Source organism: Stenotrophomonas sp. YJH_SMC_130 (genome assembly GCF_059369035.1).
The window spans coordinates 1-56,434 of sequence record NZ_JCAFSH010000002.1 but is presented as its reverse complement, the minus strand read 5'-3'; the positions used below and the strand labels follow the sequence as shown (position 1 = coordinate 56,434).

Genomic DNA, 56,434 nt, shown 5'->3' with positions numbered 1-56,434 from the left:
GCGCCAGACCGGGTCACGGGTTGCGTCGCCGGCCTGCAGCCACTGCTGCGCCACCGTGTCGTCGTTGCTGAAGAGCGCCGGCAGATCCGGACCCAGCGCGATGCGTGCGGCACCGGTGAGCGTGGCGAAATCCAGCACCAGGTCCGGCTTCTGCTCACCAGCGAAGGTCAGCGCGTCGCACAGGATCACGCGGCCTTCGGCATCGGTGTTGTCGATCTCCACGCTCAGGCCCTTGCGGGTGGCGATCACTTCGCCCGGGCGGAACGCATCCGGACCTATCGCGTTTTCCACCGCCGGCACCAGCAGGGTCAGCCGCACCGGCAGTCCGCGCGCCATCACCAGGCCGGCCAGGGCCAGCGCATGCGCGGCGCCGCCCATGTCCTTCTTCATGTTGCGCATGCCGTCGGCCGGCTTGATGTCCAGGCCGCCGGTATCGAAGCACACGCCCTTGCCGACCAGCACCAGTGCCGGGTCGGTTTCCTTGCCCCAGCGCAGCACCACCAGACGCGGCGCGCGGTGCGACGCGCGGCCCACGGCGTGGATGGCCGGGAAGTTCTGCTTCAGCAGTTCATCGCCGGTGATCGCCTCGACCTGCGCACCATGTGCATCGGCCAGTGCACGCGCGGCGTCTTCCAGCTGCTGCGGCCCCATGTCTTCGGTCGGGGTGTTGACCCAGTCGCGCACGCGCAGGCTGGCGGCGATCAGGTCGGCCACTTCGCCGGACGGTGCGGCCACCAGCTGCGCCGGGGCGCGGTTGCGCTTGCGGTAACGGTCGAAGCGGTAGCTGCCCAAACCCCAGCCCAGCTGCAGCAGCGCCTGTTCGGCAGCAGGCAGTTCATTGGCCAGCTGCCAGACACTGCCTTCCGGCAGCGCGTGCGGCGCATGCGCATAGCTGTAGGCATCGGCGCGATCACCCACACCCATCACCGCGCCGGCCAGGCCCTCACTGCCGGGCAGCAAAGCCACGCTGTGCGCACCGGCAGTGAAACCCTGCGAGGCCAGCCAGGCCTGGGTGGCGGCCGGTTGGCCTTGCTTCCAGGCGGCGAACTGCTCGCGGTCCAGCACGTACAGCGGCAGCGCTGCGGCGGTGTCGGCGGTGAAACCAGTGATCTCGCTCATGCGTCAGGTACTCCGGGATGCGGCGGCGTCGAGGTTGGCGTCCAACCAGTCGGCCAGGCCGGTGAGGGTGTCGAACTGCAGGTCCGGCTGCAGTTTCGGATGGGTCCAGGTGGCTGCTTCGCGGTTGATCCAGCACCCGCGCAGGCCGGCGGCGATCGCCCCGGCCACGTCCATTTCGGCGTGGTCGCCGACATGCAGCACCTGTGCCGGCGCCACACCCAGGCGGGTGCAGGCGGCATGGAAGATGCTTGCCTCCGGCTTGGCCGCGCCGTGTTCGCGCGCGCCCAGCTGGAAGGCGAAATGATGGGCCAGGCCGATCCGCTCCAGATCGGCATTGCCGTTGCTCAGTGCTGCCACCGGCACCCGCGCCGCAATCCTCGCCAGCGCATCGATCGCATCGGGATAGCACTCGACCTGGTTGCGCGCGGCGTAGAACGCTTCGTACGCTGGCTCCAGCAGATCGAGGCTGGCACCACTGGCGTGCAGCGCTTCGTGCAGGGTCAGCCGACGCAGCGCGCTCAGGTCGTGGTGGAGGTGCGGATGGGCGTGGTACAGGCGCTCGCGCAGTTCGCGCATCGCCGCCACCGGATACATCGCGGCGGTGGCGGGGCTGTGTTCACGCATCCACTCGTGCAGGACCAGGTCGATGCGGGCGCCAATCGGAGCGAACGGCCACAGCGTGTCGTCAAGGTCGAGAGTGATGGCTTGGACGGGGAAATTCACCCCTCCATTCTACGCCTGCCCGCGCGGGCTTTCATTCCAGCAGCCGTGCCCAGCCCTGCATGCCGTCCAGCCGTGCCAGTACCAGCTTGATGCAGACCAGCAGCGGCACCGCCAGCAGCAGGCCGATCATGCCCCAGGCCCAGCCGAACACCATCAGCGCCAGGATCAGCACCAGCGGCGACAGCTTCATGCGCCGGCCCAGCACGATCGGGGTCACCATCTGCCCTTCCAGAGTGTGCAGGGCCAGGTACGCGGCCGCCGGCAGCAGCGCCTGCAGCGGGTCGCGGAATTCCACGAAGCCCATCAGCAGCATCAGTGCCACCCCGATCAGCGGGCCGACGTACGGGGCAAAATTCAGCAGCGCGGCCACCGTGCCCCACAGCAGCGCCTCCTGCAGGCCGATGCCGAGCAGCATCAGCACGCCAGCGAACACCAGCCCGACCAGGGTGTTGATCACGCTGATGGTCAGCACATAGCGCGAGACCTCGCGCTCGATCGACCGCAGGATGTCGGCGGTGAAGCGCTGCTGCTGGCGGTTCGGGAACAGCGCGATCGCCGCGCGCTGCAGGCTCTGCCCGTAGATCATGAAGAACAGGGTCAGCAGCACCACGGCCAGCACCGAGGCGGCAAGCCGTGGCGCGCGGGTCAGCATGCGGTACGGGTCGTCGAGCTGGGTGCGGATCACCTGCACCTTGTGGTTGCTGTCGCCGCCGGCGACGCGCGCGAAGTTCTCCGCCGCCTGGTTGGCCTGCTGCACCGGCTTGGTCAGGTCCTGCACCTGGCGGGCCACCTTGCGCAGCTGCTGCGGGGCTTCCTGCGCCCATTCCATCGCCGGGCCGATCAATTGCACCGCCAGCGAACCGGTCACGCCCAGGCCGGCGCCGAGGACCAGCAGCGCGCCCAGCGCGCGCGGAATCCACAGTTTCTGCAGCAGGCGCAGGATCGGGTTGCCGACCAGCGCGAAGAACATCGCCAGCAGCACCGGCAGGATGATGTCCTGCGCCGCCCACAGCGTGTAGCCCACCGCCAGGGTCGCCAGCACCACCAGCGACATCGGCCCGCGTGGGCGAGACGGAGGCGGCAGCGGTGCCTCCGGGTCCTGCGGATCGGCTGGTGACAGGGACAGGGAGGACTCGCTCATCGACGCATCAGCCGGAAGGGGGAGCGCATTATCCGCCGGCCGCCATCGGCGCGGCGGATTCCATGGATCAACGTTCGGACAGTTCCGTGGCCGCCTCGGCCGGGCGCGGTTCGCGCAGGTCCGGTTCCGGCTCCGGCACAGCTCGCGCTGCCGGTGCGGGCCGTGCTTCAGCGGCGGAGGCCGCTGCCTGTGCCTGTTCGCTGGCGTTGTCGGCTTCTTCGGCCGCATCGTCGGCGGTGGCCGCCGCCTGCGCCGCCATCGCCGTGGCGAACGCCGCCTGCGCACTGGCGAACAGGTTCGAGACCGAACCGACCATCTGCAGCCAGCGCGCACCGTTGACCTTGCCCGGCATTTCCAGCTTGCCGGCAATGAAGCCACCGGCAAGGCCCACCACCACGATGCGCAGTGGCGACCAGCCCTGGCGCCAGACCTGGCTGAGCGTGGACCAGTGGTCCTGGGTCTCGACCAGACGCACGGTCACCACCTGTTCGCAGCGCTTCACCCGCCGCTGCAGCGCACCGAACTTCATGGCTTGCCCTCTGGCAGCTGCACATCGGCATCGGGGTCGTCTTCGCTGGGCTCGTCGAACAGGCCCAGGCGGGACAGCTGGCGCCGGGTGGCGTGCATGCCGGTGTGGTGGAAGAAGTAGGACACCCGCCAGATCGCATAACCGGTGACGGCCAGGCTCAGCAGCGAGGTGATCAGCAGGGCCTGTAGCCAGCTCAGGCCCCAGCTTTGCAGCAGGGCGATGAGGGTGGCGGCCATCAGCAGCCAGGCCGACGCACCAAATACGATCGCTACCCCGGCCCAGGCCAGTGCACGGCCGAATGCGCTGCGAGCCAGCGCGAAGTCGGCCGAGGCCAACCGGCGCAGCGAACGCAGCGAGTGCTTGGCCGAGTCGGCAGCGGCACGACCGGCCGCGCCGACCTGGCGGATGCTCTCATCCAGCGGCGGGGTAGCCGCCGGATCAGGGGCTTGCGCGTTGTCTTCGCTCACGCCGCGGCTTACTTGTCGCTGCTGCCGCGGGCCAGCTTGGCGATGATCCAGCCGGCAGCGAAGGCCACGCCGAACGAGGCCAGCGGACGCTCACGGATCAACTCGGCGGCGCTGTCGATCAGGTCCTTGCCCTTGTCCATCAGTGCATCGACCTGTTCCTTGGCGGCGGCACCACCAAACTCGGCAGCGGCCAGGCCGGACAGCGCGCTATCGGACAGTTCAGCCTTGACGTTGGCCTTGCCGATGCGCAGTTCGTCGGTGGCGGCACCGGTGGCGCCCTTGATCGCACCGCCGGCGGCGCTGGCGGCCTGCTTCAGGTGGGAACCGGCTTCACCCAGGTGTTCCTTCAGGTTCTCGGTATTGGTGGGGCTCATCGAATCACTCCTGTTGCGATGGGGGAACGGGTGTCGGCGGTGCCGACCTGGACGGACAGCAATAGCATTGCCGGGGTATAGGGGGTGTTACGGCAGGGCGATCAGCGCATCACGAGCTGGCCCTGCTGCTGGCCATTGTTGCGCAGCACGCGCACCACCAGGGTCGGCGGGCGCTGCTGGAAATTGGCACGCCAGCTGGCCAGGTCGGCGAATTCGCCCACGGTGGCGTCGGTGATGATGTCGCCCTGCTGCAGGCCGTTGCTGGCGGCGCGGCTGCCGCGCTTGACCTCGCTGACCAGCACGCCGCCGACCCCCGACTGCCGCAGTGACTCGGGCAGGTCGACGAAGGTCGCACCGGTCAGGCGCGGGTCCAGGCTCTCACCGGTGACCGCGCGCGCCTGTTCCTTCAGCGTCGCCTTGATCTGCAGTGGCTTGCCTTCGCGGCGTACGTCCAGCGTCATCGCGCTGCCGACGGCCGCCAGGCCTTCCACGTTGTGCAGGGCCTCGGCGCTGTCCACGCGCTGGCCGTTGGCCGACACCACCACGTCGCCCGGTTTCAGCCCGGCTGCGGCGGCGGCCGAACCGGCCAGCACGCGGGTGATCAGCGCACCGCGGGTTTCGCCCAGGCCCAGGCCCTGCGCGATCTGCGCGGTCAGGTTCTGGCTTTCCACGCCCAGCGTGCCGCGCACCACAACGCCGTGCTTGACCAGCTGATCGACCACGCTGCGCGCCAGGTTGGAAGGAATCGCCAGGCCCAGGCCGATGTTGCCGGCCATGCTGCCCTGCGGGTTGAAGCTGGCGGTATTGATGCCGACCAGCTGGCCTTGCAGGTCGACCAGCGCGCCACCGGAGTTGCCCGGATTGATCGACGCATCGGTCTGGATGAAGTTCTGGTAGCCCAGCCCGCGGATGCCGCTGCGGCCCACCGCCGAGACGATGCCGGACGTGACCGTCTGGCTGAAGCCGAACGGGTTGCCGATGGCCACCACGAAGTCGCCTACGCGCAGCTGGTCGCTGTTGCCGAGCTTGATGTCGGTCAGGTTCTGCGCCGGAATGCGGATCAGCGCGATGTCGGTATCGCGGTCCGAACCGAGGAATTCGGCCTTGACCGTGCGCCCGTCGGCCAGTGTCACCTGTACGTCATCGGCGTTGTCGATGACATGGTGATTGGTCAGTACCAGGCCTTCCTTGGCGTCGATGATCACGCCCGAGCCCAGCGATTCGTTGATGCGTTCCTGCGGGATGTCCGGGAACAGGCGGCGGAAGAACGGGTCGTTGAAGAAGGGGTTGCGCACGCGCACCACTTGCTTGGTATTGACACTGACCACCGCCGGCATTGCCTTTTCCAGCATCGGTGCCAGCGACGGTACCGCCTGACCGGCCACCGAAGCCGGCAAGGCCGCCGTGGTCGGCAACACCGCCGGCAGCGGCGCGGCGTCGGCACGGTTGTCCATGTGGGCATTGATGCCGGTGGCAACGAAGCCACCGAAGGCGGCGGCGATTGCGAGCGTGAGCAGGGTAGGAAGCGGTCGCATGGGAGTCGGTTCGCTGGCGTGGGTGGGGGCGGTACGGCCCTACGGTAGAACAAGCTGAATGAGTGTGTCGCGATCTGGATAAATGCGCCATGAAAACGGGTGCCTCGAAGGGGGGGCGCAGGGGCCAAAACGCGGTTGTGGCGACACCCGGGCAGGTGATGGGTGCGGCACTCAAGGCCAACGCGCGCCGCACTGGCACAGGCGGATACGTGCGCAGTTCCGCGCAGGCGGGCGCCGCAATGCGCCACGACGGATGCCGGACGCTGCCTCCGTGCACGTGCGCGCGACGACGGTCAGACAATGCTGGGTTCGCGTAGCGCAGCACTGAAAAAAAGGGGTTTGCTGCGAACCGAAGGTGGCAACAGGGGCTGCTGCGTACACCATCGGCGTCGCAACAGATGCGATTGCTGGCACATGCCCCGTTCCACGATCGTCAATGTCGGTATAGCATCGCCCCGTTTTGATACTTAAGGCCCGCAGGAGGGCAACATGAGCAACGGTAATGGTGTGTCGGTCGTGACCGACGCTGTCGAGAACGTGAAAGAAACCGCCACCAACGTCGGCGAGACCATCGCCCACGCTGCCGAAGACGCAGTGAAGTCGGTCAAGAAGACCGTCAAGCGCGCCAGCAAGGCTGCCGGTACCCGCGTTGCCAAGGCCAAGAAGGCCGTGGCCAAGGTCGAGAAGACCGTTGCCAAGAAGGCCGAGAAGGCTGCCAAGTCGGTCGGCAAGACGGTTGCCAACGCCAGGAAGAAGCTGGAAGCCGCCAAGAAGAACGCCAAGGCCGAAGCTGCTGCCCTGAAGAAGGAAGTGGCGAAGAAGAAGGCGGCTGCGGGCAAGGCCGTGACCAAGAAGGCCGCCGCTGCCAAGAAGACCACCAAGGCCGCCACCAAGGCTGCCGGCAAGAAGGTCGCCACCGTGAAGAAGGCCGCCACCAAGAAGGCTGCTGTCGCGAAGAAGACCGTTGCCAAGAAGACCGCGGCCGCCAAGAAGGTGGTTGGTAAGAAGGTCGCCACCACCAAGAAGGCTGTGGCCAAGAAGACCGTCGCCGCCAAGAAGGTCGCTGGCAAGAAGGCTGTGGCTGCGAAGAAGGTTGTCGGCAAGAAGGCTGCCGCCACCAGGAAGGTCGCCACCAGGAAGACCGCTGCCGCCAAGAAGGTTGTGGGCAAGAAGGCTGCCGTCGCCAAGAAGGCCGTTGCCAGGAAGACCACTGCTGCCAAGAAGACTGTCGGCAAGAAGGTCGCTGCGACCAAGAAGGTCGTCGCCAAGAAGGCTGCGCCGCTGAAGAAGGTCGCCGCCAAGAAGGCTCCGGCCAAGAAGGCTCCGGCCAAGAAGGCCGTGCGCAAGGTCGCCAAGCGCAAGTAATCGCGCCGTGACCGAAGGCCCTGCCACCCCCGGGGTGGTGGGGCCTTTCGCGTTTCTGGGACGCGGTCTGGGGCAAGATGCAGGTTCTTCCCGCCGGAGCCCCAGCATGCGCGGTATCGATTTCAGTTCCTGGCAGGGCGTGCTGTCCACGTTGGCCGGCCTGGTCCTGATCACCCTGCTGGGCGTGGGCATCCGCTTGCTGGTGATGCAGACCCTGCAGCAGCGTCGCGAGCGCGAGAACCGGCAGATCAACGAACGGCTGCGCACGCTGATGGCGGCCTACAAGACCCTGGGCGGTTCATTCACTGGTGAACTGGGCGTGGATCCCAGCCATCGCCGCGATCTGCGCCAGCGCGAAGCGGCCGAAGGCATCGCCGAACCGCGTTCGGATCGAACGCGCCGTATCCGCGATGCGGTCGAGGCCGCGCTCTCGGACATCCTGTTGCTGGGCACCGACGAACAGGTGCGGCTGGCCGCGCGTGCCGCCAATGAACTGGCACAGGGGCGGCCGGTACATACCCACGAACTGGTGGTCTCGCTGCGCGACTTCGTGCGCGAAGCGCTGGATCTGGCGCCGATTCCGGCCGACCTGCAGATACCGCCGCAGGGGCCGACCCGGCCGGGTGCCGCCAGTGGCGGCGGCAAGGGCCGCAACGAGGGCGATGCCAAGGGCGGTCGTGCGGGTGGAGGAGGTGGCGGTAGCGGAATGGGCGCTGGCATGGGGGGTGTCGGCCTCGGCGCCGGCGCCGCTCTGGGCGCCGGCCATGCGTCTGCCAGCGATGAAACGGACGCGCGCTGAGCACGTCCGCCCGGTTCAGCGCGTCAGCTCGTAGAGCGGCACGAAGCCGCCGTAGATCATCCGCGCGCCGTCGAACGGCATCGGATTCTTCGCAGGATCAAACCGCGGGTCTTCCATCATCTTCTTCATGCCGGCGTCGCGGGTCGGCTTGTCCGGCCATTCGATCCAGGAAAACACCACCGTCTCGTCCGGCGTGGCTTTCACTGCGCCGAAGAAGTCGGTGGTCTTGCCGTGCGGCACGTCATCGCCCCAGCACTCGACCACGCGCAGTGCCCCGTACTCGATGAAGACCGGATTTCCTGTGCGTGCATGGGCGAGGAACTTCTCCTTGTTGGCGGTGGGCACCGCCAGGACGAAACCATCGATGTAGCTCATTGCCAGCCTCCGGATGGACCGTGCCGCATGCACGGCCTTCAATTACACGACGAACCAGGGGATCGGGGATCGACAGCGGTGGATCGTGAGGAAACCTGAAAATGCACGCGCGCCGCGCGCGTATGCCAGAGACAGCCTGAATCAAGCCAAAAAATTCAGCAATGCGAAGAACGCTGTTTTCAGGGAGCGTTGTGGCGAATAACGGAGAATTTACATTCCCGATGCGATGGCGCCTTGGCGCTGCTGCACACCATAAGAAAGTAAAAGGTGTACCCCCATGAAGAATTCGCTGATTGCTCTGGCCCTGGCCGCTGCCCTGCCGTTCACCGCCTCGGCTGCTGAGAACCTGTCGTACAACTACGCCGAAGCCGACTACGCCAAGACCGACATCGACGCGTTCAAGGCCGACGGCTGGGGCGTGAAGGGTTCGTACGGCTTCCTGCCGAACTTCCACGCTTTCGGTGAGTACAGCCGCCAGGAAATCGACCACACCAACATCAAGCTGGACCAGTGGAAGATCGGCGCCGGCTACAACGTTGAAATCGCCCCGACCACCGACTTCGTTGCCCGCGTTGCTTACCAGAAGCGCGACCAGAAGCACGGCCTGGACTTCAACGGCTACAGCGCTGAAGCGGGTATCCGCACCGCCTTCGGTGCCCACGCCGAAGTCTACGGCATGGTCGGCTACGAAGATTTCTCGAAGAAGCACGGCGTCAATCCGGAAGGCCAGTGGTACGGTCGCCTGGGTGGCCAGGTCAAGCTGAACCAGAACTGGGGCATCAATGGCGAGCTGAAGATGAACCGCGACGGCGACAAGGAATACACCGTCGGCCCGCGTTTCAGCTGGTAATAGCTTCCTCGGCGCGCCTGCGCGCTGAAGATGCCTCGACAGGCCCGGCGCATGCCGGGCCTGTTGCGTTGTGACGACCCGAAACCGCAGCTGAGCATGTTCCGGGGCCGCTGCTGCGTTGCAATAAATTGGATTCCGCTGCTCCCCGCGCGGGCCTACGGTGGGCACTTCGTACCGTCGGATCCATGTGATGCCGCCTGCCGTTCCCGCTCTGCCCCTCGATCGGCCCCGCCGCCTGGCAATGCTGGCGCCGCATCCCGTGCTGCGCCTGGGGGTGGAGGTGGTGCTTTGCCAGCACGGTGGCGTGCAGGTCTGTGGCAGCTTCACCCGCGAAGGTGATCTGCTCGATCTGCTGCAGCGCCAGCCGGATGGCATCGACCTGTTGCTGATCGACCTGCTGGCGCCGTGCGGACCCGAACAGGGCCTGGCCCTGTTGCGGCTGTTGTCGCGGCGCTGGCCGCTGCTGCCGGTGCTGGTGCTGTCTGCGCACTGCAATGTCAGCACGGTAACCATGGCGATGCAGGCTGGCGCGCGCGGCTTTCTGTCCAAGGGGACCACGCCGGAGATGCTGCGGCGCGCAGTTGACGTACTGGCGCGTGGCGGCCGCTTCGTGCCCCCGGAGTTGCGCACGCAGTTGAGCCGATCGCGCATGCGGCGCACACAGGCGCCGGTGCTCACGCCCTTGAGCCGACGCGAGCGCGAGGTGCTCCGGCTGGTCCTGCAGGGCTGCACCACCGGGGAGGTGGCGCGGCACTTCGGGCGCACAGCCAGCACGGTCAGCACGCAGAAGCGGACGGCCTACCAGAAGCTGGGCATCCACAGCGATGGTGAGCTGTTCCGCATCCGGCACCTGCTCGAATGCGGATAAGCCGGCTTATTCGCCCTGGTACTGCTTTTCTTCCACCAGGGCCGAACCGGCCACGCGGTTGATCTCGTTCTTCACCTGCACGCGCTCGCCATTGGTGCCATAGACACCGCGTGCCAGCTGGATGAATGCATCGTCGAACACTTGGGCCGCTTCCTTGTCGCGCAGCTGGTCCTGGATGTCCCACATGCGCTCGTTGATCGCCTTCAGCTGCTGCTTCAGCGCGTCCAATGCCGGCTGCGCCTGCAGCTGCTGCTGCAGCAAGGGCAACAGGCCATCCAGTTCGGTGCGCACGTTGGCCAGCTTGGCAGCATCATCGATGCGCTCGGCCTTGATCTCGAGAATGGTGATCTTGTCGATCAGCTCGCCGATCGATACCGGGGTCAGGATGGCGTCCACGTGGTTGGTTCCTGGAAACGAGGCGCCATGATACCGCGCGGCTGGCGCGTAGCCTCCATCCACGGGATTTACGCCGAATTTGCGCCGCAGGCCGGGCAGCACCCTCGATCCGTTACGGCGGCGCACCCGACACTGCCGTCCCGGCGGCGCGACCGCCTTCGACGAGGAACACAGTGCAGTGAACAGCAAGGGGATGATGGCGGCGCTGGTGGCCGCCCTGGCAGGGCTGCTCGGGATCGGCAGCGCGCAGGCACAGGTGCAGGCCAGTGGCAGTGCCGCATTGACCAGCGACTACGTGTGGCGTGGCAGCTCGCAGAGCGATGGCGACCCGGCGGTGCAGGCCGGCGCGAAGGTCTCGATCCCGTCGGGATGGTACGCCAGCGTGTGGGGGTCCAACGTTTCGTTCAAGCCGGACAATGGCGCGCGCAGCGAGTTCGACCTGGTGGCGGGCTGGTCCGGCGCACTGGCACCGGACTGGAGCCTGGATGCCAACCTGACCCGTTACGTGTACCCGGGCACCGGCCGCGCGCTGGACTGGACCGAGCTCAACACCACGTTGACCTGGAAGCAGCGCGCCTGGCTGCAGGTCGCCCATTCCAACGATGCGTTGGCCGGTGGCCATCGCGGTACCTATGCCCAGCTGGGTGTGCGTGTGCCGTTGCACGAACGCCTCCGCCTGGAAGCAGCGGTGGGCCAGTACTGGCTGGCCACCGCGCAGGGCCCGGACTACCTGCATGGGCAGCTCAGTGCCATCGCCTCGCTTACCCCGGCATGGGAACTGCGCGCCACCGTGCATGACACGGACAACGCAGCCAAGCGCCTGTTCCCCGGCAACGCCGGTGGGCGATGGGAGCTGGCGCTGCAGGGCAGCTTCTAGTCGGCCAGCGACGCCTGGCGCGCGCGCAGCGCGCCGGGCAGCCACAGCAGCAGGGCCAGCGCAGCCACGGCAGCGCCGGCCACGCAGACGCCGGTCCAGCCGAAGCGCTGGTAGACCTGCGCAGACAGCAGCGAACCCAGCGAACCGCCGATGAAATAGCCGGTCATGTAGCCGGCATTGAGGCGGTTGCGTGCCGCCGGTTGCAGCGCGTAGATCAGGTTCTGGTTGCTGACGTGCAACAGCTGCGCGGCCAGGTCCAGCACCACCACGCCTATCAGCAATGCCAGCAGCGAGTGTGCGGACAGCCCCAGCGGCAGCCACGACAGCAGCAACAGCAGCAGTGCAATGGCGGTGGCACGCCCGGTCTGGCCACGGTCGGACATGCGGCCAGCCAGGCCGGCCGCCAGTGTGCCGGCCGCGCCGACCAGCCCGAACAGGCCGATGGTGGCGTCGCTGTAGGCATACGGCGGCTGTGCCAGCAGGAACGCGAGCGGGGTCCAGAAGATCGCGAACATGGCGAAGCTGCAGGCGCCCAGCAGCGTGCGCTGGCGCAGCACCGGTTCCTGCACGAACAGCACGCCGATCGAGCGCAGCAATGCGAAATAGCCAAGGCCGGCGCTGTGGTGGAATCGCGGCAGGCCGCGCTGCAATGCCAGTGCGGTCAGCACCAGGGTGGCAGCGGCGATCGCATACACCAGGCGCCAGTCGCCCAGGCTGGAAAGCAGGCCGGCCACGGTACGCGCCAGCAGGATGCCCAGCAGCAGGCCACTCATCAATGTTCCGACCACGCGGCCGCGGTGTTCCGGCGCGGCCAGCGTGGCGGCGAACGGCACCAGTACCTGGGCCACCACCGAAAACAGGCCGGTGATCGCAGTGCCCACCAGCAACCAGGTCAGCGACGGTGCGCAGGCACTGATCACCAGTCCGCCCGCCGACAGCAGGCTCATCACCACGATCAGGCGGCGGCGTTCGAACAGGTCACCCAGCGGCACCAGCAGGATCAAGCCGGCGGCATAGCTCAGCTGCGCGGCGGTAACCACCATGCCGACCTGGCCGAACGGCACGCCGAAGGCGTCGGCGATGGTGTGCAGCAGCGGTTGCGCATAGTAGTTGCTGGCCACGGCCACGCCGGTGGCGACCGACATCAGCAGCACCTGCCAACGGTGCAGAGGGGGAAGGGACGGGCTCACGCGATGTTCCAGGAAGCGGGGGGCACAGTGTCCGCCTGCTGCGAGCATGATGGAAATGAATCATCATCATCCATGCCATCTGAAAACAAGATAGTTGTATGAACCTCAAGCAGCTCGAGTTCGCCGTGGCGCTGGCCGAAGAAAGCAATTTCACCCGTGCCGCCGAGCGCTGCCACGTGGTGCAGTCTGCGCTCAGCCACCAGATCGCCCACCTGGAACAGGAACTGGGTGCCACGCTGTTCGAGCGCCTGCCGCGCCAGGTGCGGGCCACCGCCGCCGGCGAGGCGTTGCTGGTGCACGCACGCCAGGTGCTGGCCAGCCTGCGCCACCTGCGCGCCGACGTGGCCGCCGTCAGTGGCGAAGTGCGTGGGTTGCTGGCCATCGGGCAGATTTCCTCGCTGACCGGAATCGACGTTGTGGCGATGCTGGCGGCCTTCCAGCGCGTGCACCCGCAGGTGGAGTTCCAGTTGCGCGTGGACAAGAGCGAGGACCTGATCGCGCAGGTACAGTCGCGCGCGCTGGATGTGGCACTGGTCGGCCTGGCGCCTTCGGCAGCGCTGGACGGTGTCTGCCATCAGGTGCTGCGGGAGGAGGATCTGGTAGCGGTACTGGCGCCATCGCACCGGCTGGCCGGACGCAAGCGGCTGCCATTGGCCGCACTGCAGGATGAAGCACTGGTCGACTTCCCGCGCGGCACCGGCGCACGCCGGCAGACCGATGATGCTTTTGCCGCAGCCGGACTGCCGCACACGGTCCGTTTCGAGGTCAACCTGATGGAACTGGTCGAGCGCTTCGTCCGCCATGGGTTGGCGGTCGGCATCGTGCCGGCATTGATCGCCGATGGGTTCCAGGGTGTGGTGCAGATTCCGCTGCAGCCGACCCCGACCCGGCGCGTGCACCTGGTCTGGCAGCGCCTGCCGACACCAGCGGCGCGGGCGTTCGTCGACGCCGTGCTCAGCCGCGCAGGCGCAGGCTCAGGCCCTTGAGGAAGTTGCGCAGCATCTGGTCCAGGCAACGCCGGTAATTGGCGTGCCCGGGTTGACGGAACAGCGCGCCCACTTCCGACTTGGACACATTGAAACCTGCGCTGGCAAAGATCTCCATCAGGTCCACGTCGCGCAGCTGGAACGCCACGCGCAGCTTCTTCAGCACCAGGTTGTTGTCGATGCGGGTTTCCACTGCGCGCTGCGGCTGGCTCTCGTCGCGGCCACGCAGGTGCACGATCAGGCCATCGAGGAAGTGCGCCAGCGCGCTGTCGTTCATCGCCTCGAAACCGGGTTCGTCCTCACGGCGCAGCCAGGCCTTCACCTGCCCGGTATCCACGGCAAAGGCCGGGTCGGCCGTCTGGCACAGGGCGACCACGTGCTGGTCACCCAGGTCCAGGGAATAGCGCACGCTGCGCAGGACATCATTGTTGATCATGGCCCATTGTACCGGCCCCTGGCGTGTCACCGGACTGTCATCGAACTGCAGCATCGTGAGCACTCGTTCGCTGGGACCCTTGCATGCGCCGGTATCTGTTTTCCGCACTACTGCTCGCCGGCAGCTTCGCTGCCTTCGCCCAGGACCGCTTCGTACCCGTCGAGCGGCGCCTCAGTGCATCCCAACTGGCCGAGGTCGGGCTCAGTCCAGCGCAGTTGCAGGCGTTGAACCGGGTACTGCGCGAGGCAGAGAGCACGGCCGCCGCGTCGACGGCAGCGGTGGCCCCGGTCGCTGCGCCGCTGCCTGCCAATGTGCCGGCACCGGCAGCAATGCATCTGGGCCTGGATGACGAACCGGTCAGTGCCCGTGTGGTCGGAGAGGTCGCAGGCTGGCAGCCCGGCACGCTGTTCACCCTTGATAACGGCCAGCAATGGCAGGTGATGAAGGGACAGATGAAGCTGCGCACGGTGTTGCAGTCGCCGCAGATCGCCGTTGTTCCAGGAATTGCCGGGCGCTGGTTCCTGCAGGTCGACGAAGACCTGCCCAAGGCCAGAGTGTTTCGCGTGCGTTGAGCCGGGGGGACGACTGGACGGCGGGCAACTCAGGACGGGCCGGGAATGCCAGAATGGGCGTCCGGTTTTTCCCCCCTGGAGTTGCCTGATGACCCGCACTGTCCTGATTACCGGCGCCACGTCCGGCTTCGGCGCCGCCGCCGTCCACCGCTTCGCCCAGGCCGGCTGGAAAGTGATCGCCACGGGCCGCCGCAGCGAACGCCTGCAGCCGCTGGTCGAGCGCTACGGCAAGGACGTGGTGCACGCCGCCGCCTTCGACATCCGCGATGCGGTGGCGATGGAGGCGGCCCTGCTGGCGCTGCCGCCGGCCTTTGGCGAGATCGACCTGCTGGTCAACAACGCCGGCCTGGCGCAGGGCACCGCGCCGGCACAGAGCGCCACGCTGTCGGACTGGACCACGATGATCGACACCAACATCACCGCGCTGGTGACCCTGACCCATCGCCTGCTGCCGCAGCTGGTGGAGCGCAAGGGCGCGATCATCAACATCTCGTCGGTGGCCGGCGTCTACCCGTACCCGGGTGGCAACGCCTACGGTGGCACCAAGGCTTTCGTCAGCCAGTTCTCGCTGGGCCTGCGTTCGGACCTGCACGGCACCGGCGTGCGCGTGACCACGATCGAGCCGGGAATGGCCGAAACCGAATTCACCGTGGTACGCACCCATGGCGACCAGAATGCCTCGGACAAGCTGTACAGCGGCGCCAACCCGATGACCGCCGAAGACATCGCCGAGCAGATCTTCTGGGTAGCCAGCCTGCCGCCGCACCTGAACATCAATCGCCTTGAACTGATGCCGGTCAGCCAGTCGTTTGCCGGCTTCCAGGTGGCCCGCGAGGGCTGACCTGCTTCGCGGGTCCTGTAGAGCCGAGCCTATGCTCGGCTTCGTCTGGATTCAGCCGAGCATGGCTCGACTCTACAGAAACAAGAAAGCCGGGCACTGCCCGGCTTTTTCATTCACATCGGCAGGCTTACTGCGCCTTGATCGCCATCGCCTGCAGGCCGGTGCCATCCAGCTTCTGCTTGGCTTCGGACAACTCGCCGGCACTGCCATACGGGCCCATGCGCACGCGGTACACGGTCTTGCCGTTGATCTGCGCCGACTCCACGCGTGCCGCCAGGCCCATCATGGCCAGCTTGGCCTTGGTGGCTTCGGCGTCACCGGAAGCACCGAAGGCTCCTGCCTGCAGGATGTAGCGGGCGTTGTCGGCGGCCGCCGGTGCAGCAGCGGATGCCGGCGGTGCCGACGCGGCGGGCGCGCTTTCCGCGCGCGGCGCTGGAGTGGAGGCCGCCGTGCTGGCCGACGGGGTTGCCGCGGCCGGGCGCTCGTTCAGCGGTGCCGGCAGCGGACGGTTGGTCGCGGTTACCGGCGCAGTGCTTGCGACGCTGGCCGTTGCGGTCGGTGCCGGCGTGGCCGTGCTCGCCGGAGGTACCGGCTTGCCCTCCAGCGCGGCCTGCGCGCGCGACGCTTCGGCCTTGGCCCGGCGCTGGTCTTCGGCACGCGCGCTGGCGGCCAGTTCGGCGTCGGACATTTCCACTTCCTTGCCTGGCAGCAGGGTGTAGAAGTCGTACTGCGTCGCGGCGGGCTTCTCCGGTTCGGCCGGCTTCGGCGTGGCCGGCTGCGCGGCCGGCTGGCTGCCGACATCGCTGTCGGCATCAGCGACCGGGGCCGGCTGCGCATTCGGGTTCGGCTGCGGACCGGCACGCAGGAAGCCATCGCCTTCGCCCTTGAACAGGTTCGGCGCCGCCAGGAACACCACGGCGGCGATCGCCACACCGGCCACCAGCCACACCCATCCGGGGGTGCCCTGGCTGCTGCTGTTGCGTCGTGCCTGGGTTTTGCCGCGTCGTGCTGCCATGTGTACTGCGTCTCCTGATGCTTACATTTTTTCCGGGGCACTCACGCCCAGGAGTTCGAGGCCGTTGGCCAGCACCTGGCGCGCCGCGCAGGCCAGGGTCAGCTTGGCGTTGCGATCGGTGGCGTCGTCCACCAGCACCGGCGTCCCGTGATACCACGTGTGGAAGGCATGCGCCAATTCACGCAGGTACTGCGCCACCAGGTGCGGCTCCAGCGCCACGCCGGCCGCTTCCACCACTTCCGGATACCGCGAGATCTCGTTCATCAGCCCCAGCGAGGCATCGTCGGCCAGGCGGCCCAGATTGGCCAGGCCATTGCCCTGCTCGTACACCAGGCCCTTTTCCTGGGCCTGGCGCAGCAGGCTGCAGACGCGGGCGTGCGCGTACTGCACGTAGAACACCGGATTGTCGTTGCTCTGCTGGCGGGCCAGGTCGATGTCGAAGGTCAGTTGCGAATCGGGCTTACGCGCGATCAGGAACCAGCGGGTCGCATCGCGGCCGGCCTCGTCGATCAGGTCGCGCAGGGTGAAATAGCTGCCGGCACGCTTGGACAGCTTCACTTCCTCGCCGCCGCGCATGACGGTGACCATCTGGTGCAGCACGTATTCCGGCCAGCCCTGCGGGATGCCCACTTCCAGCGCCTGCAGGCCGGCGCGCACGCGCGCCAGCGAGCCGTGGTGGTCGGCGCCCAGTTCGGTGATCGCGCGTTCGTAGCCGCGCTGCCACTTGGACAGGTGGTAGGCCACGTCCGGTACGAAGTAGGTGAAGGTGCCGTCGGACTTGCGCATCACGCGGTCCTTGTCGTCACCGAAATCGGTGCTGCGCAGCCACAGCGCGCCGCCTTCCTCGTAGGTGTGCCCGGAGGCCTGCAGCTTGGCCACGGCCTCGGCGACCTTGCCATCGGCGTACAGCGAGCTTTCCAGGAAGTAGATGTCGAAGTCGACGCCGAAGGCGGCCAGGTCCAGGTTCTGCTCGTTGCGCAGGTAGGCCACGGCGAAGCGACGGATCGCCTGCATGTCGTCCGGGTCCTTGGCGCCGACCACGGTGCTGCCTTCCAGGTCGACGCTGGCGCCGGCCATGTAGGCGCGGGCGACGTCGGCGATGTATTCGCCGCGGTAGCCGCCTTCCGGCCAGCCGTCCTGGTCCGGCGCGATGCCCTTGATCCGCGCCTGGGTGGACAGCGCCAGGTTCTCGATCTGCACGCCGGCGTCGTTGTAGTAGAACTCGCGCTTGGCGTTCCAGCCGTTGGCATCGAGCACGCGGGCCACGCAGTCGCCGATCGCCGCCGCGCGGCCATGGCCGACATGCAGCGGGCCGGTCGGGTTGGCCGACACGTACTCCACGCCCACCGTGCGGCCGTTGCCGGACAGGTTGCGGCCGTAGTCGTGGGCTTCCTTGATGACCGACGCGGCTTCGCGCTGGTACGCAGCCGGAGCCAGGTGGAAGTTGATGAAGCCGGGGCCGGCGATCTCGACCTTGCTGACGTCCTCGCTGCGCGGCAGCGCCTCGACCAGCGCCTGAGCCAGTGCGCGCGGATTGCTGCGCGCGGCCTTGGCCAGCAGCATCGCGGCGTTGGTGGCGAAGTCGCCATGGTCACGGGTCTTCGGGCGCTCGACCACGAAGTCCGGCGGCAGGGAGTCGGCGGGCAGGGTGCCATTGGCGCGCAAGGCTTCGATGCCTTGGCTGATCAGGGCGCGGAGGAGATTTTTCACGAGGCCTGCTGTGAGAATGAGCGGCGGAATCGCCCATTTTAGCGCAGATGCCCGCGCCCACGCTGACCAGAGCATGCCTGCGGGGGTTCCTGCCCGGCCCTGGTCAGGCCCGCTCAGCCGAACAGGCGTGGCTGGGGCGGGGACAGCAGGCCTCGTTCAGCAAACGAAACGGGGCGGCCTTCGCCGACCACGAAGTGGTCCAGCAGGCGTACGTCCACCAGTGCCAGCGCCTGCTGCAGTTCATCGGTGATCCGGGTATCGGCGCCGGAGGGTTCCGGGTCGCCGGAGGGGTGGTTGTGGCTGAGGATCACTGCTGCCGCGTTGTGCAGCAGGGCTCGCCGCACCACCTCGCGGGGGTAGACCGGGGCGGCATTGATGGTGCCGGCGCACACATTAGAACGAGAGGTATGGACGTTTAGTATGTAATTGATTTATATGGAAATTTATTCTTTTTGATCTCGTCCATCCTTGTCCTTCGCAGTCAGCCCAGAATGGTCGCTAGCGCGCGCTTGGAGCCCCTGTCGCGCAAAGAGGCACCTGTAGGGGGCTCATCTGTGAACATAGTTGCCATTCAAATAGGATGTTCCCATGTCTGAGGGACTCTATCGAACCGGTGGGATCTTCACTGCCTTCACAGTCTTACGGACCAGTTCTGCAGCTTCTGCAGAGGTGATCCCTAGCGCTGACGCGATAAGGCAGAACTCGAGGATATCCAAGCGGCGAGAGCCGGACTCAATTGAGGAAATCCGTTGCTGTGGCCAACTCAGATGCGCAGCGAGAGCGGTCTGACTGATCCCCATCAACTCGCGTCGCTCACGAAGCTTACCGACCAAGCGAAGGTACGGGCTTTGATAGATCGTCTTCGTAGCCATCCAGTCCGCCTCAGGAAGCGGAAGGCAATCTATGTCCGACACTCGATCTACATGAAAATCATGTAGACGGCGGTTCCCCGCCTTGCTAGCATTCCGGCTGGTTCATATGCCGGGGATCGAGTGATCTATGGCCGTAGCCAACAGACCCTCCTTCCCTTGTGGCCTGAGCTCGACAGTCTTGTCGTTTCGCTCGGTCCTTTCTATACCTGCGCCTGGTGCGCGCTTGAACGATCCACGACGGCTTGTGCCCCGGTCGCAGCGGACCCAGAGGTAGCTCACCAGCTGTTGCTCTTTCTAAAAAGCGCAGGGGTGATTTCTGAAAAGTCAGCGGACTCGGCTGTAAACCGTTCTCTCTATGATCCTGTGGGTTGGACTTACAGCGAGAGCTGGAGGCGACCCGCCAACCTCGAGAGCACTCTCACGCAAACGCTTCATGCTTGGCGTTCCAATCTCGATTCCCAAGACCTGCTATGGGTATGGCGGCAGCTATCTGCCCATGAAGCAAGAGCATATCTGTGCTCTCAGCTACGCCGACACCGAATCGGAACTCAACTCGTCGATGAAGTGTTGAATGCCCTGGGTCAGGATTGGAGCCGCCTTAGCTTGGGGCGTAGAAGGTATGTGATCTGGTCATCCGTTCGAGGAGCGGCAAGTAAGCTTCTGCGCTCGGGAGGCAACGAAGCCGCTGCTATTCAAGTGCTGTCTCGAGAAGTTCAGAGCAGAGCCCGCTGGCTTGAGCAGAGGGAATCTACAGGCGCTCTGAGCAGAACTGACTACTGCTTTCTTCCGAGTAGCGCTTGGCGAAGGCCACTAATCGTTGAGGTGGCGCTGGAGACCATCCTCAGGATCGGGGATACCTACTGGTTGGATCCACCTTCGTCACCAGCCTGTATAGCTAAAGAACAGCGAGGCATATTGAATGCGTCCGACCATCCTGGCACTTGATCTAGAAGGAACCCTGATCTCCAACGCCGTCAGCCAAATTCCTAGGCCAGGGCTGTGGAGCTTCCTTGAACGAGCACAAGCAAGCTTCCAGCAACTTGTGATGTTCACGGCCGTGGCCCGCCCCGTTGCCAGAAGGGTCGCTGCACTCCTTTCCGATGAAGGCTTTGCGCCCCTTTGGTTCAGAGATATTCCCTATATCGATTGGACGGGTAGTACCAAGGATCTTCGTTTCGTGTCCCCAATTCTCGGCGAAACACTTCTGCTGGATGACTACATCTCCTACGTGCGAGCGGATCAACGGGCCTTCTGGATAGAGGTCCCAGCGTTTGAGCCCCCATATTCACCCAGCGACGCTGGGCTAGAGATAGCGTTGAGCCGAATAGAAGCGAGAGTCCTGCAGCTTGTAAGCCCGGTTGATCAACTTACCCACGATGCGCCAAACAAGGATATCTAGCCGTGCAGAGGACCAGCCTGTCTCATCCACTGCAGATAGCGGAACTATCCGTTGGAACCGCTGGAGGAGCAATTGGAGTGACGTTCGCGCCGGGAAAGTGCCAGCAGATGGCAATGACCGGTTCATGGGACAGAGATCTAGACATAGATCTTCGCTCAATCGTGGTTTGGGGAGCAGAGTACCTACTTAGCCTCCTGGAACCCTGGGAGTTCGAGGAACTCCATATACAAGAGTTGCCGCAGCGGGCCAAGGCCCTCGGCCTCAACTGGCATGGCCTTCCAATTATCGACGGCGCTGCACCAGACTCTCGCTTCATGTCGGCATGGGAGAGTACTGGATCGCTTCTTTCCAATGAGCTCCTGCAGGGGCGAAAAGCCGTTGTTCATTGCAAAGGGGGCCTTGGCAGGGCCGGGACTGTGGCAGCGATGTTGCTTCTGCAGACTGGCTCAGCATCGAGTGCGGAGCAAGCGATTGCTAGAGTGCGACAGGTTCGTCCTGGGGCGGTGGAAACAATGGAGCAGGAGGACTTTGTCGTGAAGTGGTCAACCTGTGCCCGCGCGGGCCACAACTAACTGGTGGGCTGGCTGCTTCGAAGCGATGGTCAAGCAGCGCCATTCCTTTGAATACCATGCGCTCTGATCCTTGCGTATCTCACCTAAGCGGTGTGGCGACGTACAGGGGCACGATCGGCCGGCCGTCGCTCGTCTTCACACCATCAGCTCCCTGTGTATTCGCGAAGCACCCGACGCTTCCGCATCACCCACCCCCAGAGCATACCGAAGAGGTTCGCTGATGCTAAGAACATGACCGACACAGCGATACCAAAGAAGGTAGGCCACTGCTGTACCAGACTGAATTCCGACACCAGTTTCAACTAGAGATTTCCTTAAATTTTCCTCGCATTGAGGTAGAGAGCAGCCTGTCATAAGAAACGGGAAGAGCTTCACGCCGCGATACCGGCCAGCACTGCGACGCCTTCCGTCGAGTAATACTCACCTTCGTTGGGAACGGCTATTCTGCAGCTCTGGCCTGAACCGAGGGATCGGCGGTGATTACCAACAATGTGTACTCCAGGGTGTTCCAGTTGAAGGTGGGCCACTCTACAGGCACGATCTTTGTCATGGAGCATGAAGATCGACAGTATTGGGTTACGGCCAAACATGTCATCTCGGACTGGGACCGAGAACAGCCTTTAGATGTCATGCGATCAGATGGGTGGTGGCAGATCAGGTTGCGACTGGTTGGTGAGCACCAGTCTGCCGACGTGGCGGTGTTGGCGGCGAACTTCGCCGTCAAGGTGTACGAAGCCGAGGCATCCATGAAGAACTTCGCGATATCTCAGGAAGTATTCTTCCTTGGCTTCCCCTTCGGGTGGTCTGCCCACGTTCCCGCACACGTCAATCGCGAGTTTCCACTACCATTCATTAAGCGGGCGATCGTGTCGGCAGTGTGCCCTGCCGTTGCCGGAGAGCGGGAGATGCTGATACTTGACGGGCACAATAACCCCGGCTTCTCGGGAGGTCCGGTGGTCTTTGAAGACAAGTGGCAACCTGGAAGTGGACTTCGCATTGCTGGCGTCGTTTCCGGCTACCGATTCGAGCCCGAGGATGTATTTGCGGGAGAAGAACCGATCGGCGCATACGTGAAAGCGAACACGGGACTGATGTTCTGCGAGACGATCAAGCGCGTGCACGAAGTAATCGAAGAGAATCCAATTGGAGTTCCATTCGTATAGGCGCTCGGCCGTCCAAGCCGGACGTCAGAGGTTGCATGAAAGGGGAGAGGGGCAGTTCCTAAGCCCCGCCCGCGGACTTAGATCCTGGGAAAGTCGAGGTTATCGGATGTTTGAGGTCGTTGGCTCGGATATCGAGCGTCTTTCTGATGCAGAACTTCGCTCCCTTGTACTGCGCTTGGCGAGCAGTGAGCTGCGCAAGCAAGGATTGCCAATCTCCGCGGTCACTGCCGGCGGGCATCAAGATGCACCTGATGGCGGTTTGGACGTACGAGTTGCGTGTTCAGTTGCAATGGCCCGGGCTGACTTTGTCCCGCGGGCGAACACTGGCTTCCAAGTAAAGAAGCCCGATATGGCGGCAGGTGCCATCCGCAAGGAGATGTGCCCAAAGGGCGCGCTAAGGCCAGCAATAGCGGAGCTGGCACAGCTGCAGGGTGCATACATAATTGTCAGTGCTCAGGGTTCAGTCGCCGACAAGCCTCTTCAAGAGCGTCGAGAGGCCATGCGTGCACAACTCACCAGTCTCGCATCTCCAACTGACCTGTATGTGGACTTTTACGATCGTGATCGCATCGCTGCTTGGGTCAATGAGTACCCGGGCGTGGCCGCATGGGTCCGCTCAGTCGCCGGCAGAGCGCTCAATGGTTGGACCTCCATTTATCGCTTGAGCAGCAACAAGACAACGACAGCATTCCTCGCTGATGGCTCTACCTGCCTACTGGATGAGAGCCGCAAGCCTGGGCAGGCACTTGAGATCCTAAGCGGTGTGGAGCGGCTCAGGGACGAGTTGCGTCGACACGGCCGATGTGTTCGCCTCATCGGCCTATCGGGAGTGGGCAAGACGAGACTTGTGCAAGCTCTGTTCGAAGACAGTGTCGGCACTGAGCCCCTAGATCCTAGTATTGCCGTCTATACCGACTACTCAACCGAGACACGTCCGTCGGCACGAGATATGGCTTGCGACCTGATCAACCGCGGAGAGCCCGCGATACTGATCGTCGACAACTGCAATCCGGAGACCCATTCGGAGCTTGCGAAGATCTGCTCAGAATCAGGCGCCCCAATCAGTCTCCTGACCGTCGAGTATGACGTTCGCGAGGACGAGCCGGAGCGAACTGATGTCTTCAGGCTCAAGGGAGCATCCAGCGACTTGATTGAAAAGTGGATTGAGCAGAACTTCGGTCACATATCGGAGGTTGATCGACGCACAATCGCGGCGTTTAGTGACGGGAATTTTCGTATTGCGAACGCGCTTGCCGAGACCCTCGGGCGTGGAGAGACTTTGGGCAAGGTAAAGAGTCGGGACCTTATCCAACGTATATTCCGCCAACGGAACGTTGAAGATGGATCACTTCAGATGGCGGCAGAAGACCTGTCCTTGGCATACTCTGTGGACGGCGAGGACATCTCTGCTGAGAGTGAGCTGGCGCAGATTGCTGAGATGCGCGGAGTTGACGCACGCTCGCTCTATCAAGTCATTGTCGAGTTGCGGCAACGAAACGTTGTGCAGGCCCGAGGTCGCTGGAGGGCGATCCTACCGCAGGCAATTGCGAATGGACTTGCTAGCACCGCTGTTGCGAGGACTCACCAGGATACCCTCGACAACCTCATTCGCTTGGCTACGCCGCGGCTGCGGGCCTCAATCTCGAGAAGACTTGGATATCTGCACGACGTGCCAGAGGCACGCGCAGCGGCTGCTCGCTGGCTTAGAAGTGATGGCGCATTTGGAGATCTGTTCAACCCGGCGACGCAGGATCTCAGGATCATCACCAATCTTGCTCCCTTGGCTCCAGGTGATGCCATGGGTCGCATCAGCGAAGCTGTGCAGATCTATCCTGAGATCGCCGATTGCGGATCACGAAAACGCTGGGAATGGATTCGCCTGATAAAGGCGTTGAGCTACGAGACGGAGCACTTCAACTCCGCTGCGCAGCTTCTGATGCAATTCATAGCCACTGAGCCGACGGGGAACCAGGTCGACTCAGCCCGCGAAGCATTCTCAGAGATGTTCCAATTGTATCTTTCCGGAACGCAAGCGAGCCCCGAGACTCGCCGTGCACTGGTTGCGAACCTTCTTGGATCTGACGAAGAGGACTCACGGGCGTGCGGGCTGTTGGCTCTCCAAGCTCTACTAAAGACATCGTATTTTTCATCGAGTACGAGCTTTGATTTTGGCGCCAGATCACGTAGCTGGGGGTGGCACCCTCAGTCCAGTAGCGATGTGTGTGACTGGTACGTTCGCGCCATTCGCCTATGCGTGCACCTTTCTGACAGGATCGATGAGCCTCGCCAGATTCTCGCCCAGAGCGTTAGAGGCTTGTGGCGCTACGAAGCCTGCCATGGGGCGCTGGAGGATGCAGCTGAGGCGCTCTTGAAGCGCGCCCATTGGATAGATGGCTGGATCTCGCTGCGCGCCACCCTACGCTTCGATGGAAAGAAGATGCCGAGGGAGTACAGAACTCGTCTAGAAGCACTGATCGACCGCCTGCAGCCCGTTGATCTTCTCGACCGCGCACGAGCGGCGGTGCTTGGTCGCGGTGTCGATGGGTTGGAAGCCAGCAGCGCTGAGGCTGACGATGAGAGTGGCATGCACGCCTGGAAGAGAGCATCTCTGATGGCGCAAGGTGTCGGCCGTGAGTTGGCACTTGCCCCTTCAGTCAGAGAGGTGTTCATGAGCGAGCTAATGGTTGCAACTGACGTCCAGCGCGCCTACGAATGTGGGATGGGACTTGCGGAGGGTGCACCCACTCTGCTTGAAACGTGGGAGCTGCTCCTCTCAGATTACGAACGTGCGGACGCAGCGCGACGTGACGCGACAGTTCTCGGCGGATTCCTGCGCCAGGCCAAGGAACTCGATGCTGAATTTACAGAGGGCGCACTCGAGAGCTCCCTAAGCCGGGGTAGCCTGATTCCTATTCAGCCCTACCTGCAGGCACGCGTTGGCCTAGACCAGGTTGGAATTAGCCGAATGCGCAGAGCCCTAGCCGCAGGTCTGCTTGAGGCACCTGCATTCGTGCACATTGCCAATGGACTGGTAGAGCACTCACCGCCCGCGTTGTTGGCCGCGCTACTTGCAGATATTGCGCGTCTCGCAAGTGGAGAGTGGGTGGCCTTGGAAATTCTTCACATGTACTTCTTCTCGAACAAGAGCACGTCGAGCACAGCACCGAGGGCTTTGGTTGAGGTCGGTCAGGGTATTCTCGCTAGTCTCAAGTTCAAGAGTGCATCAGTACAACGTGTACATAGCGCGGGAGAGGTCGCCAAGATCTGTTGCTCAACGAGCGATCCAGAGCCTGCCCGTAGCGTGGCCGAGTCGCTCTGCCTCAGTTTGGAGGCTGGCGACATCCACTTCCACGAAGTCAGGGAGATCATCAACGCACTTTGCGAGGCACATCCGCATGTCATGCTGGACACATTCCTCCTTCGTGCATCTGAAGACTCGCTGGGTCGAAGATGGGACACGGGAGGAAGCAAAGGCTTGGCGTACAGGTCCATGGGGCTGCAAGCGATTCAGTCCTGGGCATCGATCAACGCTGTGCACCGATACCCTCTGTTGGGAGCCGTGATGTGGTTGTTCAGCAGAGGCGACTTCGAGGAGGGCACGAAGATCGACCCGATCTTCGAGGGCTTGCTGAGAGGGGCGCCCGATAGAGTCATGTTCTTGGGTAAGTTCGATCGGCAGGTGTATCCGCTGCGCTGGAATGGCTCGATCAAGGATATGCTCCGTAATCGCCGCTCAGAGCTGACACGACTAGCTGCCGAGATGCCTGGCGAAGTGGCAGATTGGGTTCATTGCGGACTCCCACTCATCGAGCGATGGATCGCTAACGCCATAGAGACAGAGCACCATCAGGAAGAGGCCTTTGAATAGTGAGGGCCGCCATCTTCTTCGGAGACAATGGATACGGCATTGTCGCGAAGGCGAGCCTGGAGGGGGAGCTGGAAGGGAGGGCTGCGCTATGCCTTGGGGCGCGATCAGTGCACTAGCGCTCAGGTCGGGCCGCTAGCTCCTGCCGACGTGAAAGTCCGGCTTGGCATGCAAAACCTATATGCTTCAGCCGGACATCAGCGGAACGATCTTGAACAATTGGCGGAGATGGCCGCCCTCGGTTTGGACGGCGCTGAAGATGGGTTAAGCAAGAGATGGGTTAAGCAAGCCGCCCTCATCGATGCTCCGGGTCGGTGAGGGGCGTCGTTGAACCCAAACAGTTCACTCCACTACGACGTAGAAGGGCTGGCTGAATCCGACAATCTGATTGTCGGTGGTACTCAGAACGAAGGCCTCGACTTGGTGGACCCCGCGATAGCTCAGCGTCTCGCGTCGGCTATGTGGTTGGTCCGAACCCACGAAGTCCCCTCGAAGCTTGCCGGCTCGTCTAGCGACTGCCCCGGTGTTAGTCACGCGCCACATGGTCCTGTAGGTGTGATTTGGTGCAAGTCCGCCAAGCTTCGCCTCAAAGCGAATGTCCTGGTTGGGCTGCATTGGTTCGCCGCTTCTCACTACGCGCGAAGGGGCGCCAGCCGCATCGACCAAGTAGCCCGAGATAGTCGCTGGCAAGCGGAAGTTGGCTAGGGGCCACTGGGGTTGCTTGCGATGACCCGGCTCGAGAATCTCCAGCGGCACCATCTGCAACCCGCCAGTCTTGAGCACATCGACATCATCCAGTTGGACATCTGCACCGGCCAGCCCTGCCTCCATGGCGACCGTCGGTTTCCGAAGCACGGCAAATGAGTCGCCGAGGATTCGCCGCCAAAGCTCAATGCTCTGGGTAGAGTCCTGTTCATCGAACGCTGCATCAATCCACTGACGATATCGATGGATGGCGTTGCGGAAGTTCCGATACTGTTCCTCGGTCCACTCGGAGGCTTGATCCTCAGCAGGGAGCACAGGATTTGGGACATGGGGCGGGTAATGATGGCCTTGTAGCCAGTCATCCAAGCGGCGAAAGAGAGTCCTCAGGGACGTTGGTACATCGCTGAAGTCATTTCCGTGTCGATCGCCCTCGTGAATGCGCTCACCGAGTAGGGTGGTGAAAAGGAAAGACGGACAAGTGAAGGTTCCCTTGTAGTCCCGAAGATACTTGGCGAGCCGAGTGACCTTGCGGAATGAATTGTTGCCGCTGATTGAGTTCTTGCCGCGCAACCAGGAGGTGTACTCTTCCGGCCTCGAGTCCTGGAATGTGTTGTTGCGCCGGTTGCACACCTCATTCGACCCGGCATACAGGCGATCAACGACGCAGGGAGCAATGTCCATTTTGCGGTCGCCAGCGTACTCAAGGGTCACACAGTAGGGATAGCGCTTAACCTTGTCCGCGTACCTGGGGCTCGCTTCGAATGTGCGAGCAAGCTGATCCACATAGTCTGCCGCAGCCCATCCCTGTACGGGCCTGACGAACAGAATGGCGTCCGCGTCAAATGGCCGACCATCCAAAGGGCGAATGATGGTCTGGTGGGCCCATGAGCCGTGCTTGTAAAGTCGAATGATCTTCGGAAGGTAGTTCGAATCTTTAAGGAACCCCTCGATTGCTACGAAGGAGTTGTCCAGCTGATCGAGTCGAGTGCTGTTGAGATTGACGACATTCTCAAGAAATGCGCTGAAGTGGTTGAGGTGCTTCATTTCGCAACGTCCCCTGCATTGAGTCTCCTAATGAAGTCCCTAGCGCCCGCCTCCATTTCCTGCTCAAGCCCTGTACGCTTGAAGAAGTAGACGAGGTCACTCACCAACGGGCTAGACGCACGGTGGGAGAAGATGGCGTCCTGTAGCTGCCGTGCTCTTGCTTCGAGCTTGTCGGGCTCATCGTCGGGTTGGAACTTATCCAGCGAACCGTCAACCTCGCCTTTGAGACGAGTGACCAAGGCAATAGTGTCACCCTGACGCTGAGACTCTCTGATAGTCCACAGGGCAAATGGACCGAAGGGAACGAGCATCGTCAGGATAACGTCGACTAATGGCTTCTGGAGTGAGATCACTATTAGTACTGTTAGGTACATCCAGCCAAGTATCTTCAGGTAGCGCTGATAGTCCCCCCGTAGGTTCCAGTCGTACCAAAGATTCGTGCGCTGGCAAACCAAGCGCGCGCTACTCATAGGCAGCGGGTCCACCGATTGCGGATACCAGTTACGGAGTCCCAGTTCCCGTGCCGGCTTCAGTGGCTTGCTTCCATAGCGCTCGATTTCCTCTGCATCGACCCTCTGGCCGGCCACGAAGGCATTCCAGGGCAGGTCGAGGACTGTCGTGTCGAATTGCTCTTGCAGTCTAGCCGACAGCTTGATTCTGCCTCGGCGCCAGCGATCTATCCACAAAGCGTCTGATGCACCCACCAGAAGAGCGACCAGGCTGACCCACTTTGTGCCGCCCGAAAGGCACGGCGTAGATGCGGTAACGATAGAGACTATGGGTAGGAAAAAAACGAATATAAAGTAGTAGCGCTGAGCTCGCTTTACGCCAGTGTGTATGCGCAATCTTGCTCGCAAGAGCCGAAGCGCATCCTCGGAATTTTGTCTCTCCCGAACGCAATTTGGCATGGCTTCTGTCCGTCCGTGGCCCCAATATCCCCAATGCCGACTATAGCCATCTGTGGGCCTGTGACACAAGTCACATTGGAGTTGCAGCTCCGACTGGTTGTCCAGGTGGCCTCGTTACAACGTGACCCATCAGGGTTCGTACGGCACTTTGGGGGCTGCGGTCTCTCTTGGATAGAGGTGGGAAGTGATCCCACGACCCAGCTACCGTTGGTCGAGAATGAAGGGGGGTTTCGGGCTCGCTAAGTAGGCTCAACGACGAGCCAGCTCGGCGAGCTTCATCTCAGCGCTAAGTAGAAGCGAGCGCAGGTGGTCACGCTCCGACTTCAGCTCGCTGATTCGCGCAACAGCGTCCGCCAGCTTGAGCTCGAGCGAACTAGACTTGGCTCGCTCGCTGAGTAGTGCTCCGTCTCTTTGGGCAACATAGGCTTGAACTTCCGCAATCAAGGGCCCGAAGCGAGACTTCTTAAAGTGGGCAGGAGGGATGCCCGCTTCTCTCGCAACGTTGTTCTGACTGACGAGCGCTCCAGGTGGCAATACTTCTGGCTGACCCGATTTCAGCCTATCGAATGCGGCTATCAATCTGTCGAGCAGGGGAGGTTCATTGCTCATTAGATCTCACTCTGATGACGAAGTCCTTAAGCGCTGAAACTTGGCCCTCAAGCGCACGCATCCTCGGGCTATCTCCAGAAGGGCGCAATGCTTCCAATAGAGGCTCGCTGTGGGCAATCAACTTCTCCGCACGTACTACATTTCCTTTGTCCAGCAGTGCTTCGGGACACGTTACGCAATGGGACAGCGTGTCATAGCCACCATGCTCACAGTTACCCTTCTTTAGGCAGACACCCAGCAGGGTAGGTCTCACGGAAAGTGTGCCCTGGCTAGCGAGCTTCGCAAGCCCCTTTAGATCTGAGGTGCTGATCAACTCCAGAAGGCGATCCTTGTGGGCTGAGCCATGGGGAGAGAAGTGCTTCGAGTCAGCAAGCCCCTTCGCGACTCGGGCCGCCTCATTGGCAAGCTCCTCCGCAAGCTCAATGCGCATCGACTCGTTGAGCGAGAGGCTGTGGTATCCGCGCACATAGTACTCGGTCATTCCAAGGTGAAGATGTTTCAGCTGAAGCTGGATCGAGCCGAGCGCGACTCGGCCAGAGCGCACGGCATTCACTACCAATGTCCGCCTCAGCTGATGGAAGGAAAACGGCCAAACCTTTCCGAGTACAACACGCCCCCCAGAGCTACCGTTGATGAGTTCGGATACTCTAAGGTCGTCTTCAGTGACCTTCAGAGTCTCAGGATCAAATAGCCACGGATAGTTAATCCTTTCGATCATTGAAACCCGCGGTGGATCGATACTGTGCCGCTTCTTCTTCCAGCCTAGTACGGACGTAAAGAGCCAGTTGCTGAAGCTCCCTGAGACCAGTTTGGTGTCGCGCATCTCATGATGTACCGAGGAAATGGCTTCCAGCACATGGATTGCCTTTGCAGCCAAGTCGCTACATATCCAAGTCGATTCCGTTATAGGCTGTATCTTTGCGGGCACTCCGACTATCAAATTTGCCGGTCCGATGGCGGCGTCTTGATGCTGACGGAGGCACCCTCGCTTGAGCTCGCGAGCCTCTGAGATGCGCATGCCGCTATGCGCGCACAGCAAAATCAGGGCGGCATCTCGTATCGCCGTGATGTAAGTCAGGAATGGGTGGCGGTGCTCCAGCGTGCCGTATGCGGTGTCGAAGATGCCCACTAGTCTCGCAGGTAACGCGGAAAGGTCTTCCGTAGCAAGTTGGCTGTCCGGTGCCGGGACAAGGTTGAACGCCTCGTGCAGTTGGCTACGTATCGCATTCTTAAGTAGGTCGATATGAGTGGTTGCGAGCGATACAATCGCATCGCATTGATTCAAGACGTAAGAATGGATCCGATTAGGGACGTATAGTGTTTGATTGGCTGAATATCCTGTTGGGTAGAAGCTTGGGATAAGTGCCGGTGGGCAAAGCGTAAAGCCTATTTCTTCACTCAGCAGGGCCAGTTCATGCATAAGCAGTGGTGCGGATCCAAGTGAACTTGGGCGGATTCGCTTTCGAAGTTCTGCCTGGCATTTTTTGGAACTTCCGAACTCCGAGATCAGAGTTTGTGTGGAGTTGCAGGCCTTGAGGATGTCCTTTAGGCGGCAGAGTTTGGTGTGGAAGCTGCCGGCCCCGAGGGGGTGGTGGCCAATGTAGAGTAGTGCCAGTACTACGACTTTCGCCGCAGCTGCGTTGCTCTGCTCTAGATCATCCGTGTTCTCATCATTGGCGAACCGCATGGAGATCGATGACGTGTGGTATGCGGAGAATATCCAACAGTTGTCTCCGTATCGGCTGCAAGGTGATCCATCTGATTTGTAGGAGACTACGAAATCTGGGGGTACGTCGTGGATGCTGGCAAGGCCGCTAGGAAGAGGGACGTCACGGTGTTTCGATTTAAGTCGGGAGGTGAGCATCAAGCATCTCCCTGCGCGAATCTAATGAGGAGGTCCCAGGATGGATGGAACTGTCCGTCATTCACCTTGCGATCTGCGATCTGTGCCCATGCCTCGTGTTGCTTGTTCTTCTGCGAGAAGGCGCGGATGATTGATCGGATGCGGCGCATGGTTTCAAGTATCGGCCGCGAATGTTCTCTGTTTGGGTAGAGGTGACTTTTGAGTTCGAGTCGCTTCAGCTGAAGGTAGCTCCTCAATCTCCAAATGTAGTCTAGGCTCGACACTCCCTTGTAGTTTTCACAGAAGAGGCATCCCGCCATCGTGTCGCAGTTGGGAGTGGGTGCATCGGGTGAAGCTATCGTCAATGGCTTGGGGTTGTCCTTCTGAGTGCATGGCGCACCATCGACTGCACGCGACACCCGAAGCGCGGCTACTTCTGACTTGAAGAACGCAGTGAATTCACTCGCCGCTCGTTGTGGGCTTCTACGCACATAGTTCTTGGCGAACGTTTCACGGCTATGTTGGAGAATCAAGGACTCTGTTCCCGGATCTCCGCTTACCTCCATGATGCTATTGGACTTGATCTTTCTGAGTTCGACGGTCGTAATGAACGGAACGCCAAGCTCATTGAAGATATTTCTTAGGTTGCCACTGTGAAATTTTCGACTTGCTGGACCGCCTCGCTGATAGATTGGGAAGAGCAGGCTTGACTTGAATTCGCTCAAATGGGTTTCGCGAAATTTCAGATATGCAGAGAAGATGGGCAGGTAGGGCTTGGGGATGGTGAACAACACGTCATGCCCGGCGCGAGCCTTGAATTCCCTAAATTCGTAGTGATCTCCTGCGGACCGTCTGCTGTACTGTTCGACCTTCATCTTTTGAACTTCGGCAAGATTCATTCCGGTCATTGCTATGAATAGGAATGCCTCTGCAGTTACCCTAAGGTTAAGCAGAGGGAACCTGCGATGTAGGCTTGTGCCCTTAAGGGTATTTTGCCGTCTTGCGACATCGTAGCCGTACTTGGTCGACGTCGACTTCCACGTCCCAGAGTAGTGGTAGTAGATCGGGCCGCTCTTCCTGACCTGGATTGGCAATGGCAGGGGCGCGTAGAGCTTATCTGGTTGGAGGCAGTCGATAAGCGAGATGAGGTCCGCGACGTACTGCTGAACGACTTCGCTTCTCGCATCGTTAGTCTTCAGCGCCAATGGTGCTCCGCGCTTGGAGATCCCAAATGACTTCAACAGCAGTGTTGAGTCTTGCCCAGTTACGCCGGCTAGAATTCTAACGACGTACTGCTGCTGTGCGAGATCGTGCGGGGAAGCTGTTTTGAACGATCTGGTCCAACCTTGGACCGCGATGAAGAATGTTTTCGGAGAGACTTGGACTGACTCTCGGTCGCAGTAGTTAAAGAACGTCCTGAGCGTGTTAAATATTGTTTCGCGAGTCGAGTCAGCCAGTTCGCCGAGGACGTGCCTCTCTACTATGTGTTTGTGAATGGATTTGAGAAGTTCGTATCGCAGTAGATCGTATTTCCCAAACTTCCCCGAGCGTATCTCTGTATCAACCGTCATGGTCGGGCGCTTGGCGGCACCGATGAAGGCTAGCCTGGAGAGATCCCATGGCAAGGATCTACCAGTCTTGGGGCGGGGAATAATGAGAGGCTCAGGGAGTCTCATGAGTGAGCTCAAGGAGCCATTGCCCATAGACGTCGTTGTACTTGCCGACGATTCGTCTCTTCTGCGCGTGCTGGACATAGCGGAGAGCGGTCCGCTCATCTGATTGGCCCAGGAACTCCGTAATGATTGAAAGCGCGGATGTCACAGGGATCCCTATGGCCATCGCGGCATCTAGCAGGTTGCATGCGAATGTCGCTCGGGAGTCGTGAAATCGAAAATCTTCGATCGGGACGTCGCCGGCTTGTGCGATCGTCCTTATCCTATGAATGGCTACGCCAATGGCGCTGCTCGGAATGCCGTCGTCATCATGATAGGGACGACCCTGCGGGGTTAGGAAGAGGTACTGAGAGTACCGACCTTCATGCTTGATGGCGCGTTTTAGGCGCCGGACCGAAGTTATGTAGCTAGTAAGGCGTTGGATGAGCGCGTCTGGTATGACGGGGGAGTAGTTCGTTGAGAACTTCGTCATCACCCCGTGCGCGGGACCGATCTTGATGGACTTGTGGCCTTTCAGGTTCGTCGACGCAGCCCTTTCGATGGTTTCGCATTTGAGGTCTGTGATGCTGCCCAAGCGAATTCCAGAAGAAAAGCCAATGGCGAGCATCAATGTCACTTCTGTGCCCGCATGTGCCTCGGATAGCGTCAGGATTCGCTTCTGAAGTTCTGCCGGAACTGGCTTCAGTCCACCTTCCAAGGTCGATCTAGGCGCGGTCCTTCGTCGTTTCAGGGGCATGCTCGAGACTGTTTTCTCGACTGTCTTTGATCCGAACCTTGTAAAGACTTGGACCTGGGTCGTTCGAGTCAAGAACGGCTTGCATTCGTCTGCAAGTTGGCCGGTAGAGGTGCACCAGATGTAGAAGTTGGCGACTGCTCGTAATTCTGTTTGAGCGGTCGAGTATGCACCCGTACCCTCTTTTACATTGAGGTTCCTGTGCGACTTGTACAGGTAGGTAGGCTTTTCTGAATCCGGCTTATCCAAGTCGTTCCACGCCAATCCATTGGCTTCCAGAAAGTTGGCGTAGCTGACTAGGCCGCGAGCATCTCTAATGATTGTCTTTGCGCTTAGATCTTCGGCAGGATCGCAAGCGCGACTGGCGAGCCAAGTATTCGCTTCCGTCCAAGGTAGCCCGGAAGCCAGGCGAATGTATGGCAACTGCCGCTTGGGTTCAGGGACGTCATTGATGGACATGGAGACTGACCAAAGATGCTGGCCGTCAGCCTCTCCATGGTCGAATCGCTGAAACTGAAACAGCTCGAGCGTTGCCATTGGCCGATCCTGAATTCTGCCTGTACTGCATTGCCCGACACTACTGCATTGGATTCAAGCTGTCCATCGCATGGAAGTAAGGTGTACCCTGGAACAGTTCCTCGCAGGCGATCAGCCGGTGGCGGTTGTCCAGGAACAGCGCCATGAAGATCTCGCGGGCCTGGCCGCGCAGGCGGTGCTGCAGGTAGCGGCCGACCGCGGCCGGGTTGTTGCCGACCGCCTCGCCCTGCTGAAGCTCGGCGGCCAGGTAGCGATGGGCCAGTTCCAGGCCGGCGGCCAGTGCACAGCTTCGTGCCGGCCCCAGCCCCGGCAACCGGGCCAGCTCGCGGGCCGGGCGGTCCAGCAGCACGCGCAGGGGGCCATGCGCCTGCAGCAGGTCGCGGGCGGTCTGCACCGCGTCGCGTCCACCGAAGCCGGAGCCGAGAAACAGCGCCAGCAGCTCTGCGTCGGACAACGTGGCGGGGCCGCGGGCGATCAGCTTCTCGCGGGGACGTTCCTGCTCGGGCCAGTCATGGATGGGCATGCCTGCATCATCGCCAGCGCGGGTGATGCGTCCCATCAGGGCAGGGCGCACGCCCGGGTAGGCTGTTGCCTCAGTCGCGTCGCGACTGCAGATAGGCGAACAGCTCCTGGTTGTTCTGCAGCCCCAGCTTGCGCTTGGCTTCGGCCTTCTGCCGGCTGATCGTTTTCGGGCTGCGGCCGCAGTGGACGGCGATGGCGTTCACTTTCAGCCCGGCGGCCAACAGGTCCAGCACTTCCTGTTCGCGGGCCGACAGCGCCGCCGGCTCACGCGCGAACATCAGGTCGCGCGCCTGCAGGTGGTCGCGCAGCTGCTGCGAGACGAACACCTGCCCGGCCATAGCCGCGTTCAGGGCCTGCGGCAACTCCCCGAAATCGGCGCACTTGTCGACCAGGCCACTGACACCTTCACGCAGCAGGCCATCGAGCAGGCCGGGGTGACGGGCGCCGGTAAGCACCACCACGGGCATGCCCGGGTGGCGTGCGCGCAGCTCAGCGATCAGTTCCGGGCCATCCGGGCCGGTGCCCGGCATGGAGAGGTCGGTCAGCACCGCGTCGCAGCCGTGGTGCTCGACCAGCTGCAGCAGCTGGGCGCCGTCACGCGCGCTGCCGACGACCTCCATCAGATGGGTCTGCAGCACGATGCGGATGCCGTGCAGGACGACGGGATGGTCGTCGGCGATGATGATGCGCGGGTGCACGCGGAATCCTCGAAAAGCGAAGCGGCACACCTGCGGTGGCCACTGACGATTCTGCAAACGTGGCCGGCCAACAGGTATAGGAAAGTTCCGAATCGCAGTGTCCTGAACCCCGGAAGCGTTGTGGCGCAAGTCCCATCTGCTGATAGCCGCCCGCTATGTGTGCCGTGTACCGGGACATTACCGACCATCGGGTAAGCTAATGCCCTCGTTTGCACAGGAATTCCAGGTGGCTGACTCCCCCAACGCTTCCCCCGCGCCGGCCCGCGCGCTGGAAGGCCAGAAACTGCTGTTGTGCGTCGGAGGCGGGATCGCGGCCTACAAGGCCCTGGAGCTGGTGCGGCGCCTGCGCGATGCCGGTGCCCAGGTGCAGGTGGCGATGACCGCCGGTGCCCAGCAGTTCGTCACTCCGCTCAGCTTCCAGGCCCTGTCCGGGCAGCCGACCCGCACCACGCTGTGGGACAGCGCCGCCGAGCAGGCCATGGGCCACATCGAGCTGGCCCGCTGGGCCGACCGCATCGTGGTCGCGCCGGGTACCGCCGATCTGCTGGCGCGGCTGGCCCAGGGCCATGCCGATGACCTGGTCAGCACCCTGTGCCTGGCCAGCACCGCACCGCTGACGATCTGCCCGGCAATGAACCACCGGATGTGGCTGCATCCGGCTACCCAGGCCAACATCGCCCTGCTGCGCCAGCGCGGTGCGCAGGTGATCGGCCCGGTCGATGGCCCGCTGGCCGAAGGTGAATCCGGTCCCGGCCGGCTGGCTGAACCGGGCGACATCGTGGCCGCGCTGGTGGCCAATGGCGGTACCGCTGCCACGGTTGCCGCGCCGGAAACCCGTGCCCTGCAGGGCTTGCGCCTGCTGATCAGTGCCGGCCCGACCTACGAAGACATCGATCCGGTGCGCTACGTCGGCAACCGCAGCAGCGGCAAGATGGGCTTTGCCCTGGCCGCTGCCGCCGCCGCGCTGGGTGCGCACGTGGTGCTGGTCAGCGGCCCGGTCCAGCTGCCGACGCCACCGGGCGTGCAGCGCATCGACGTGCGCTCGGCCGCGCAGATGCGCGATGCCGTACTGAAGTCGCTGCCCGCCGACATCTATATCGGTGCCGCCGCAGTGTCCGACTACACCCCGCGCCAGGTCGCCGCGCAGAAGCTGAAGAAGACCGCCGACAGCCAGTCGCTGGTGATCGAGCTGGTGCGCACGCCGGACATCCTGGCCGAAGTCGCCGCGCAGACGCAGTCGCTGAAGCTGGTGGTCGGCTTTGCCGCCGAGACCCACGACGTGGAGAAATATGCACGCGGCAAGCTGATCGACAAGCGCCTGGACCTGGTGATCGCCAACCAGGTCGGCATCAGTGGCGGTGGTTTCGAGAGCGACAACAATGCCGCCACGGCCTTCTGGCAGGACGGTGAACAGGTATTCCCGGCCACCTCCAAGCGCGAACTGGCCGAACAACTGCTGGCGCTGATCGCGCGGAGACTCCAGGCATGACCCAGGCATCCCTTTCCCGACCGCTGCAGGTCAAGCTGCTCGATCCGCGCTTCGGCGACAGCTGGCCGCTGCCGGCCTACGCCACCGAAGCCAGCGCCGGCATGGACCTGCGCGCGGCGCTGGATACCGCACTGACCCTGCAGCCGGGCGACACCGCGCTGGTGCCCAGCGGCCTGGCCATCCACATTGCCGACCCGAACCTGTGCGCGGTGATCCTGCCGCGTTCGGGGCTGGGCCATCGGCACGGCATCGTGCTGGGCAATGGCACCGGCCTGATCGATGCCGACTACCAGGGGCCGCTGCTGATCAGCGTCTGGAACCGTGGCCGCGAGGCCTTCACCATCGAGCCCGGCGATCGCATCGCGCAGCTGGTGGTGGTTCCGATTGCCCGCGTCAGCCTGCAGGTGGTGGATACTTTCACCGACAGCGTGCGGGGCACGGGTGGATTCGGCCATACCGGGGTGCGTTGACAGGGGACATCGATGAGCGGCATCGGGGAAGGACAGCGGGGACGGTCGTTGGGTCGCAGTGCACCACTACTGGGGGTGCTGCTGATCCTGCTGGCCGGCTGGTTCGGATGGAGCGCGGTGCAGCAATGGCGGCAGGAGGCCAACGGCCAGGCGCTGGAAGAAGCGCGCGACCAGGCCGTGCAGGGCCTGCAGCAGGCCGCTGCAGGCCAGTTGCAGCAGCTGCAGCAGCAGTTGAAGAACGATCGCGTGCAGCAGGCGCTGCAGGCCGGCGATGCCGCTGCAGCGGCGCTGGCCGTGCGCGAGAGCTGGACCGGGGTTGAGCAGGTCGAGGTGCTGACGGCCGATCTGGCCAACGCCTATGCCGATCCGGCCACCTTCGGGTATGCACGCCTGGCCCTGCTGGAAGCGGCGGTGGCTGAGGGCAAACCCAGCCTGCGCGTCGTCCGCGATGGTGGCGGCAATCGCCTGGGCCTGGCTGCGCCAGTGCAGCTGGGCAGCCTGGGGCCGGCCGTGATCTATGTCCGCCAGCCGCTGCTGCGGCTGACCTCGCCGCTGGACCAGGTGCGTGCGCCGTCCGCAGGCTTCCTTGGCCTGCGCCAGGGTGGCTTCGATCTGGTCACCCAGGGCAACGCGGGCCTGTCCGAAAGCGCCGAAGCGCTGGCGCGCCCGGTTGCTGGCACGCCGCTGCGACTAGTCGCGTCGGTACCGAATGTCGACGCCGGTCCGCTGGGCCTGGGCGCGCTGGCCAGCGCCATTGTGGCGTTGCTGCTGGCGTTCATTGCCGTGTTGCTGGTGGTGGGACGTGACCGACTGCCGAAGTCGCTGCCCTTGCCGCGCCGCGCCGCAGCGTCCGAGGCCGACCATGGCCCGACCCTGAGCGAGAGCCTGCAGCAGGCGCCGCCACCCGTGGCCGCTGTGACCGGCAGTGGCGATGTCACACCACCGCCGCCACCGCCGGTGCCGGCCGAGGAGCTGGCCGCCGGCATCTTCCGCGCTTATGACATCCGCGGCGTGGTGGGCAGTGAACTGACACCGAAGACCGCGGCGCTGATCGGCCAGGCCATCGGCACCGTGGCACTGGAGCAGGGCCTGCGCGAGGTGGTGATCGGTCGCGATGGCCGCCTGTCCGGACCCGAGCTGACGGCCGGGCTGGCCGAGGGCCTGCGCCGTGCCGGCTGCGCGGTGATCGACATCGGCCTGGCGCCGACACCGCTGGTGTACTACGCCGCCTTCCATCTGCGTACCGGCACCTGCGTGGCAGTCACCGGCAGCCACAATCCGCCCGAGTACAACGGCTTCAAGGTGGTCATTGGCGGCGAGACGCTGTCCGGCGATGCCATCACCGATCTCTACCAGCGCATCGTCGAGGGCCGCCTGGTGCAGGCCGCCGAGCCCGGTGACTACCAGCAGCGCGATGTCAGTGCCGACTACATCCAGCGCATCGCCGATGACGTGCAGCTGGACCGCCCACTGAAGGTCGTGGCCGATGCCGGCAATGGCGTGGCCGGCGCACTGGCGCCGCAGCTGCTGGAAGCGATCGGCGCCGACGTCATTCCGCTGTACTGCGATGTCGACGGCACCTTCCCCAACCATCATCCCGACCCGAGCGAACCGGCCAACCTGGAAGACCTGGTGCAGACGGTCAAGCGCTTTGGCGCCGATCTCGGCGTGGCCTTCGATGGCGACGGCGACCGGCTGGGCGTGGTGACCGGCGAAGGCCGGATCATCTACGCCGATCGCCTGCTGATGCTGTTCGCTGCCGATGTGTTGATGCGCAATCCGGGCGCGATGGTGATCTACGACGTGAAGTGCACCGGCAAGCTGTCCGACCATGTGCTGCGCAACGGTGGCAGCCCGCTGATGTGGAAGACCGGGCATTCGCTGATGAAGGCGAAGATGCGCGAGACCGATGCCGAGCTGGCCGGCGAGATGAGCGGCCACTTCTTCTTCAAGGAACGCTGGTTCGGTTTCGACGACGGTCTGTACGCCGCTGCGCGATTGCTGGAGATCCTGGCCCAGCGCGAGGAAACCCCGGACGAGGTGCTGGGCGAACTGCCGGAAATGGTCGCCACGCCGGAGCTGAAGGTACCGGTGGCCGACGGGACGCCGCATGCCCTGGTGGCGATGCTGGTGGCGGCGGCGCAGTCGCCGGACAACCCGTATGTGGGTGGCCGCCTGTCGACCATCGATGGGCTGCGCGTGGACTTCGCCGATGGCTGGGGCCTGGTGCGTGCCTCCAATACCACGCCGGTGCTGGTGCTGCGCTTCGAAGGCAACGACGAGGCCGCACTGGAACGCATCCAGGCCCTGTTCCGCAGCCAGCTGCAACCAGTGCTGGGCGACACCCCGCTGGGGTTCTGAACGATCCTGGTGGGGGCCGACCGTTGGTCGGCACGCCTTGCCCGCTCTTGGTAGGTGTCGACCCTGGTCGACACACCCTCACCCCTTGAACCGCAACCCCACGCCCGGCTCGGTGAACAGGTAGCGCGAATCCAGCGCCGAATCGCCCAGCTTGTGCCGCAGCTTGCCGACCAGGATGCGCAGGTAGTGGGTGTCGTGCTGGTGGGTCGGCCCCCAGATCTCCTGCAGGATCTGCGGCTGGGTCACCACCCGCCCGGCATTGCGCAGCAGCAGCGACAGCAGCGCGTATTCCTTGCGGGTCAACGCCACCGGTTCACCCTGCAGGGCGACTTCGCGACGCACCAGGTCCACGTGCAGGTGGCCATCGTCGAACACCGGCGGCGTGCCATCGGTCGGCACGCTGCGCGTGCGCAGCAGCGCCCGCACGCGCGCCATCAGTTCCTGCGTGCCGAACGGCTTGGTCACATAGTCGTTGGCGCCGGTATCCAGTGCGCGCACCTTCTCGGCTTCGCCGGCGCGCACGGTCAGCATGATCACCGGCACCTGGCTCCACTGGCGCAGCTGTTCCAGGACCTCATGGCCTTCCATGTCCGGCAGGCCAATGTCCAGGATCACCAGGTCCATGTCTTCGCTGGCGGCCAGCTGCAGGCCTTCCTGGCCGGTGGCGGCCTGCCGCACCTGGTAGCCCTGCGCGCGCAGGCTGATGTCCAGGAACCGGCGGATCTGGGTTTCATCGTCGATCACCAGCACGCGTGCGGCCGGCACGCTGGCATCAATCGGGGTCGGGCTCATCGTGGGAGGCTGGCTTGAGCAGGGGCAGGGTGATGCGGATCAGGGTACCGCGACCGTCGCGTCCGGGCAGCGCCTGCACGCTGCCGCCATGTGCGCCGATCATGCCCTGGCAGATGGTCAGGCCCAGGCCGGTGCCGTGGCGGCCTCGGTCGCCACGCTCGACGCTGTAGAACATGTCGAAGATGCGCGCGCGCTCGTCATCGGGAATGCCGGGGCCGGCATCGATCACGTCGATGCGCAGCTGGCCGTCCAGCTCGCGCGCCTGTACCTGCACCGCGGCGTCGGGCGGCGAGAACTTGGCCGCGTTCTCCATCACGTTGAACACGGCCTGTTCGACCAGCGCCGGGTGCACCCAGATCGGTGCCAGCGTGGCTGGGATGTCCAGCTCCAGCCGCACCTTTGGCTGGTAGCGCTGCAGGCGTCGTGCCGCCGAGCCGATCAGCTCGTCCACGCCGATCCAGTCGCGGTTGATCTTCAGCCCTTCATGACCCAGCCGGGTCATGTCCAGCAGATTCTGGATGTAGCGGTCCAGCCGTTCGCCCTCGACCAGGATGGTGTCCAGCAAAGCACGGCGATCGGCTGTATCCATGGCCGCACCGTAGCTGGCCAGGCTGTCGGCCGACCCGATCATCGCCGCCAATGGCGAGCGCAGGTCGTGCGACACCGAGGAGAGCAGCGCCGAGCGCAACCGCTCGGTCTCGTTGCTGACGTGTGCCTGCTCCAGTTCCGCCACCAGCCGGGTACGCAGCGCGGCCTGTGCGATGTCGTCGACCATCGCTTCGGCCAGCTGCCGTTGTTCGGGCAGCAGGCGCGCCTGTGCGCCGGGCAGGTACAGGCCGGCCACGCCGATCGCACGGTCTTCGCCGTCCAGCAACGGCAGGAACCACCATTGCGCACCGGCCAGGGTATCGGTGAAGCGCCCACTGGGCTGGCCGTGGCGCAGTGCCCAGTCGGCGGCAGCCAGGTCGGTATCGCCAGGCTGGTTGCGGCCACCGGCGGCGGTATCGGTGCCGATCCGCAGCCACGCCGGCACGTCCAGGGCCTGCTCCAGCGCATGCCGGCCTGCCTGTGCCACCTCGCCGTTGCCGGCCGCGCTGGCCAGCTGACGGCCCAGCTGCTGGCGCGCACGCGCATGGCGGTTGGCCGCACGCAGCGCAATCACCTGCATGCGCAGGCGCGAGGCCAGGCGCCCGGCCACCAGTGCGGCGGCCAGGAACAGGAACACGGTGATCACGCCCTGGCGTGCACCGATGGCGAAGGTGAAGCGCGGCGCGATGAACAGGAAGTTGTAGGCCAGGAAGCACAGGATCGCGGCCATCACCGCCACGCTGGCGCGCGTGCGTGCAGCCACCAGCACCACCGCGACGATGAACACCATCGACAGGTCGGCCATGCCCACCCAGTGTTCGGCAAGCCACGCCACCGCACAGGCCAGCGCGGTAGCGATCAGGGCTTGTGCCGGTTCATGACTGATACCGCGCATTGGCGGCAGCAGGCTCTCGCGGCGCGAGCGTGCGCGTGCCTGCGGCGTGCTGATGATGGTGATCTCGTAATGCGCGCCACGCTGGATCAGCTGCTGGGTCAGGGTGCGGTTGAACATCCGTGCCAGTGGACGTTCGCGGGTCCGGCCCAGCACCAGGGTCGACACGCCGTTGTGTGCGGCATGATCGAGCAGGGCATCGGCGATGCTCGATCCATGCAGCAGTTCGGCGTCGCCGCCCAGCCGCCGTGCCAGCGCGAAGGCCGCATCGATCTCGCGCCGGGTCGCCTCGTCCTGGCGCCGGCCCTGCACGGTCACTACCGTCCACGGTGCGTCGCGGCGCTCTGCGATGCGCCGCGCCACGCGCACCAGGTATTCGCTCTGGCCGCCCCCGTCGATGGCCACCAGAACGCCGCGACGCAGGGGCAGATTGCCTTCGCCACGCGCGGCGCGGGTTTCGCGCAGACTGCTGTCGACGCGGTCGGCGGCTTCCTGCATCGCCAGTTCGCGCAGCGCGGTCAGGTTGGCCGGTGAGAAGAACGCCTGCAGTGCCTGAGCGGCCTGTTCGGGCACATAGACCTTGCCCTGCTGCAGGCGAGCGATCAGTTCGCGCGGCGGCAGATCGACCAGCACGATGTCGTGCAGGCGGTCGAGCACGCCGTCGGGCACGGTCTCGCTGACGCGCACGCCGGTGATCCGCATCACCACGTCGTTGAGGCTTTCCAGATGCTGGATGTTGACCGTGGTCCAGACGTCGATGCCGGCGTCCAGCAGCTCCATCACATCCTGCCAGCGCCGCTCATGGCGGCTGCCCGGCGCGTTGCGATGGGCCAGTTCATCCACCAGCACCAGCGCCGGATGCCGTGCCAGCACGGCGTCCAGGTCCATCTCCTGCAGGGCATGGCCGTGATAGGCCACGTCCTTCAGCGGCAGCTGCGGCAGGCCCTCCAACAGGGCCTGGGTATCGGTGCGTCCATGGGTTTCCACCAGGCCCACCACCAGGTCGACGCCGCGGCGCAGCTGTTCCTGCGCGCGGGTCAGCATGGTGTAGGTCTTGCCCACGCCCGGCGCCGCACCGAGGAACACGGTCAGCTTGCCGCCGGCTTCGCGTTGCAGGCCTTCAACCAGGGCATCGGCCTGGCGGGTACGTGCATCAGTCATGGGGGCCGCTGTCATGGCTGCCATTGTGCGCGCAGCCGGTGCAGACCGGCATCACGGTGCCTTGGCTGCATGGTCCAGCGCGAAGTTCAGCGTCACCACGTTCACCCGTGGCTGGCCGAACAGGCCCCACTGGCGCCCTTCGGTATGGGCCTGCACCAGTGCCTGCACGCGCTCCACCGGCAGGCCACGGGCACGCGCTACGCGCGCCACCTGCAGCTGTGCGGCGGCCGGCGACAACTGCGGATCGAGACCGCCGCCGGACTGGGTTACCAGATCGGCCGGAACCTGCGCTGGCGCGACACCTTCCCGTGCAGCCACCGCAGCGGTGCTGGCAGCGACGCGCTCGGCCAGCGCGGGATTGCTGCGCGCCATGTTGGAACCGGCCGCGGCCATCGGGTCGTAGTTGGCCGCCGACGGACGCGCCTGGAAGTAGCCATCACCGGTGAACGGCTGCGCCAGCCACGCCGAGCCGCGCACCTGGCCGTTGCCGTCGCGCAGCAGGCTGCCCTCGGCCTGGGTCGGGTAGGCCAGGCCGGCGAAGCCGGTGGCGATGCCGGCGTAGACCGCGCCGGCCAGCAGCAGGGTGGCCAGGCCCAGGCCGATCGCCGGGCGCCAGCTTGCGCCATCCTGCAGGCTCGCCACGCGGGCCTCGGCTTTCTGTCCGCGGGGAAGGGAAGACGAAGTGGAAACAGTACGGTTCATGCGCCGAATACCAGGACAAGAAGGAGGTCGATCGCCTTGATCGCCGCGAACGGCAGCAGCACGCCGCCGAGGCCGTACACCAGCATGTTCCGGCGCAGCAGCGCCGTTGCGGTGGCCGGGCGGAAGCGCACGCCACGCAGGGCGAGCGGAATCAGGGCGGGAATCACCAGGGCGTTGAAGATCAGTGCCGCCAGCACTGCGTTGCGCGGGCTCGACAGCTGCATCACGTTCAGTGCGGCCATGGTCGGCACGGCCGCGGCGAACAGCGCCGGCAGGATCGCGAAGTACTTGGAGACGTCGTTGGCCAGCGAGAAGGTGGTCAGCGCGCCGCGGGTGATCAGCTGCTGCTTGCCCACTTCCACCACCGCCAGCAGCTTGGCCGGGTCCGAATCGAGGTCGACCATGTTGCCGGCCTCCTTCGCCGCCTGCGTGCCGGAGTTCATCGCCAGGCCGATGTCGGCCTGGGCCAGTGCCGGGGCGTCGTTGGTGCCGTCACCGACCATTGCCACCAGCCGGCCACCGGCCTGCTCCTGGCGGATGCGCGCCAGCTTGTCCTCCGGGCGGGCCTCGGCGATGTAGTCATCGACGCCGGCTTCGGCAGCGATGGCAGCGGCGGTCAGCGGGTTGTCGCCGGTGATCATCACCGTGCGGATGCCCATCGCGCGCAGCTGCGCGAACTTCTCGCGCATGCCGTGCTTGACCACGTCCGACAGCTCGATCACGCCCAGCACGTGGCGACCCTCGGCCACCACCAGCGGGGTGGCGCCATCGCGCGCCACCTGCTCGACGCGACCGGCCAGTTCCGCCGGCGCGTTGCCGCCCAGCGCCTGTACGTGGGCGCGGATCGCATCGGCGGCACCCTTGCGGATCTGCCGGCCATGTTCCAGGTCCACGCCGGACATGCGGGTCTGTGCACTGAACGCCAGGTACTCGGCATGGTCCGGCTCGGCGGTGGCGCAACCCTGCTCGCGCGCCAGGCGTACGATCGACTTGCCTTCCGGGGTCGGGTCGGCCAGCGAGGACAGCAGCGCCGCTTCACGCAGCTGGCTGGCGTCGATGCCGGCCAACGGATGGAAGTGGCTGGCCTGGCGGTCGCCGTAGGTGATGGTGCCGGTCTTGTCCAGCAGCAGCACGTCGACGTCGCCGGCCACTTCCACCGCCTTGCCCGACTTGGCCAGCACGTTGGCAGCCAGCGCACGGTTCATGCCGGCGATGCCGATGGCCGGCAGCAGGCCGCCGATGGTGGTCGGGATCAGGCATACCAGCAGCGCGATCAGCAGCAGCGGATCGACCTGCACGCCTACCGCCGCGCCGATCGCCGGCAGCGTCGCCACCACCACCAGGAAGGTCAGCGTCATCGCTGCCAGCAACAGGGTCAGCGCGATCTCGTTCGGCGTCTTCTGACGGTTGGCACCTTCCACCAGCGCGATCATCCGGTCCAGGAAGCTGTGCCCCGGCTCGGCGGTCACCCGCACGATGATCTGGTCGGACAGCACCTTGGTGCCGCCGATCACGCCGGAACGGTCGGTACCGGCCTCGCGCAGCACCGGGGCGGATTCGCCGGTCACCGCCGCCTCGTTGATGGTGGCCAGGCCCTGCACGATCTCGCCATCGGCCGGCACCAGCTCACCGGCACTGACGATCACATGGTCGCCCGGGCGCAGCTCGGCGGCAGGTACCTGGGTTTCCGCAGCCCCCGGCTGCGGCGCGGCCAGGCGGCGCGCCACCAGATCCTGGCGAGCGCGGCGCAGCGATGCGGCCTGGCCACGGCCACGCGCCTCGGCCACTGCTTCGGCGAAATTGCCGAACAACACGGTCACCAGCAGGATCGCGGTCACCGCCAGGCCGAAGCCCAGCGGCGCATTGCCGGTCAGTGTGACGATGGCGGCGACGATCGTGCCGGCCATCACCACCGCCATCACCGGGCTGCGCACCAGGTGCATCGGCGATAGCTTGCGTACTGCGTCGACCAGCGCACGGCGCAGGCCGGCGCCATCAAGCAGCGCAGGGCGCGGGGCAAGGGAACTACGGGTGGAACTTGCGTGGGTACTCATCGGGGTGTCCTTAGTGCAGTCCCAGGCTGAGGTGGTCGGCGATCGGGCCGAGTACCAGCGCTGGCATGAACTGCAGCACGGTCAGGATGACGATCACCGAGACCAGGGTCAGGGCGAAGGTCGGGGTTTCGATCTGCAGGCTGCCGGCAGACTCCGGCGCCTGGCGCTTGGCGGCCAGTTGCGCGGCCACCACCAGCGGGATGATCAGCAGCGGGAAGCGGCCCAGCAGCAGCACCAGCGAGCAGCTCAGGTTCCACCACAGCGTGGCGTCGCCCAGCCCCTCGAAGCCCGAGCCGTTGTTGGCGTAGGCCGAGACGTACTCGTAGAACACCTGGCTGATGCCATGGAAGCCCGGGTTGGAGGTAGCGGCCAGCCCGGGCACGGCCAGGGTGATCGCGGTGAACACCAGCAGGGTGATCGGCTGCAGCAGCACCAGCAGGGCCAGCAGGCGTACCTGTGGCGTCTCCAGCTTGCGGCCGAACAGTTCCGGCGTACGTCCGGTCATCAACCCGGCCAGGAACACGCCCAGCAGCAGGTACACGATGAACTGCTGCAGGCCACAGCCGATGCCGCCCCAGATCGCGCTGACCAGCATGTTGACCATCGCGATGCCGCCACTCAGCGGCGCCAGCGAGTCATGCATGCCGTTGACCGAGCCGTTGGAGACCTGGGTGGTCACCGCCGCCCACAGCGCCGTGCCGTCGGCGCCGAAGCGCACCTCCTTGCCTTCCATCAGCAGCGGCGTGGCGGCGCTGGCACTGTGCCCTTCGCTCCACACCATCGCGCCGGTGGACAGCAGCGACATGCCCAGCATGCAGCTGAACACCAGGGCGCCGAACCGGCGCCGGCCGGTGAACGCACCGATCATGAAGATCACCGCCATCGGCACCAGCAGGATGCCGACGATCTCCAGCGCGTTCGACAGCGGGGTCGGGTTCTCCAGCGGGAAGCTGCTGTTCGGGCCGTACCAGCCGCCACCGTTGGCGCCCAGCTGCTTGGCCGCGACCATCGCCGCCACCGGGCCCAGCGGCAGCTTCTGTCCGGCCATGCCGGCGCTGGCATCGATCGGCGTGGCCTGCGGGCCACCGGCCATCGTCGACGGCACGCCCTGGCTGGTCAGCAGCAGGGTCCACACCAGGCACAGCGGCAACAGGAAGCGCACGCACAGGCGCACCACGTCCACGTAGTAGTTGCCCACCGCCACCTGGCGGTCATCGCCGGTACTGGTGGCCGCCGCAGCCTGCGGCGCACGCGAGAACAACGCGCGCAGCGTGGCCACCGCCAGCGCCAGGCCCATCATCGGTGTCACCACCTGCAGGCCGGTGATGCCGGTCATCTGCGAGAGGTAGGACAGCTGCGCCTGGCCCGAATAGTGCTGCTGGTTGGTGTTGGTCAGGAACGAGATCATCGTGTGCAGCGCGGTGTCCCAGCGCATGTTCGGGATCTGGTCCGGATTCAACGGCAACCAGGCCTGGGTCATGAACACCGCCTGGGTCAGTACGGCGACCACCACGTTGCTCAGCACGAAGGCCAGCACATAGCCGCGCCAGGACATCGCGCGCGAGGGATCGACGCCGAACACCTTGTACAACGGCTTTTCGATCCAGTTGAACAGCACGTCGGCCTTCATCGGCGTGCCGCGCATCACGCGCGCCAGGTACAGGCCCAGCGGCCACGCCAGCAACAGGCTGGCGGCAATAATCACAAGCATCTCGGTCATGGCAGGCTCCGCTCAGAATGACTCGGGCCGCAGCACGACATAAAGGAGATAGGCGGCGGCGACCAGCACCAGCACGCCACACAACAACGACAGCCAGGGGGACATTGCAATAGCGTCCTGGTGGAACCCCTCCACCTCAGGCCGTCATCGTCGTCCTGCCGCCCATAAACGCACTACGCGCCGGACCGTGCCGACGCGTAAAGAGTGCATAAATTCCGTGGGCCAAGCCGTAACCAGGCGCCGCCTACTGTACAGCCGGGCCCATGCTGGGCTGCTCTTTCCCAAGGTCACGCGGAGCCGAGCATGGGCTCGGCTCTACAAGCGAATCACGGCGCCTGGCTCGTCGGTGCCACGCCCTTCAGCTCGCGATAGCGCTGCAGGGTGCTTTCAATTTCCGCCTTCAGCGCCTGCTGCTGCTGCAGGAACCCGGCCTGCAGGCGCTGCTGCGCCTGCAACTGCACGTGCCGCTGACGGATCGCCTCGGCCTGCTTGTCGGCGACCTTGCCACCGGCCAGTTCTCGGTCACCGGCGGCCGACAGCAGCGCCACCAGTGATTCGCGCAGGCTGGTGACGTTGTACTCGGCGGTCTTGAGGTTGTTGTCCAGCACTTCCTGGCGCTCGGCGAACACCCGGCGCAGGTCCTCCTCGCTGCCATAGGTGGACAGCATCGCCTGCTCGGTACGCTGGCGGGTCTGCTCGGCCATCAGGTCCAGCTGCTGCTGCTGCGCCTGGGTGCTGGCCGCGGCGCGCTCTTCGTCGGTCAACGCGCGCTGGACCTGCGCATTGCGCAGGCCGCTCTTCGCGTTGAACTCCTCGCGGGCGTGATTGACCGCATCGGCTGGCAGCGAATCGCTGCAGATCCGCTCCTTGCCCTCGTTCCAGCAATACAGCTTCTTTTCCACTTTGCCGCCGTCGCGCGACTGCGCCGGCACGGTGGACGGCACGGCCAGCAGCAGGCCGGCAAAGAGAACGGCAGGAACTCGGGACATGACCTTTCCCCTGGGTCGGTCAGCGGATCGAACGGACGCCGTACTGGGCCCGGTAGGCTTCCAGCGGCTGGCGGTAACCCACAAGTTCCGGGTTGCCGGAGGCGAAATCAAGCAGATCGGCCAGCGACGCCACGGCGATCACCGGAATCCCGGCCTCTTCGGCCACCGACTGCGCCGCCGAGCGGCGGTCGGTTTCCGAGGCGATCTCCTGGCGGTCCAGGGCTACCACGATGCCGGCTGGGGTGCCGCCGGCAGCGCGGATGATGCCCAGCGCTTCGCGGATCGCGGTACCGGCGGTGATCACGTCGTCGACGATCAGCACGCGCTTGCCATTCATGTCGGCGCCGATCAGCTGGCCACCTTCGCCGTGGTCCTTGGCTTCCTTGCGGTTGAATGACAGCGGCAGGTCGCGGCCGCGCTGGGCGAGCTCGCAGGCCATCGCGGTGGCCAGCGGGATGCCCTTGTAGGCCGGGCCGAACACCACGTCGTACTTGATCCCGCTGGCATCGATGGCATCGGCATAGCAGGCGCCGAGCTGGGACAGCAGCGAACCGGAGTCGAAACGGCCGGCGTTGAAGAAATAGGGGCTCAGCCGGCCGGACTTGAGGGTGAACTGGCCGAAGCGCAGGGCGTCGGCGGTCAGGGCCAGCTGCAGGAAACGGTGGCGGTGGTCGCTCATCAAAACTCGATTCATCTTCATTTGGAGCACAAATCCTAATCCAGCTGGGCGTTTCGCGCTCGTCCGGCCCCGCGTGAACGGTGTCGCGGCGCTGCCTGGCGGACTGCGCAGCCCCACGGGCAACCGGTATGCTTGCCCGGTTTCCCGCCGCAGGTCCCCGCATGCGCATCATCAGTTTCAACGCCAATGGCATCCGTTCCGCCGCGACCAAGGGCTTCCTCGACTGGTTCCGTGCCCAGGACGCCGACGTCCTGTGCATCCAGGAGACCAAGGCCCAGGAAGACCAGCTGACCGACCCGATGTTCCGTCCAGACGGGCACCACTGCTTCTATCGCGACGCCATCACCAAGAAGGGCTACAGCGGCGTGGCGATCTACAGCAGGCGCGAGCCGGACCAGGTCATCACCTCGCTGGGCTGGGCCCCGTTCGACGACGAAGGCCGCTACATCGAGGCGCGCTACGGCAATCTCAGCGTGGTCTCCTTCTATATTCCCTCCGGCAGCTCGGGTGACCTGCGCCAGGGCTTCAAGTTCGAAGTGATGGAATGGCTGCGCCCGATCCTGGAGGAGTGGGCGCGCAGCGGCCGCGACTACGTGCTGTGCGGCGACTGGAACATCGTGCGTTCGGCGCTGGACATCAAGAACTGGAAGTCCAACCAGAAGAATTCCGGCTGCCTGCCGGAGGAGCGCGACTGGCTCAACGCCCTCTGCGCCGACCACGGCCAGGCCACCGATGTCGCCGCCGGCCGCGGTTGGGCCGATGCCTACCGCCTGCTCAACCCCGCCGGCGAGGACTACACCTGGTGGAGCAACCGCGGCGCCGCCCGTGCCAACAACGTCGGTTGGCGCATCGACTACCAGTTCATCACGCCGGGCTTGCGCGACAAACTGCGTAGCTGTTCGATCTACCGCGACGAGCGCTTCTCCGACCACGCCCCGTTCACCGTGGACTACGACCTGTGACTGAGGCCGCCAAGCCGCGCCGACCGTGGCAGCAGGTGTTGTCCAACCTGAGCCAGCGCAAGGTGCTGGCGATGCTGCTGCTCGGTTTCAGTTCGGGCCTGCCCATCTATCTGGTGGGCAACACGCTCGGCTTCTGGATGCGCAAGGAAGGCATCGAGCTGAGCACGATCGGTTTCCTGTCATGGGTCGGGCTGGCCTACACCATGAAGTTCCTGTGGGCGCCGATCGTCGACAAGACCGACGTGCCTCTGTTCGGTCGTTTTGGCCGCCGCCGCGGCTGGATGCTGCTGTCGCAGCTGGTCGTAGTGGTGGGCCTTGTCGGCATGGCGCTGGTCCAGCCCAAGGGCGGCCAGATCCAGTTCCTGGGCATCGCCTGGCAGCACATCGTCGTGTTCGGCGTAATGGCCGTGATCGTGGCGTTTGCTTCGGCCACCCAGGACATCGTCATCGATGCCTGGCGCATTGAAAGTGCTGACAACAGCGAGCAGCTTGGCCTGCTGACCTCATCCTCGGCATTGGGCTACCGCACTGCCTTGCTGGTCACCGATGCACTGATCCTGATCATCGCGGCCCGTGTTGGCTGGCAGGTCTCCTACGAGATCATGGCCGTGCTGATGGCGCTTGGCGTGGTAGCCGTGGTCATGGCCCGTGAACCCGCGCGGGAAGTGGCTGCCGTGCAGGCACAGGCGACCTCCCTGTGGACGCCGCGCGGCCTGTTCGACGCCGTGGCGGGGCCGTTCATCGCCTTCGTCCGCGAGCATCGCAGCGGCGCGATCCTGATCCTGGTGGCCATCAGCGTCTATCGCATGGCCGACTTCGTCATGGGGCCGATGGCCAACCCCTTCTATGTCGATCTCGGCCTGGACGAGGACACCGTGGGCGCCGTGCGTGGCTCGGTGGGTCTGGTCGCGACCTTCGTTGGCATTGCTGCGGCGGGCCTGGTCTCGGTTCGCTGGGGGGTGCTGGCGGCGCTGATGGTGGGTGCCGTGCTGGGGCCTGCCTCCAACCTGGCATTTGCCTGGCTGGCCTATTCGGGCCCAGACACGACCCATTTTGCTGTGGCCATGGCCATCGACAACTTCGCCAGCGGTTTCGCCGGTACGGCGCTGATCGCCTATATGTCCAGCCTGACCAGCATCGGATACACCGCAACCCAGTACGCGCTGCTGAGTTCGTTCTACGCGATGCCCGGCAAGGCGCTCAAGGGGCTCTCGGGGTGGTCGGTACAGACGCTCGCACAGGGTCGGACGCTGCTGGAAGGCTACGCGCTGTTCTTCGTCGGTACCGCGCTGGTGGCGATCCCGGTGGTGATCCTCTGCGCCCTGCTGATCCTGCAGCAGCGCCGTCGCCAGGCCTCCAGCTCGACCTGATTGCCTGCCCGTCCAGTCTGCGGGATCATCGCCCCCACGCGCCGAGGGGGCGGTGCCTTGCGAACGGGGAAGTGAGCATGGCCGACGTTGTGCTGCGGGACCTGGACCCGCTGCTGCTGGAACGTATCCGACGTGTCGCGGTCGCCCGCGGCTGGACCCAAGAACAGACCTGCGCCGCGTTGTTGGAGCAGGGCCTGTTCAGCAGTGAACTGGAGGTCCGCTCCGGTTTCGGCGATCCCGAAGTGGACGCCCTCTCCGATGCGATCGCCGCCCTGCAGGCCTTGCCTGCAGGGCAGGGCTTCGATTAGCGGCTTTGTAGAGCCGAGCCCACGCTCGGCTGCCCGGTGAATCCACGTCATGCGTGGATGGCGCCACCTCACGCCAGGTGGATTGCCCCCAGGATCCGCGGCCCCTTGGCTCCGGTCACGCTCGGCAGGTTGCCGGCCAGCCCGTCCATCGTCCGCTGCGCCAGCCAGGCAAAGCCCATCGCCTCCACGTACTCCGGGTCCAGCCCGTGCACCGCGCTGGACTCCACCTGCACCTCCGGCAGCCGCGCCGCCAGGCGCTTCATCAGCTGCCGGTTGCGTACGCCGCCGCCACAGACCAGCAGGCGCCGGGTCTGCGGCTGCTGCGCCAGCAGCGCATCGGCCACGGTTGCCACGGTCAGCTCCAGCAGGGTGGCCTGCACATCGGCAGCGGCATATTCGCCTTCCTCCATGTGGGCCTCGGCCCAGGCCAGATGGAACTGCTCGCGCCCGGTGCTCTTCGGCGGCGGCAGCGCGAACCACGGGTCCGAACGCCAGCCGGCCAGCAGGCCCTCGTCCACCGCGCCACTGGCGGCATACGCGCCATCGGCATCGAAGGTACGGCCGGTGTGGCGCTGGCACCAAGCATCCATCAGCGCGTTGGCCGGGCCGGTATCGAAGCCACGCACCGCGCCTTCGCGCGGGATCAGGGTCAGGTTGGCGATGCCGCCCAGGTTGAGCACCGCGCGGTCTTCATCGGCGGCACCCAGCATGCCCAGGTGGAAAGCCGGCATCAGCGGCGCGCCATGCCCCCCGGCCGCTACGTCGCGACGGCGGAAGTCGGACACCGTGGTGATTCCGGTCAGTTCGGCGATGCGGTTGCCGTCGCCCAGCTGCACGGTGAACGCCGGATCGGCCAGCGGGCGGTGGCGCACGGTCTGGCCGTGCGAGCCGATCGCGCGCACCTGGCTGCGATCCACGCCGGCTTCGGCCAGCAGCTGGTTGGCAGCCTCGGCGAAGTTGATCGCAATCCGCGCGTCCAGTTCGCCCAGCTCCTCCAGCGAATCCAACGGGCCACCTTCGCCCAGCGCCACCAGCCGCGCGCGCAGCACCGGTTCCCAGCGGGCGGTCAGTCCATGCACGAAGCGGCAGCCTCCGCCCGCGGGAAACTGCACCAGCGCGGCATCGATGCCGTCGGCGCTGGTGCCCGACATCAGACCAAGGTACAGGGGGGCGTCAGCGTCGGCAGTGGTGTTCATGGCGGGCATAAAAAAAGGACGCGGCAAGCTTGGGCTGCCGCGTCCTCGTTCGTCAACGCAGCGCGCTCAGCCGCGCTTGCGGCCGGTCGACTGCTTGTCCTTGGCGCTGGCCACCTCGGTGGCGGCCTCGTCGCGGCTGGTCGGTGCCGGGCTGGCATCGGCGTAGATCAGCTTCTCCATGCCCTGGATGCGGGCCATCGCCGGCGCGGTCTGCGCGCGGAAGGCGACCAGCTCGGCGCCCTTCAGCGGCTCCGGCGGCGGCATGGTCACGGTCAGCGGGTTGCGGTGCTCGCCGTTGACGCGGAATTCGTAGTGCAGGTGCGGGCCTGTGGCCAGGCCGGTCGAGCCGACGTAGCCGATCACCGTGCCCTGGGCCACGCGCTGGCCGGTCTTGATGTTCGCAAAGCGCGACATGTGCCCGTACAGGGTGGTGTGGCCGCGGCCGTGATCGAGGATCACCACGTTGCCATAGCCGCGCTGCACGCCGGCGAACTGCACGCGGGCATCGCCGGCGGCCATGATCGGCGTGCCGGTACGCGCGGCGTAGTCCACGCCCTTGTGCATGCGCATCTTGCCCAGCACCGGGTGCTTGCGTGCGCCGAAGGTCGAGCTCAGCCGCGCGAACGGGATCGGCATGCGGATGAAGCTCTTCTTCAACGAACGGCCGTTGATGTCGTAGTACTCGGACTTGCCGTTGCGGTCGAAGCGGAAGCCGGAATAGGTCTTGCCCCCGGTGGTGAAGGTCGCCGCCAGGATCTTGCTGGTGTCCACCTTCTCGCCTTCGCGCCAGGTCTCGTCCATCACCACGCTGAAGCGGTCGCCCGGCTGCAGGTCCTTCGAGAAGTCGATGTCGTACTTGAAGATGTCGTCGGTCATCGTCGCGATCGCCGACGGCGACAGCCCGGCCCGGCGGGCCGCGGCATACAGCGAACTGGTGATCTCGCCGCTGGTGACCACGGTACGCGTGGAAGTCTCGCGCCGCGTCACCTTCTCCTTGATGTCATCGCCGGTCAGGCTCAGTTCCACCCGGTTGTCGGCGTCGCGATCGAAGCGGATGCTGCGCAGGTCGCCGGACAGTGGCATGTCGAAGGCGATCTCGGCGCCCGGGCGCAGCTTGGTCAGCGCCTCGCGCGCACCGGGGTGCTCCAGCACCCGGTGCAGGGTGGTGGCCGGAATGCCGGCCTTGTCGAACAGATCGCTCAGGGTCTGGCCGCGCTGGATGCGCAGCACCTGCCAGCTGTCGCCCGGCACCTGCTGCTGGCGGGCCATGGTCAACGGCGGCAGCGGCAGCGCCAGACTGGTGTGGCTGTCCGCGTAAGGCGCATCAATGGTGTGCGAGAAACCGGGGACGATCGTCGCCACCAGGGCGCCGATGGTCGCAAACAGGCTGGCGTGCATCCAATGGCGGCGGGTCCAGCGCTCATTGAAGGCGGCGGGAAGGTGTTGCCTGAGCTTCCGATGCAGGGCGTTGTCGTGCAGGACGTGAAGGCGTTCCTGGAAGCGCTGCTTGCGTGCGCGCCCTTGTTCGGAATTGTGCATCGGCGGTCTTTTCCTGGCGGCCCGGGAGCGCGGGCCTGATCGGCGGTTACCATAGACACCTGAGAAAACCGCGTCAAACCCTTGTGCCCATTGGCTTTTGTGAAGCCAATCGGGTTAACTTTGCTTTAACACCCCACACAAGAATCGGCGTTGCCGGGAGTAGTCACGTGTCCTCGATTGAAGAAGCCCTTGCCCTGATCGGCCGCGGTGCCGACGAGATCCTCAAGCTCGAGGATCTGCGTGCGCGCCTGCAGGAGGGCCGCCCGCTGCGGATCAAGGCCGGCTTCGACCCCACCGCGCCCGACCTGCATCTGGGCCACACGGTGCTGCTGAACAAGATGCGCCAGTTCCAGGACCTTGGCCACCAGGTCATCTTCCTGATCGGCGACTTCACCGGCATGATCGGCGATCCCTCGGGCAAGAGCCTGACCCGCAAGCCGCTGAGCCGCGATGACGTGCTGGCCAACGCCCGTACCTATGAGGAACAGGTGTTCAAGGTGCTGGACCGCAGCCGTACCGAAGTCCGCTTCAACTCGGAGTGGTTCGGCAAGATGGGCGCGGCCGACATGATCCGTCTGGCCGGCCAGCACACCGTGGCGCGCATGCTCGAGCGCGACGACTTCGCCAAGCGTTATGCCGCCCAGCAGTCCATCGCCATCCATGAGTTCCTGTACCCGCTGGTGCAGGGCTACGACTCGGTGGCCCTGGAGGCCGACGTCGAGCTGGGCGGTACCGACCAGAAGTTCAACCTGCTGATGGGCCGTGGCCTGCAGGAACACCATGGCCAGAAGCCGCAGGTGGTGCTGACCATGCCGCTGCTGGAGGGCCTGGACGGCGTCAACAAGATGTCCAAGTCGCTGGGCAACTACATTGGTATCAGCGAGCCGGCCATCGACATCGTCACCAAGACCATGAAGGTGGACGACACCCTGATGTGGCGCTGGATCGAGCTGCTGTCCTTCGACATCAGCCAGGCCGAGGCCGTGCAGCTGCGCGAGCAGGTGGCCAATGGCGGCCTGAACCCGCGCGTGGTCAAGCTGCGCCTGGCGCGTGAGCTGGCGACCCGTTTCCACGACGCCGTGGTGGCAGAGCAGGCGATTGCCGGCTGGGAAGCGGCGGTGACCGGGCAGGGCGATATCACCCAGCTGCCGCTGCAGGATGTGGCGATCCCGGCCGAAGGCCTGCGTATTGCCGCGTTGCTGACGGCGGCCGGCCTGACCCCGAGCAACTCCGAAGCCAACCGCAAGCTCAAGGAGCGCGCGGTCAAGGTGGACGGTGAAGTGGTCGAAGACGGCCAGCAGGTGCTGCAGCCCGGCTTCGAAGGCCTGCTGCAGGTCGGCAAGCGCACCTTCGCCCGCGTGCGCCTGGTTGCTGGCTGAGAAGAAGGAAGGGCCGGCGCCAGCCGGCCCTTCCTTCTGCTCTTGTAGGGCCAAGCCCACGCTCGGCTGCTCTTCACGGGTTCCTGCCGCAGCGCGGCGCATGAACAGATGCAACATCCGGTGAAAAAAATCGCCACACCCCCTTCACAAATGATGGGAATGGGGACATACTTCTCCTCCCCCGTCGCAGGGGTCGCCACCAAGGGGCTTCAGCGACAACAGGGCACCCACCACCGCCGAACGAGATGATCGAACGAAGGTGTTGACGGACTGAAAAAGTCTGGCATAATGGGCGGCTCGCTACGAAGGAAACTTCGCAGCACACGGGAATGGCGCTGAGGCCACTTCCCCGGATCTTTGAAAGTATGCGCAGGTATCTTGTGAAGGCGCCTGCAGGAAGGATGATTGTCCATCTTGCAGACGTTTGATCAAGCAACTATTAATTGTTTTAAAGCAAGCGATACGTTGCCAG

50 protein-coding genes and 2 pseudogenes (1 of these 52 cut by a window edge) are annotated in these 56,434 nt (G+C 64.4%); 19 read left to right on the top strand and 33 right to left on the bottom strand.

The annotated features are described in order from the left end of the window. The 7 genes from AC5P5V_RS04420 to AC5P5V_RS04390 all read right to left on the bottom strand — a co-directional run. Positions 1 to 1,119: the 5' portion of a leucyl aminopeptidase family protein gene (locus tag AC5P5V_RS04420; protein WP_134968600.1), read on the bottom strand. It extends 249 nt beyond the left edge of the window; only the first 1,119 of its 1,368 coding nucleotides appear in the window; it begins with the start codon at positions 1,117 to 1,119; the stop codon falls past the left edge of the window. A gap of 3 nt (positions 1,120 to 1,122) precedes the next feature. Further along, positions 1,123 to 1,842, bottom strand: coding sequence for an HAD family hydrolase (locus AC5P5V_RS04415; protein WP_053499497.1), 720 nt, complete (start codon positions 1,840 to 1,842; stop codon positions 1,123 to 1,125). Between the two features lie 31 nt (positions 1,843 to 1,873). Then, positions 1,874 to 2,983 (bottom strand): AI-2E family transporter, encoded by a 1,110-nt coding sequence (locus tag AC5P5V_RS04410; protein WP_061478760.1) that lies wholly within the window; start codon positions 2,981 to 2,983, stop codon positions 1,874 to 1,876. A 67-nt stretch (positions 2,984 to 3,050) separates the two neighbouring features. After that, entirely contained in the window at positions 3,051 to 3,512 is a 462-nt protein-coding gene (locus AC5P5V_RS04405; RefSeq protein ID WP_061478759.1) for a hypothetical protein, read from the bottom strand. After that, the gene (locus AC5P5V_RS04400; protein WP_004153834.1) at positions 3,509 to 3,979 is read right to left on the bottom strand and encodes a phage holin family protein; all 471 of its coding nucleotides are present in this window, start codon (positions 3,977 to 3,979) and stop codon (positions 3,509 to 3,511) included. The genes AC5P5V_RS04405 and AC5P5V_RS04400 overlap by 4 nt, the downstream gene beginning before the upstream one ends. An 8-nt stretch (positions 3,980 to 3,987) precedes the next feature. Continuing rightward, positions 3,988 to 4,353 (bottom strand): hypothetical protein, encoded by a 366-nt coding sequence (locus AC5P5V_RS04395; RefSeq protein ID WP_010486932.1) that lies wholly within the window; start codon positions 4,351 to 4,353, stop codon positions 3,988 to 3,990. Positions 4,354 to 4,454: 101 nt separating this feature from the next. Then, complete coding sequence (locus tag AC5P5V_RS04390) at positions 4,455 to 5,888, bottom strand: Do family serine endopeptidase (RefSeq protein WP_019661805.1); 1,434 nt, start codon at positions 5,886 to 5,888, stop codon at positions 4,455 to 4,457. A 489-nt stretch (positions 5,889 to 6,377) separates the two neighbouring features. Between AC5P5V_RS04390 and AC5P5V_RS04385 the strand changes: the two genes are divergently transcribed. Continuing rightward, positions 6,378 to 7,253, top strand: a complete 876-nt coding sequence (locus AC5P5V_RS04385; RefSeq protein WP_134968599.1) for a histone — start codon at positions 6,378 to 6,380, stop codon at positions 7,251 to 7,253. Positions 7,254 to 7,359: 106 nt separating this feature from the next. Then, the gene (locus AC5P5V_RS04380; protein ID WP_231352483.1) at positions 7,360 to 8,052 is read left to right on the top strand and encodes a hypothetical protein; all 693 of its coding nucleotides are present in this window, start codon (positions 7,360 to 7,362) and stop codon (positions 8,050 to 8,052) included. 15 nt (positions 8,053 to 8,067) lie between these two features. Here the strand turns inward: AC5P5V_RS04380 and AC5P5V_RS04375 are convergent, their stop codons facing one another. Next, positions 8,068 to 8,427: a DUF1428 domain-containing protein gene (locus AC5P5V_RS04375; protein ID WP_134968598.1), complete on the bottom strand. Its 360-nt coding sequence runs from the start codon at positions 8,425 to 8,427 to the stop codon at positions 8,068 to 8,070. A 277-nt stretch (positions 8,428 to 8,704) separates the two neighbouring features. Between AC5P5V_RS04375 and AC5P5V_RS04370 the strand changes: the two genes are divergently transcribed. Both AC5P5V_RS04370 and AC5P5V_RS04365 read left to right on the top strand, forming a co-directional pair. After that, on the top strand, positions 8,705 to 9,277 hold the full coding sequence (locus AC5P5V_RS04370; RefSeq protein ID WP_134968597.1) for an OmpO family porin: 573 nt from the start codon (positions 8,705 to 8,707) through the stop codon (positions 9,275 to 9,277). Positions 9,278 to 9,467: 190 nt separating this feature from the next. Next, positions 9,468 to 10,145 (top strand): response regulator transcription factor, encoded by a 678-nt coding sequence (locus AC5P5V_RS04365; RefSeq protein WP_134968596.1) that lies wholly within the window; start codon positions 9,468 to 9,470, stop codon positions 10,143 to 10,145. Positions 10,146 to 10,151: 6 nt separating this feature from the next. Here AC5P5V_RS04365 and AC5P5V_RS04360 read toward each other — a convergent pair whose 3' ends face one another. Further along, positions 10,152 to 10,541, bottom strand: coding sequence for a DUF6165 family protein (locus AC5P5V_RS04360; protein ID WP_049414316.1), 390 nt, complete (start codon positions 10,539 to 10,541; stop codon positions 10,152 to 10,154). A 178-nt stretch (positions 10,542 to 10,719) separates the two neighbouring features. Here AC5P5V_RS04360 and AC5P5V_RS04355 point away from each other — a divergent pair, with 178 nt between their 5' ends. Continuing rightward, a complete protein-coding gene (locus AC5P5V_RS04355) occupies positions 10,720 to 11,418 on the top strand; it encodes a TorF family putative porin (RefSeq protein ID WP_072168709.1) in 699 nt (232 codons plus the stop codon). Here the strand turns inward: AC5P5V_RS04355 and AC5P5V_RS04350 are convergent. Continuing rightward, on the bottom strand, positions 11,415 to 12,563 hold the full coding sequence (locus AC5P5V_RS04350; protein ID WP_331275681.1) for an MFS transporter: 1,149 nt from the start codon (positions 12,561 to 12,563) through the stop codon (positions 11,415 to 11,417). The genes AC5P5V_RS04355 and AC5P5V_RS04350 overlap by 4 nt on opposite strands. 143 nt (positions 12,564 to 12,706) lie before the next feature. Between AC5P5V_RS04350 and AC5P5V_RS04345 the strand changes: the two genes are divergently transcribed. Further along, a complete protein-coding gene (locus tag AC5P5V_RS04345) occupies positions 12,707 to 13,594 on the top strand; it encodes a LysR substrate-binding domain-containing protein (protein ID WP_134968594.1) in 888 nt (295 codons plus the stop codon). Here AC5P5V_RS04345 and AC5P5V_RS04340 read toward each other — a convergent pair. Further along, positions 13,563 to 14,030 (bottom strand): YehS family protein, encoded by a 468-nt coding sequence (locus AC5P5V_RS04340; protein ID WP_134968593.1) that lies wholly within the window; start codon positions 14,028 to 14,030, stop codon positions 13,563 to 13,565. The two genes, AC5P5V_RS04345 and AC5P5V_RS04340, sit on opposite strands and share 32 nt — an antisense overlap. 83 nt (positions 14,031 to 14,113) lie before the next feature. Here AC5P5V_RS04340 and AC5P5V_RS04335 point away from each other — a divergent pair, with 83 nt between their 5' ends. Both AC5P5V_RS04335 and AC5P5V_RS04330 read left to right on the top strand, forming a co-directional pair. Next, complete coding sequence (locus tag AC5P5V_RS04335; RefSeq protein WP_061478751.1) at positions 14,114 to 14,602, top strand: hypothetical protein; 489 nt, start codon at positions 14,114 to 14,116, stop codon at positions 14,600 to 14,602. Between the two features lie 88 nt (positions 14,603 to 14,690). Next, positions 14,691 to 15,443: an SDR family NAD(P)-dependent oxidoreductase gene (locus AC5P5V_RS04330; RefSeq protein WP_005420523.1), complete on the top strand. Its 753-nt coding sequence runs from the start codon at positions 14,691 to 14,693 to the stop codon at positions 15,441 to 15,443. 127 nt (positions 15,444 to 15,570) lie between these two features. Here AC5P5V_RS04330 and AC5P5V_RS04325 read toward each other — a convergent pair whose 3' ends face one another. From AC5P5V_RS04325 to AC5P5V_RS04310, 4 genes and pseudogenes are all read right to left on the bottom strand, one after another. Next, positions 15,571 to 16,458, bottom strand: a complete 888-nt coding sequence (locus AC5P5V_RS04325) for an SPOR domain-containing protein (protein WP_180868067.1) — start codon at positions 16,456 to 16,458, stop codon at positions 15,571 to 15,573. A gap of 21 nt (positions 16,459 to 16,479) precedes the next feature. After that, positions 16,480 to 18,168, bottom strand: coding sequence for an arginine--tRNA ligase (gene argS / locus AC5P5V_RS04320; RefSeq protein ID WP_134968639.1), 1,689 nt, complete (start codon positions 18,166 to 18,168; stop codon positions 16,480 to 16,482). Positions 18,169 to 18,281: 113 nt separating this feature from the next. Next, positions 18,282 to 18,560 (bottom strand): annotated as a pseudogene (locus AC5P5V_RS04315) (JAB domain-containing protein); the annotation flags it as partial. A 210-nt stretch (positions 18,561 to 18,770) separates the two neighbouring features. Then, positions 18,771 to 19,040, bottom strand: a complete 270-nt coding sequence (locus AC5P5V_RS04310) for a helix-turn-helix domain-containing protein (protein ID WP_100051430.1) — start codon at positions 19,038 to 19,040, stop codon at positions 18,771 to 18,773. A gap of 919 nt (positions 19,041 to 19,959) precedes the next feature. On the opposite strand from AC5P5V_RS04310, the gene AC5P5V_RS04305 reads away from it, so the two are divergent. From AC5P5V_RS04305 to AC5P5V_RS04290, 4 genes are all read left to right on the top strand, one after another. Then, positions 19,960 to 20,439, top strand: coding sequence for an NIF family HAD-type phosphatase (locus tag AC5P5V_RS04305; RefSeq protein ID WP_049455502.1), 480 nt, complete (start codon positions 19,960 to 19,962; stop codon positions 20,437 to 20,439). Between the two features lie 107 nt (positions 20,440 to 20,546). Beyond that, positions 20,547 to 21,011, top strand: a complete 465-nt coding sequence (locus AC5P5V_RS04300) for a phosphatase domain-containing protein (protein ID WP_308141450.1) — start codon at positions 20,547 to 20,549, stop codon at positions 21,009 to 21,011. A 476-nt stretch (positions 21,012 to 21,487) separates the two neighbouring features. Next, a complete protein-coding gene (locus AC5P5V_RS04295; protein WP_049455500.1) occupies positions 21,488 to 22,174 on the top strand; it encodes a S1 family peptidase in 687 nt (228 codons plus the stop codon). A 499-nt stretch (positions 22,175 to 22,673) separates the two neighbouring features. Beyond that, on the top strand, positions 22,674 to 26,042 hold the full coding sequence (locus AC5P5V_RS04290; protein WP_231352485.1) for an ATP-binding protein: 3,369 nt from the start codon (positions 22,674 to 22,676) through the stop codon (positions 26,040 to 26,042). A 339-nt stretch (positions 26,043 to 26,381) separates the two neighbouring features. Here AC5P5V_RS04290 and AC5P5V_RS04285 read toward each other — a convergent pair whose 3' ends face one another. The 8 genes and pseudogenes from AC5P5V_RS04285 to AC5P5V_RS04250 all read right to left on the bottom strand — a co-directional run bounded on the left by AC5P5V_RS04285 (position 26,382) and on the right by AC5P5V_RS04250 (position 35,311). Continuing rightward, positions 26,382 to 27,788 carry an SMODS domain-containing nucleotidyltransferase gene (locus tag AC5P5V_RS04285; RefSeq protein ID WP_134968636.1) on the bottom strand — a complete coding sequence of 469 codons (1,407 nt, stop codon included), beginning with the start codon at positions 27,786 to 27,788 and terminating at the stop codon, positions 26,382 to 26,384. Next, a complete protein-coding gene (locus AC5P5V_RS04280; RefSeq protein WP_181357885.1) occupies positions 27,785 to 28,696 on the bottom strand; it encodes an S-4TM family putative pore-forming effector in 912 nt (303 codons plus the stop codon). Before AC5P5V_RS04280 ends, AC5P5V_RS04285 begins: the two co-directional genes overlap by 4 nt. Positions 28,697 to 28,945: 249 nt before the next feature. Next, positions 28,946 to 29,305: a hypothetical protein gene (locus AC5P5V_RS04275; RefSeq protein ID WP_134968634.1), complete on the bottom strand. Its 360-nt coding sequence runs from the start codon at positions 29,303 to 29,305 to the stop codon at positions 28,946 to 28,948. Next, complete coding sequence (locus tag AC5P5V_RS04270) at positions 29,295 to 30,992, bottom strand: site-specific integrase (protein ID WP_231352486.1); 1,698 nt, start codon at positions 30,990 to 30,992, stop codon at positions 29,295 to 29,297. Before AC5P5V_RS04270 ends, AC5P5V_RS04275 begins: the two co-directional genes overlap by 11 nt. A gap of 176 nt (positions 30,993 to 31,168) precedes the next feature. Beyond that, on the bottom strand, positions 31,169 to 32,824 hold the full coding sequence (locus AC5P5V_RS04265; protein ID WP_134968632.1) for a hypothetical protein: 1,656 nt from the start codon (positions 32,822 to 32,824) through the stop codon (positions 31,169 to 31,171). After that, entirely contained in the window at positions 32,811 to 34,091 is a 1,281-nt protein-coding gene (locus tag AC5P5V_RS04260) for a site-specific integrase (RefSeq protein ID WP_134968631.1), read from the bottom strand. The genes AC5P5V_RS04265 and AC5P5V_RS04260 overlap by 14 nt, the downstream gene beginning before the upstream one ends. 82 nt (positions 34,092 to 34,173) lie before the next feature. Then, positions 34,174 to 34,614 (bottom strand): annotated as a pseudogene (locus tag AC5P5V_RS04255) (UPF0758 domain-containing protein); the annotation flags it as partial. 70 nt (positions 34,615 to 34,684) lie between these two features. Then, positions 34,685 to 35,311 (bottom strand): response regulator, encoded by a 627-nt coding sequence (locus tag AC5P5V_RS04250; protein WP_061478747.1) that lies wholly within the window; start codon positions 35,309 to 35,311, stop codon positions 34,685 to 34,687. 199 nt (positions 35,312 to 35,510) lie between these two features. Between AC5P5V_RS04250 and coaBC the strand changes: the two genes are divergently transcribed. The 3 genes from coaBC to AC5P5V_RS04235 are packed head-to-tail and all read left to right on the top strand — an operon-like array spanning position 35,511 to position 39,631. Further along, a complete protein-coding gene (gene coaBC, locus AC5P5V_RS04245; RefSeq protein ID WP_061478746.1) occupies positions 35,511 to 36,800 on the top strand; it encodes a bifunctional phosphopantothenoylcysteine decarboxylase/phosphopantothenate--cysteine ligase CoaBC in 1,290 nt (429 codons plus the stop codon). After that, entirely contained in the window at positions 36,797 to 37,270 is a 474-nt protein-coding gene (dut, locus tag AC5P5V_RS04240; protein WP_061478745.1) for a dUTP diphosphatase, read from the top strand. The genes coaBC and dut overlap by 4 nt, the downstream gene beginning before the upstream one ends. A 12-nt stretch (positions 37,271 to 37,282) precedes the next feature. After that, entirely contained in the window at positions 37,283 to 39,631 is a 2,349-nt protein-coding gene (locus AC5P5V_RS04235) for a phosphomannomutase/phosphoglucomutase (protein WP_134968643.1), read from the top strand. 78 nt (positions 39,632 to 39,709) lie between these two features. Here the strand turns inward: AC5P5V_RS04235 and AC5P5V_RS04230 are convergent, their stop codons facing one another. The 8 genes from AC5P5V_RS04230 to pyrE form a co-directional block, all read right to left on the bottom strand. Beyond that, complete coding sequence (locus tag AC5P5V_RS04230; RefSeq protein WP_005420506.1) at positions 39,710 to 40,423, bottom strand: response regulator transcription factor; 714 nt, start codon at positions 40,421 to 40,423, stop codon at positions 39,710 to 39,712. Continuing rightward, entirely contained in the window at positions 40,404 to 43,064 is a 2,661-nt protein-coding gene (locus AC5P5V_RS04225; RefSeq protein ID WP_072168700.1) for an ATP-binding protein, read from the bottom strand. Before AC5P5V_RS04225 ends, AC5P5V_RS04230 begins: the two co-directional genes overlap by 20 nt. Positions 43,065 to 43,115: 51 nt before the next feature. Then, entirely contained in the window at positions 43,116 to 43,766 is a 651-nt protein-coding gene (kdpC, locus tag AC5P5V_RS04220; protein ID WP_154350094.1) for a potassium-transporting ATPase subunit KdpC, read from the bottom strand. Continuing rightward, entirely contained in the window at positions 43,763 to 45,820 is a 2,058-nt protein-coding gene (gene kdpB, locus AC5P5V_RS04215) for a potassium-transporting ATPase subunit KdpB (protein WP_134968642.1), read from the bottom strand. The genes kdpC and kdpB overlap by 4 nt, the downstream gene beginning before the upstream one ends. Before the next feature lie 10 nt (positions 45,821 to 45,830). Beyond that, a complete protein-coding gene (gene kdpA, locus AC5P5V_RS04210; RefSeq protein WP_061478740.1) occupies positions 45,831 to 47,540 on the bottom strand; it encodes a potassium-transporting ATPase subunit KdpA in 1,710 nt (569 codons plus the stop codon). A gap of 12 nt (positions 47,541 to 47,552) precedes the next feature. Beyond that, positions 47,553 to 47,645, bottom strand: coding sequence for a potassium-transporting ATPase subunit F (locus AC5P5V_RS04205; RefSeq protein ID WP_005407770.1), 93 nt, complete (start codon positions 47,643 to 47,645; stop codon positions 47,553 to 47,555). A gap of 221 nt (positions 47,646 to 47,866) precedes the next feature. Further along, positions 47,867 to 48,529 carry a hypothetical protein gene (locus AC5P5V_RS04200; RefSeq protein WP_061478739.1) on the bottom strand — a complete coding sequence of 221 codons (663 nt, stop codon included), beginning with the start codon at positions 48,527 to 48,529 and terminating at the stop codon, positions 47,867 to 47,869. A 19-nt stretch (positions 48,530 to 48,548) separates the two neighbouring features. Then, on the bottom strand, positions 48,549 to 49,208 hold the full coding sequence (gene pyrE / locus AC5P5V_RS04195) for an orotate phosphoribosyltransferase (RefSeq protein ID WP_005420471.1): 660 nt from the start codon (positions 49,206 to 49,208) through the stop codon (positions 48,549 to 48,551). A 161-nt stretch (positions 49,209 to 49,369) separates the two neighbouring features. Here pyrE and AC5P5V_RS04190 point away from each other — a divergent pair, with 161 nt between their 5' ends. The 3 genes from AC5P5V_RS04190 to AC5P5V_RS04180 all read left to right on the top strand — a co-directional run bounded on the left by AC5P5V_RS04190 (position 49,370) and on the right by AC5P5V_RS04180 (position 51,848). Then, the gene (locus AC5P5V_RS04190) at positions 49,370 to 50,170 is read left to right on the top strand and encodes an exodeoxyribonuclease III (RefSeq protein ID WP_061478738.1); all 801 of its coding nucleotides are present in this window, start codon (positions 49,370 to 49,372) and stop codon (positions 50,168 to 50,170) included. Continuing rightward, positions 50,167 to 51,540 carry a muropeptide MFS transporter gene (locus AC5P5V_RS04185; protein WP_049455489.1) on the top strand — a complete coding sequence of 458 codons (1,374 nt, stop codon included), beginning with the start codon at positions 50,167 to 50,169 and terminating at the stop codon, positions 51,538 to 51,540. Before AC5P5V_RS04190 ends, AC5P5V_RS04185 begins: the two co-directional genes overlap by 4 nt. A gap of 77 nt (positions 51,541 to 51,617) precedes the next feature. Beyond that, the gene (locus AC5P5V_RS04180; protein ID WP_065196060.1) at positions 51,618 to 51,848 is read left to right on the top strand and encodes a hypothetical protein; all 231 of its coding nucleotides are present in this window, start codon (positions 51,618 to 51,620) and stop codon (positions 51,846 to 51,848) included. Positions 51,849 to 51,916: 68 nt separating this feature from the next. Here the strand turns inward: AC5P5V_RS04180 and AC5P5V_RS04175 are convergent, their stop codons facing one another. Next, positions 51,917 to 53,044 carry an anhydro-N-acetylmuramic acid kinase gene (locus AC5P5V_RS04175; RefSeq protein WP_081280424.1) on the bottom strand — a complete coding sequence of 376 codons (1,128 nt, stop codon included), beginning with the start codon at positions 53,042 to 53,044 and terminating at the stop codon, positions 51,917 to 51,919. A 66-nt stretch (positions 53,045 to 53,110) separates the two neighbouring features. After that, positions 53,111 to 54,583 (bottom strand): M23 family metallopeptidase, encoded by a 1,473-nt coding sequence (locus AC5P5V_RS04170; RefSeq protein WP_134968641.1) that lies wholly within the window; start codon positions 54,581 to 54,583, stop codon positions 53,111 to 53,113. 167 nt (positions 54,584 to 54,750) lie between these two features. Here AC5P5V_RS04170 and tyrS point away from each other — a divergent pair, with 167 nt between their 5' ends. Then, positions 54,751 to 55,962: a tyrosine--tRNA ligase gene (gene tyrS, locus AC5P5V_RS04165; RefSeq protein WP_134968640.1), complete on the top strand. Its 1,212-nt coding sequence runs from the start codon at positions 54,751 to 54,753 to the stop codon at positions 55,960 to 55,962. Positions 55,963 to 56,434 lie beyond the last annotated feature (472 nt).

Excerpts from the sequence above, each read along its gene's own strand:
- AC5P5V_RS04200 (WP_061478739.1), bottom strand. The coding sequence starts at position 48,529 with ATGTCCCGAGTTCCTGCCGTTCTCTTTGCCGGCCTGCTGCTGGCCGTG.
- pyrE (WP_005420471.1), bottom strand. The coding sequence starts at position 49,208 with ATGAGCGACCACCGCCACCGTTTCCTGCAGCTGGCCCTGACCGCCGAC.
- AC5P5V_RS04390 (WP_019661805.1), bottom strand. The coding sequence starts at position 5,888 with ATGCGACCGCTTCCTACCCTGCTCACGCTCGCAATCGCCGCCGCCTTC.
- AC5P5V_RS04340 (WP_134968593.1), bottom strand. The coding sequence starts at position 14,030 with ATGATCAACAATGATGTCCTGCGCAGCGTGCGCTATTCCCTGGACCTG.
- AC5P5V_RS04275 (WP_134968634.1), bottom strand. The coding sequence starts at position 29,305 with ATGAGCAATGAACCTCCCCTGCTCGACAGATTGATAGCCGCATTCGAT.
- coaBC (WP_061478746.1), top strand. The coding sequence starts at position 35,511 with ATGCCCTCGTTTGCACAGGAATTCCAGGTGGCTGACTCCCCCAACGCT.
- AC5P5V_RS04265 (WP_134968632.1), bottom strand. The coding sequence starts at position 32,824 with ATGAGACTCCCTGAGCCTCTCATTATTCCCCGCCCCAAGACTGGTAGA.
- AC5P5V_RS04170 (WP_134968641.1), bottom strand. The coding sequence starts at position 54,583 with ATGCACAATTCCGAACAAGGGCGCGCACGCAAGCAGCGCTTCCAGGAA.
- AC5P5V_RS04235 (WP_134968643.1), top strand. The coding sequence starts at position 37,283 with ATGAGCGGCATCGGGGAAGGACAGCGGGGACGGTCGTTGGGTCGCAGT.
- AC5P5V_RS04225 (WP_072168700.1), bottom strand. The coding sequence starts at position 43,064 with ATGACTGATGCACGTACCCGCCAGGCCGATGCCCTGGTTGAAGGCCTG.
- AC5P5V_RS04365 (WP_134968596.1), top strand. The coding sequence starts at position 9,468 with ATGCCGCCTGCCGTTCCCGCTCTGCCCCTCGATCGGCCCCGCCGCCTG.
- AC5P5V_RS04260 (WP_134968631.1), bottom strand. The coding sequence starts at position 34,091 with ATGGCAACGCTCGAGCTGTTTCAGTTTCAGCGATTCGACCATGGAGAG.
- AC5P5V_RS04305 (WP_049455502.1), top strand. The coding sequence starts at position 19,960 with ATGCGTCCGACCATCCTGGCACTTGATCTAGAAGGAACCCTGATCTCC.
- AC5P5V_RS04300 (WP_308141450.1), top strand. The coding sequence starts at position 20,547 with ATGGCAATGACCGGTTCATGGGACAGAGATCTAGACATAGATCTTCGC.
- AC5P5V_RS04180 (WP_065196060.1), top strand. The coding sequence starts at position 51,618 with ATGGCCGACGTTGTGCTGCGGGACCTGGACCCGCTGCTGCTGGAACGT.
- AC5P5V_RS04350 (WP_331275681.1), bottom strand. The coding sequence starts at position 12,563 with ATGTCGGTCGCCACCGGCGTGGCCGTGGCCAGCAACTACTATGCGCAA.
- AC5P5V_RS04280 (WP_181357885.1), bottom strand. The coding sequence starts at position 28,696 with ATGCCAAATTGCGTTCGGGAGAGACAAAATTCCGAGGATGCGCTTCGG.
- AC5P5V_RS04410 (WP_061478760.1), bottom strand. The coding sequence starts at position 2,983 with ATGAGCGAGTCCTCCCTGTCCCTGTCACCAGCCGATCCGCAGGACCCG.
- AC5P5V_RS04310 (WP_100051430.1), bottom strand. The coding sequence starts at position 19,040 with ATGGCTACGAAGACGATCTATCAAAGCCCGTACCTTCGCTTGGTCGGT.
- AC5P5V_RS04375 (WP_134968598.1), bottom strand. The coding sequence starts at position 8,427 with ATGAGCTACATCGATGGTTTCGTCCTGGCGGTGCCCACCGCCAACAAG.
- AC5P5V_RS04335 (WP_061478751.1), top strand. The coding sequence starts at position 14,114 with ATGCGCCGGTATCTGTTTTCCGCACTACTGCTCGCCGGCAGCTTCGCT.
- AC5P5V_RS04395 (WP_010486932.1), bottom strand. The coding sequence starts at position 4,353 with ATGAGCCCCACCAATACCGAGAACCTGAAGGAACACCTGGGTGAAGCC.
- AC5P5V_RS04330 (WP_005420523.1), top strand. The coding sequence starts at position 14,691 with ATGACCCGCACTGTCCTGATTACCGGCGCCACGTCCGGCTTCGGCGCC.
- AC5P5V_RS04285 (WP_134968636.1), bottom strand. The coding sequence starts at position 27,788 with ATGAAGCACCTCAACCACTTCAGCGCATTTCTTGAGAATGTCGTCAAT.
- AC5P5V_RS04370 (WP_134968597.1), top strand. The coding sequence starts at position 8,705 with ATGAAGAATTCGCTGATTGCTCTGGCCCTGGCCGCTGCCCTGCCGTTC.
- AC5P5V_RS04270 (WP_231352486.1), bottom strand. The coding sequence starts at position 30,992 with ATGCGGTTCGCCAATGATGAGAACACGGATGATCTAGAGCAGAGCAAC.
- AC5P5V_RS04205 (WP_005407770.1), bottom strand. The coding sequence starts at position 47,645 with ATGTCCCCCTGGCTGTCGTTGTTGTGTGGCGTGCTGGTGCTGGTCGCC.
- kdpB (WP_134968642.1), bottom strand. The coding sequence starts at position 45,820 with ATGAGTACCCACGCAAGTTCCACCCGTAGTTCCCTTGCCCCGCGCCCT.
- kdpA (WP_061478740.1), bottom strand. The coding sequence starts at position 47,540 with ATGACCGAGATGCTTGTGATTATTGCCGCCAGCCTGTTGCTGGCGTGG.
- AC5P5V_RS04190 (WP_061478738.1), top strand. The coding sequence starts at position 49,370 with ATGCGCATCATCAGTTTCAACGCCAATGGCATCCGTTCCGCCGCGACC.
- AC5P5V_RS04380 (WP_231352483.1), top strand. The coding sequence starts at position 7,360 with ATGCGCGGTATCGATTTCAGTTCCTGGCAGGGCGTGCTGTCCACGTTG.
- AC5P5V_RS04345 (WP_134968594.1), top strand. The coding sequence starts at position 12,707 with ATGAACCTCAAGCAGCTCGAGTTCGCCGTGGCGCTGGCCGAAGAAAGC.
- dut (WP_061478745.1), top strand. The coding sequence starts at position 36,797 with ATGACCCAGGCATCCCTTTCCCGACCGCTGCAGGTCAAGCTGCTCGAT.
- AC5P5V_RS04385 (WP_134968599.1), top strand. The coding sequence starts at position 6,378 with ATGAGCAACGGTAATGGTGTGTCGGTCGTGACCGACGCTGTCGAGAAC.
- AC5P5V_RS04230 (WP_005420506.1), bottom strand. The coding sequence starts at position 40,423 with ATGAGCCCGACCCCGATTGATGCCAGCGTGCCGGCCGCACGCGTGCTG.
- AC5P5V_RS04175 (WP_081280424.1), bottom strand. The coding sequence starts at position 53,044 with ATGAACACCACTGCCGACGCTGACGCCCCCCTGTACCTTGGTCTGATG.
- AC5P5V_RS04405 (WP_061478759.1), bottom strand. The coding sequence starts at position 3,512 with ATGAAGTTCGGTGCGCTGCAGCGGCGGGTGAAGCGCTGCGAACAGGTG.
- AC5P5V_RS04325 (WP_180868067.1), bottom strand. The coding sequence starts at position 16,458 with ATGGCAGCACGACGCGGCAAAACCCAGGCACGACGCAACAGCAGCAGC.
- kdpC (WP_154350094.1), bottom strand. The coding sequence starts at position 43,766 with ATGAACCGTACTGTTTCCACTTCGTCTTCCCTTCCCCGCGGACAGAAA.
- AC5P5V_RS04290 (WP_231352485.1), top strand. The coding sequence starts at position 22,674 with ATGCGTGCACAACTCACCAGTCTCGCATCTCCAACTGACCTGTATGTG.